The following is a 52,605-nucleotide window of genomic DNA, read 5'->3' on the forward strand; positions in this document are numbered from 1 at the left end:
GCAACGCGCAGAACTCGTGGATCCAGCTGTTCAGCAGGCCGGCGGCCTCTCGCGCGGCGCGCTGCGTGGCGAGCCACTCCGCCCAGCTCATGCGACCGCCGCCGCGGCCGCGATGCCACGGCAGATCGTGGCGATGTCGTCGTCGGTGCACACGTACGGCGGCATGGTGTAGATCAGGTCGCGGAACGGCCGCAGCCACACGCCCTCCGCCAGCGCCGCCTCGGTCGCCTTGGCCACGTCGACCGGGTGGTCCAGCTGGACCACGCCGACCGCGCCGAGCACCCGCACGTCGGCCGCCTCGATCCTGTGCAGCGCCTGCAATCCCGCGTTGATCCGGCGCACGTCGGCGCGCCAGTCCACACTGGTCAGCAGGTCCAGGCTGGCGCTGGCGACCGCGCAGGCCAGCGGGTTGCCCATGAACGTGGGCCCGTGCATGAGCACACCGGAGTCGCCGGCCGACAGTCCCCTGGCGACCTCGGTCGTGCACAGGGTGGCGGCCAGCGACAGGTAACCGCCGGTGAGGGCCTTGCCGACGCACATCACGTCCGGCGCCACGCCCGCGGCGTCGGCGGCGAAGAGCGTGCCGGTGCGGCCGAAACCGGTGGCGATCTCGTCGAAGATCAGCACCAGCCCGTGCTCGTCGGCCACCTCCCGGAAGACCGGCAGACAGCTCGCCGGATAGGGGTGCATGCCGCCGGCGCCCTGCAGCAGGGGCTCCACGATCAGCCCGGCCAGCCGTCCGGCGTGCTCGGCCGCGAGCGCGCGGAAGCCCGCCGCCCACCCGGAGACGTCCACTTCGGACCGGGGCGGGCGGTCGCCGAACACCTGCTCCGGCAGCACTCCCGACCACATCGCGTGCATGCCGCCGTCCGGGTCGCACACGCTCATGCAGTCGAAGGTGTCGCCGTGGTAGCCGCCGCGAACGGTGAGGAACCGCGTCCGCTCCGGGTGGCCGGTTCCGCGCTGGTACTGCAGCGCCATCTTCATCGCCACCTCGACGCTCACCGAGCCGGAGTCGGCGAGGAACACGTGCTCCAGCCCGGCCGGGGTGAGGTCGACCAGCCGCGCCGCGAGTTCGACGGCGGGCTCGTGGGTGAGACCGCCGAACATCACGTGCGACATCGTCGCCAGCTGGCGCCGCGCCGCCTCGTCGAGCACCGGGTGCCGGTAGCCGTGGATCGCCGACCACCACGACGCCATGCCGTCGACCACCTCCCCGGCGCCGTCGACGGTGATCCGGCTGCCGGACGCGCCGGTGACCAGCCGCACCGGGGCCGGATCGGTCATCGAGGTGTACGGGTGCCACAGGTGCCCGCGGTCGAACGCGAGCAGTTCGGCGGGTGTCATCACGCGTTGGGGACGACGGCGGTGCCCGCGCCGCGCCGCCGGATCGCCGGGTCGACGGGTCCCCGTGCCGCGATGTCCTCTTCGGAGCCGAGCACGACGAAACCGTTGTCGCGGATCATTTCCAGGTCCGCCTCGGCGGCCTGCCCCTCGGAGGTGAGGTAGTCGCCGAGGAAGATCGAGTTGGCGACGTGCAGCGCGAGCGGCTGCATCGAACGCAGGTGCATCTCGCGGCCGCCCGCGATGCGGATCTCCTTGTCCGGGCAGACGAACCGCGCCATGGCCAGGATCTTCAGGCACCGCAACGGGGACAGCTCCCACGTGTCCGCCAGCGGGGTGCCGTCGAAGGGCATCAGGAAGTTGACCGGGATCGAGTCGGCGTCCAGCTCCTTGAGCGCGAACAGCGCTTCGACCAGCTGCTCGTCGGTCTCCCCCAGCCCGGCGATGAGTCCCGAGCAGGGCGACAGCCCGCCGCGCTTCGCCTTCTCCACGGTGTCCACCCGATCGGCGTAGGTGTGGGTCTGGACGATGTTGTGGTGGTGGCTCTCGGCCGTGTTGATGTTGTGGTTGTAGGCGTCCACCCCGGCGTCGGCGAGGCGCTCGGCCTGCCCGTCGGAGAGCAGGCCGAGGCAGGCGCAGACCTCGACGTCCGGGTGCTCGGCCTTCAGCGCCCCGACCATCTCGGCGACGCGGTCGATGTCCCGGTTGGACGGTCCGCGCCCGGAGGAGACCAGGCACACCCGCCCGGCGCCACCGGAGATCCCGGCGCCGGCCTGCTTGAGGGCCTCCTCCGTGGACAGCCAGGAGTACTTGAGGATGGGCGCCGCGGAGCCGAGCGCCTGGGAGCAGTAGTTGCAGTTCTCCGGGCACAGACCGGACTTCAGGTTCACCAGGTAGTTGACCTTGACGGTGTTGCCGAAGTGCGCGCGGCGCAGCCTGCCCGCCGCGGTGACGACGGACAGCACTTCGGCGTCGTCGGCGCCCAGCACGGCGAGGGCGTCGCCGGGCCCGGCGGGTACCCCGGCGAGGACCGCGTCGGCGAGCTGCTCGAACCTGGAGCCCATCCACTTTCTCCTGACTCAGAGTGACTATTCGATTACAACCTGAACGGTGTTCGGGTGAGCGGCGCTGACGGTACACTGGGCGCCGCGAACAGGTCAACGGGAGGAGTCCGGCGTGCGCTACCAGCGGCGCGATGTCGTCGAGCGTGCGATCGAGGTCCTCGACGAGTACGGCCTGGAGTCGCTCACCATGCGCCGGCTGGCCGCCGAACTCGGGCTGCAACCGAGCGCGCTCTACCACCACGTGCCGAACAAGCAGACGCTGCTGGCCGCGGTCGCCGACGAGATCCTCGAACGCGGCAAGCGTGAACGCCGGGCCGCCGAGTGGGACCAGCGGGCGGTGGAGATCTGCGCCGAACTGCGCGACGCGATGCTGGCCTACCGGGACGGCGCCGAGGTGGTCGCCACCGCGCACACCTTCGGCCTCGGCGCGGGCGAACCGGCTGCGCAGCTGCGGGAGGCCCTGCGCGACGGCGGCCTGCCGGACGACCTCGTCGACGTCGGCACCCGGGCGCTGCTGCACCTGGTCTTCGGCCACACGGCGGACGAACAGGCGGCGCTGCAGGCCTCCAGCGCCGGGGCGATCGACCGGGAACCCGGCGGTCCCGGCGACTTCGAGCAGGGAATCGAACTGCTGCTGGACGGCATCCGCTCGCGCGTGCGCCGCTGACCACCCTCCGGAGCAGCTCGCCAGGACGGCAGCGGCCGCCTCGAAGGACCGCAGCAACGGCGGCTTGTGCAACCCCCACCTCGCCGCCGAGATGAACCGCCCGCACTCCCTCGCGAGCGGCCGGTTTCCGCGCCGCGACCGGGATCATCGCGGGCCACCGGGTGGTGGCGACCGCCCGCGACATCGGCGTGTGAAGGACCTGGCGGACCGGCTGGTCTGACCCGTCGATGGCGATGCGGCCCCACCACGAGCGGTACGAGCCGGTGTTCGAGCACCTGCGCGGCCACCGCGACATGGAGCCGATCGACCCGGCCAAGGGAGCGCGCGTGCTGCTGCACGTCGCCGAGATGGACGAGCCGCCCCTGCACCTCGTGCTGGGCTCGGACGGCGTGGAGATCATCCGCGAGAGGATGGCGAAGCTGGTCGCCGAGGACGCGAAGTGGGCGGCGCTCGGCCGTTCGGTGGACTTCGACGCCGCCTGACCGGGACGCCAGTGCCCGGCTCACGCGGCCGGCACGGCGAGGCCGGTCAGCTCCTCCGAGATCTGCCAGATCCGGCGGGCGTCGGCGTCGCTGCGCAGGCGGAAGTACAGCTTCTGCTCGGCAGGCGGGCCGGACAGGTGGCGGAAGCCGCTCGGCCCGTAGAGCCGTCCGCCCTCCGCGGCGGGCGACGTGGCGGCGTACAGCGCGGGCAGCAGCGCGGAATCCACTGTGCCGACCAGGATTCCACGCGCGGACAGGGCGCGGATGAACCGCACCAGCGTGGTGTCGCGGGCGCGGCCGACCTCCGGGCGCGCGGCGAGCAGGTTCGTCGGCGTCACGCCGGGGTGGGACAGGGCGCTCGTGATGCCCCAGCCGCCGTCCCGGCTGCGCCGGTCGAGTTCGAGGCCGAACAGGCCGAACGCGATCTTGGACTGGCTGTAGGCCCGGTTGCCGTGGTACTTCCGCTCCCACTGGAGGTCGTCCCAGTTGATGCCGTGCTGGTCGGCGGCGATGCTGATCTGCGAGACGACCCGGGCCCGCCCCGCGCGCAGGAGCGGCAGCAGCCGGGCCACCAGGGCGAAGTGCCCGAGGTGGTTGGTGCCGAACTGCAGCTCGAAACCGTCCTTTGTGGTCTGCCGGTGGGGTGGCGTCATCACGCCGGCGTTGTTGACCAGGATGTGGATCGGCCGCCCCTCGGCGATCAGCTCGTCCGCCAGCCCGGCGACCGAGTCCAATGCGGACAGGTCCAGGTCGCGCAGGGAGAGCTGGGCGCCGGGTTGCGGACGGCGGATCTTCGCGATCGCGGCCTCACCTTTGCGCGGGTTGCGGACCGGCATGACGACCTCCGCCCCCGCGGCGGCCAGCCTGGCCGCCAGTCCCAGGCCGACGCCGTCACTGGCCCCGGTGACCACGGCGAGCTTGCCGGCGAGGTCGGGCACCGGAATGTCGGGTGTGGAGTTCGGCATCGGCTTCCTCTCGCGCTTTCTGACACCTGTCAGATTAGGCGTAATCTGACAGGTGTCAAGCCGGGCCCCTCGAACGGGGTGGAGGCGGTCGGGAGAATGGGGCGATGGCGGCAAGTGGAACGGGAACGAGCACGGTGCGCGGGCCGGGGCGTCCCGGAGCGGGCGCGCGCCCGGTGCCCGCGGAGGCCGAGATCCTGCGCCGCGGGATGGAGGCCTTCGCCGAGCTCGGCTACGACCGGACCTCGGCCCGCGAACTCGCCCGACGGCTGGGCGTCAGCCACAACTTCATCAACGACCGCTACGGGTCGAAGGCCGGCTTCTGGCGCGCCGTGGTGGACGCGGCGCTCGAAGGCGACCAGCGTGAACGCGAACAGCTGCTCGACGCCGAGGCCGACGACGCGGACCTGGTGCGCGCCGTGATCGTGCACTTCTACCAGGCCGCCGTCGAGGCGCCGCTGCTCGGTCGCCTGCTGGCCGACGAGTTCAGCCGCGAGTCCGAGCGCCTGGACTACCTGTACGAGCGCTACGTCGAGCCGACGCTCGCGCCGCTGATCCCGGCCGTCGAACGCCTCATGGCTGCCGGCCGGATGCCTCGGGTGCCCATCGACGTGCTGTTCTTCGCCGTGATCAGCCCCGTAGCCGCCCTGGTGCAACTCCCCCTGGCGCACCGGCTGGGCCGGGCGCAGCCCGTGACGCGGGAAAGCCAGGCCCGCACCGCGCGGGAACTGGCGGACCTGATCGCCGGCGGCCTGCTCGGCCGCCACGAAACCCTGGAGGGATCCAGTGAGCAGCGATGACCGCACCGCGGGGCGGGACACCGACGACACCTGGAACGCCGTACGCAGGGCCTTCGGCAGAAACCTCCGCGCTGAGCGGAACCGGCAGAAGATCAGCATGGTCGGCCTGCGCGACATCACGGGCGTCGACTTCGGCTACATCGGTGAGATCGAGCGCGGAACCGGCAACCCCACCCTGCAGGTCATGGCCAAACTCACCTGGGGCTGCAAGTCACAGTCGCTTACCTGTGCCGGGACTTCCCATGCCCGCCGCCCGTGCAGAACGGGACTCTCGCGCGGCGGGGTGACGCCCAGAGGTAGTGCCGGCTCGAGCCGATGACGACCCCGCGCACCATGTTCACGCCGGCCGGGAGGCCGGCGGCGAGATCCACCGCACACCCGACAGGCCCCTGAGTCCACCTCGGGCCGAGCGGCGGCGCGATCGCGAACCGCCTGGCGTGACGGGCAGTTGTCCCAGCATCGACCGCACGGAGGTTGCCGATGTCGTTCGCTTCTCTGCCCCCGGTCGCGTCCTGGCGGCACGAGGGGGCCCGCGCCGGGTTCGAAGTCGCGTTCTTCGCCGAGGAGCGTGGCGGGGTCCGGGTGGAGGGCGTCACCACCGCCACCGAGGACGGCGAGTCCTGGATCGTCGACTACGTGATCCACCTCGACGAGTCGTGGCGGACCAGGTCCGCGCGGATCACCGGCCGCAGCGGCGCTGCCACCCAGGTCAGGCTGATCGAGGCCGACGGTGACGGTCACTGGCAGGTGGACGGCGCCCCTGCGCCCCAGTTGCAGGGCTGCCTGGACCTCGACCTGGAGGCCTCGGCGATGACCAACACCTTCCCCGTGCACCGGCTGCGGTTCCCGGCCGGGAGTGCGGTCCCGGCGCCGGCCGCGTACGTCCGCGCGGTCGGGCTCGCGGTGGACCGCCTGGACCAGACCTACTCCCGGTCGGACGACGAGCACTACGACTACGCCGCGCCGCGATTCGACTTCACCTGCCGCCTGACCTACGACCGGCACGGCCTCATCCTCGACTACCCGGGCATCGCCACCCGGATCCAGTGACGGCCGACGGCCAGTCATTCCACTGTGGAAACGTGCCACACCCCGTCGTTTGACTACGGTACCCCCCTAGGGTATAAATCTCGGTGTCGGCGCCACCCGGGCCGACGTGAGGAGAAGGAACGATGCGGGGCTACACCAGCGACAAGGACGGCTACCTCACCCGGCTGCGCCGGATCGAAGGGCAGATCCGGGGCCTGCAGCGGATGGTCGAGAACGACGAGTACTGCATCGACGTGCTCACCCAGATCGCCGCGGCCACGAAAGCCCTCCAGTCGGTGTCGCTGGGCCTGATGGACGAGCACCTCAAGCACTGCGTGGCCGAAGCGATCGCCGTCGGCGGCGACACGGCCGACGCGAAGGTGCGCGAGGCCAGCGAAGCCATCGCCCGGCTGGTCCGTTCCTGACGACCGGAAGAAGGAGAGCCATGAGCGAGCAGACCTACACCGTGACCGGCATGACCTGCGAGCACTGCGTGCGCTCGGTGACCGAGGAGGTCCGGGAGATCGACGGCGTCACCGACGTGGCCGTCGACCTGCCCACCGGACGGGTCACCGTCACCAGCGAGCACGAGCTCACCACCGACGCGGTCCGCGCCGCCGTCGAAGAAGCCGGTTACCAGCTGACCGCGTAGCGGCAGCCCGAGGACAGGAATGTCATGAACACTGCAGGGAAGCTCTCCGCCTACGGTGCGGCGCTCGCCCTGGTCGCCGGGGGCGGCTGGGCGATCGGCACCGCTGTCGGTCCCGTCACCAGCGAAGCTGGCACGCTCGGCGCCGAGGACGCCGCGCACGGGGACAGCCACAGCGGCACTGTCGCGGAGGCCACGCAACCCGACCAGCCCGCGGGGCTGGCGTCGTCCAGGGGCGGTTACACCCTCACGCCCACCCGCACGACGCTGACCACCGGGACCACCAACGAGTTCTCCTTCCGGATCACCGGGCCCGACGGGAGCGCGGTCACCGCGTTCGACGTCGAGCACGACAAGCGCATGCACCTGATCGTGGTGCGTCGCGACACCGCCGGGTTCCAGCACGTCCACCCGGAGATGACGGCCGACGGCACCTGGACCGTGCCGCTGAACGTCGCCGACGCGGGCAGCTACCGCGCCTTCGCCGACTTCAAGGCCACGGGTGGCGAGGCGACGACGCTGGGTGTCGACCTCGTCGCGGCCGGCGACTTCCGGCCGGTCAGCCACGAGCCCTCGCGGGTGGCCGAGGTGGATGGGTACCAGGTCCGCTTCGACGGTCAGCTGATGCCCGGGCAGACGTCGAAGGTGACGCTCACGGTCACCAAGGACGGCCGTGAGGTCACCGACCTGCAGCCCTACCTCGCCGCTTACGGGCACCTGGTGGCGCTGCGCGAAGGCGACCTGGCCTACCTCCACGTTCACCCAGACGGCTCGCCGGGCGACGGGACCACGAAGCCCGGGCCCAGCGTCACCTTCTACGCGGAAGTCCCGTCCGCCGGCATCTACCGGCTCTTCCTCGACTTCCAGCACGAGGGCAAGGTTCACACCGCCGAGTTCACCGTCCCCAGCCAAGGCGCTCCCCTCGCACAGGCACAACCACCGATGTCACCACCGGCGCCGGCGGATGACGGCCACGGCGGCCACGGCTGAGCTCGTGATCGAGGAAGGGAACACGACGATGACTTCCAATTTGTCCGACTCGGTGAGGACCGAGGAGCAGCGCGACATCGAGCTGGCGATCGGCGGCATGACCTGCGCCTCGTGCGCGATGCGGATCGAGCGCAAGCTGAACAAGCTCAACGGGGTCACCGCGACCGTCAACTACGCCACCGAGAAGGCGAAGGTCAGCTTCCCGGCGGATCTGGATCCGGCCACGCTGGTCGCCCAGGTCGAGGCGGCGGGCTATTCGGCGGCGGTGCCCCAGCCGAAGACGGCGGAACCGCAGGCCGAGCAGGACGCCGCCGAGGAGGACCCGACCCGCTCGCTGCGGCAGCGGCTGATCGGCTCGCTGGTGCTGTCGGCGCCGGTGATCGTGCTGGCGATGGTCCCGGCGCTGCAGTTCACCTACTGGCAGTGGATCTCGCTGACGCTGGCCGCACCGGTGATCGGGTGGGCCGCCTGGCCGTTCCACAAGGCGGCGTGGGCGAACCTGCGCCACGGCGCGGCGACGATGGACACGCTGATCTCGATGGGGACGCTGGCCGCGTTCGCCTGGTCGCTCTACGCGCTGCTGTTCGGCAGCGCCGGGGTGCCGGGCATGACGCACCCGTTCGAGCTGACCATTCAGCGGATCAGCGGGGACGGCAACATCTACTTCGAGGTCGCGGCCGGGGTGACCACGTTCATCCTGGCCGGCCGCTACTTCGAGGCCCGCTCCAAGCGGCGGGCCGGCGCGGCGCTGCGGGCGCTGCTCGAACTCGGTGCCAAGGACGTGGCCGTGCTGCGCGGCGGCCGGGAGGAGCGGATCCCGGTCGAGCAGCTGGCGGTGGGTGACCGCTTCGTGGTCCGGCCCGGCGAGAAGATCGCGACCGACGGCGTGATCGACGAGGGCAGTTCCGCGGTCGACGCGAGCATGCTCACCGGCGAATCCGTCCCGGTCGAGGTCGGCCCGGGCGACGCGGTCACCGGCGCGACCGTGAACTCCGGCGGACGGCTCGTCGTGCGGGCCACCCGGGTGGGCGCGGACACCCAGCTGGCGCAGATGGCCAAGCTGGTCGAGGAAGCGCAGACCGGCAAGGCCGCCGTCCAGCGGCTGGCGGACCGGATCTCGGCGGTGTTCGTGCCGATCGTCATCGCCCTCGCCGCCGGGACCCTGGCGTTCTGGCTGGGCGCGGGCGGCACGGTGTCCGCGGCGTTCACCGCGGCGGTGGCGGTGCTGATCATCGCCTGCCCGTGCGCCTTGGGCCTGGCCACCCCCACGGCGCTGCTGGTCGGCACCGGCCGGGGCGCCCAGCTGGGCATCCTGATCAAGGGCCCGGAGGTGTTGGAGTCCACCCGCCGCGTCGACACGATCGTGCTCGACAAGACCGGCACCGTCACCACCGGCAAGATGGCCCTGACCGAGGTGCACACCGCCGACGGCGTCGACACCGCGGAGGTGCTGCGCCTGGCTGGAGCGCTGGAGAATTCCTCCGAGCACCCGATCGCCCAGGCCATCGCGAAGGGCGCCCAGGACAAGGTCGGCGACCTGCCGGCGGTCGAGGACTTCACCAACATCGAAGGCCTCGGCGTGCAGGGGATCGTCGACGGCAACGCCGTCCTCGTCGGCCGCACCGCGCTGCTGGAGGACTGGAGCCAGCACCTGTCCCCCGCTCTCGCCGAGGCCAAGGCCGCGGCCGAGCAGGAGGGCAAGACGGCAGTCGCCGTCGGCTGGGACGGCAGGGCGCGGGCGGTGCTGGTGGTCGCCGACACCGTCAAACCCACCTCCGCCGAAGCGATCCGCCAGCTGCGCGAACTCGGGCTCACACCGGTCCTGCTCACCGGGGACAACGAGGCGGTGGCGAAGGCGGTCGCCGCCGAGGTCGGCATCGACGAGGTGATCGCCGAGGTCCTGCCCAAGGACAAGGTGGACGTGGTCCAGCGCCTGCAGAGCGAGGGCAAGGTGGTGGCGATGGTCGGCGACGGAGTCAACGACGCCGCCGCACTCGCCCAGACCGACCTCGGCCTCGCCATGGGCACCGGCACCGACGTCGCGATCGAGGCGAGCGACCTGACCCTGGTCCGCGGCGACCTGCGGGTGGCAGCCGACGCGATCCGGTTGTCCCGGCGCACACTGCGCACGATCAAGGGAAACCTGTTCTGGGCCTTCGCCTACAACGTCGCGGCACTCCCCCTGGCCGCGGCGGGCCTGCTCAACCCGATGATCGCCGGCGCCGCGATGGCGTTCAGCTCGGTGTTCGTGGTGAGCAACAGCCTGCGGCTGCGCGGCTTCCGCAGCGCCATCACCGACGCGCCGGCCTCCGCCAGCGCCAGGGAGGCGGCGGTCAAGGAACCGGTCACGGTCAACTGATCGCGCGAACCACAACTGAACAGCCGGCGGTCGGCGTCCACAGCATAGGTGTCGTGGACGTCGGCCGCTTTTCCATCCCTGGACCTACTTGACGGTCAGGCGCGACAGCAGCGTGGCGGTGAGTACCTCGGGAACCTCGGCGGCGGCAGCGTGGCAGGTCGCGGCGAAAGGCCGCCTCGTCCTGCCCCCGGACGATCAGGCGGTCGACGTGCTGAAAGGCCATGTCGTGCCGCCAGCGCAGACTCTCGGGGCCCGGCACGGTCATGGCAACCGAGTGGAGCTTGCGATGGCGCTCGAGTACCGCCCAGGACGTCCGCACCAGCCGCGCGAGCGCTTCGGCCGTTGGCGCCTTATCCAGCAGAGACGTGAGAGCCTCGTCGGTTTCGGTCATGGCCCGGTCGATGACCGCGTCGAGCAGAACCTCGCGGTTCGGGAGGGTACGTCGAAGGTGACCTGGCCCACGCACGCGGCCCAGGCGATGTCGATCATCGAGCACACCCGCCTCACGTCCGCACCTCTGCCCGCGGCAGCCGCTACACGAACCGGGCACCGCCGCCCGGCTGGTTGCCCGCTTCGATGGTTCCGTCGTGCAGGCCGGCGTTCTTCTCCGCGATGGACAGCCCGAGGCCGCTGCCCTCGGAGCGCGACCGCGCGGTGTCGGCCTTGTAGAAACGGGCGAACACGTGCGGCAGCACGTCGTCCGGCAGGCCGGGGCCGCGGTCGGTGACCGCGATGACGACCTCCCCGCCGTCGGTGGACAGCCGCACCCGGACCGGTGGCGCGCCGTGCCGCAGCGCGTTGCCGACGAGGTTGGCGACGATCACGTCGAAGCGCCGTGCGTCGACCTCGGCGACGATCCCGTGCGGCAGGTCGGTTTCCGCGTCGTCCCAGTGCCTGCTGCGCAGGGTCGCCGCGATCAGCTCGCCCAGGTCGGCTTCCCGCCGGTCCATGCGGGCCCGCCCGTTGTCGAAGCGGGAGATCTCGATGAGGTCGTCGACGAGCCGCGCCAGTTTGCGGGTCTCGGCGCTGACCAGACGGCTGGCCGTGCCGGTGTCGCCGGGCAGGTGCGCGCCTTCCTCGTCGAGCACCTCGGTCACCGCGGTCATCGCGGCGAGCGGTGTGCGCAGCTCGTGCGACACGTCGGCGACGAAGCGGCGCGCGTCGGCATCCATGCGGCGCAGCTCCCCCACCGTTCGTTCGAGACTGGCGGCGGTTTCGTTGAAGGTGCGCGCCAGGTCGGCGAGCTCGTCGGCGCCGCGTTCGGGCAGCCGGGTGGACAGTTCCCCGCGCGCCAGGCTGCGGGCGCCGTCGCGCAGACGGCGCACCGGCCGCAGCACCGCGCCCGCGGCCAGCCACGCGAGGATCACCGCCAGCGGCACGGCGACGGCGGCCGTGCGCCAGCCGTTGAAGGCGAACTCGCTGATCTGCTGCTGCTCGGCCGCGAGCGAATACCCACTGGTACACCTCGAGACCGGTCGGCACGCGCCGGTAGGTCGTGTCGTAGGTCAGCACGGGCATGCCGACGACGAGGGTCGGGGTGCCGAAGTAGTCGATGCGCTGGAACACCACCCGTTGCTCGGCGCGGACCCGGGCGGCCAGCTCGGGCGGGATCTCGCTCGCGGGCCGTCCGAGGTCGGAGACGAGCGTGCCGTAGACGGCGACGCCACCGCCCGCGACCGTGCGGATGATCTCGTTCAGCGTGTCGCGGTCCGGCGGCATCGACAGGTCGGGGGCGAGGGTGTCGATCGCGTCGCGCAGGCGCGCCATCTCCTGGTCCTGCTTGGCGGCGAGCACCGTGCGGCGGGCGGCGAGGTAGTTGACCCCGGTGGCGCCGACGATCGCGACGACGACGAGACTGATGATCAGCACGAGCCGCGTGCGGATTCCCCGCAGCCGCAAGGGAACTCGTCCGGTCACACCGGACCGAACCCGTCGATGCTCGGCAGCATCACGTCGAGCAGCACGAGGTCCGGCCGGCGGGCACCGAGCAGGGCCAGGCCGCGTTCGCCGTCCGCGGCGGGTTCGACGTCGTGACCGTGCCTGCCCAGGCCCAGGCACAGTCCTTCCCGGACAGCCGGGGCGTCCTCGAGCAACAGCACAGTCGGCACCCGGCCGATTATGGCGGGAGTTCACCAACCGCGGCGACTCTGTTGCGAAACGATGACATGGCGACGATGGGACCCGGACATCACCGGCCGACGCTGATCACCATGGTTGTGCAGACCCGCCGCCAAGCTGCTTCCCCCGCGGCCCGGACGAGAGCCCCGAGCAGCAACTACTAAGATCTCTAGTAACTTGCCTTAGGAAAGGTCGGCATGCGCTCACGCCTGTACCAGAAGCTCCTGCTCGCGGTCGCAGTCTTGGCGACGGCGGCCTGCGGCGCTCCGCCGACCGCCGTCGGAGGTGGTACCTCACCGAGCGAGGCCACGCTGGCTCACGTGCATGGCCTCGGCGTCGATCCCGCGGACGGGATGCTGTACGCGGCCAGCCACTATGGTTTGTTCAAGCTGCCGCCAGGCGGTGCACCGGAACGCGTCGGCCCCGTCCAGGACGTCATGGGCTTCACCGTCGTCGGACCTGGCCACTTCCTCGCCAGCGGCCATCCCGGAACACCGACCAACGCCGCGCCACACCTCGGTCTGATCGAGACCACGGACGCCGGTCAGACCTGGCGAAACCTCTCCCTCGGCGGCGCGGCCGACTTTCACGCCTTGGAGGCCAAGCACGACGTCGTGTTCGGGTACGACAGTCAAAGCCGTCAGATTCTGACCAGTGCGGACAAGCGGAGCTGGGAACCCCGGGCCCGGCTCGCCCTGCGGGATTTCGCGGTCGACCCGGCGCGACCCGAAGTCCTGATCGCGAACACCGCCGACGGCCTGGCCCGGAGCACGGACGGCGGCGCGACCTTCACGCCTCTGCCCGACGCCCCGGACCTGGTCTTCGTGGAGTGGCCCGCGGCCGGCACCCTGCTCGGGTCCGACCCCAACAACACCATCTACCTCAGCACGGACGGCGGCGACACCTGGACACGCCAAGGGCAAGCTCCCGGCCCGCCCGGCGCGTTCACGGCCGTCAACCCTTCCGAGCTCTACATCGCAACCGAATCGGCCATCCACTACTCGCCCGACGGCGGGCGGAGCTTCACCGTTCGCCAGCCCCTGAGCTGACCTACCGTCCGCTTCTGCGGTCAGGCGAGACGCTCAAGGCGGCCAGTGCCAGCGAGACCACGGAGCTTTCGGCCCGCTGCTGGCTCCAGCGTTGGCCGACACGCAGGGCGAGGTAGGTCCAGCCCACCTGGTTGAACAGCACCGTGGCCGTTTCCTCCACGTCGTCCACCTCGAGGAGGCTGCCGTCCAGCGCGCCGTCCTGAAGCAACCGGGCAAGCGGCTCGACGAACACAGCCCGGGTGGCGACCGCCCGGTCCCGTTCCTCGGCCGTGGCCTGGTCCGGCTCATGGAAAATGCCGCCATCCTCAGCGAACAGGCCGACCAGAAGGTGCCGCCACGGGTCGGCGACCCGACAGGTCGAACGGAGCGCCCGATCCAAGCGCTCGAACCCCGTACCGGATGAAACCAAGGTCGGCCACACGGCTCGCTGGTACTCCTCGGCAGCACGGTGACTGAGCAGCTCGATCATGCGCTCGCGCGTGATCCCCTTGCGGTGCAAGGTCATCCGCGACGCCCCGAGCCGACGGGCGATCGACGCGACGGTGAGGCCCGCCATCCCGTCCTCCGCCAGCAGTTCGAGGGCCGCCTCGGTAATTCGGGTTTCCCAGGCGTCCACGATACAGTACTGTATCAGAATCAGTACACGTAAGCTCATAGCCGGGAGGACGGATGGGCGGCAACGTTCGACGCGCGAAGTACTTCGGACGCGCCATCGCCGCGGGATTACTGGGTCTCGGGGCAGGCGAACTGGTGGCCGCCTCGCGCGGACAATCCTTGATCGACAGCGTCGGCCGGTCGGTGGTCGACTGGAGCCCTCGTCAGGTGGTGGACCTGACCGTGGAACTCCTGGGCAGCCGGGACAAACCCGCCATCCGCCTGTCCGTCGCCGCATCGGCGGTCGGGGCGACGACGGCCTTGGCCGGATTGCCCGCACCTGCGCGGTCGGCGGCGGTCAGCGCATTGGCGGCAGCCACCGCAGGACTGGCATTGCGGCGTCCGCCGCGGTCGGTCCCGGTCACGGTGACCTCGGCGGCCGTGGCGGCCATCGGGACCAACATCGCTCTCGCCAACCCGCGCGGCGCCACCGCATGGGCGTTGCTCGGTGCCGGGGCCCTCACGGCAGCCCGTGGACTGCTTGCGCGCCGCCGTCGGCAACATGCGAGGACGATCCACTCCGGACGGCTCGACCAGGCACCCCCGACCACCGACGACGGTGCCGTGAAAGTTTCCGGCCTGGCCCCGCTGATCACCCCGATCGGTGATTTCTACGTCACTGACGTGAACCTCAGCACGCCCCTGATCGACCCCGCACGCTGGCGGCTGCCGGTCACCGGGCTCGTGAGCACTCCCCGCGAGTGGTCCTTGGCCGAGTTGGCCGAACAGGCCGAGGAGTTCGACGCGGTCATGGTGTGCATCCACAACCCGGTGGGCGGCAAGCGGGTGGGGAACGGACGCTGGCTCGGCGTTCCGCTGCGCACCGTGCTCGAGCGAGCCGACCCCTCGGCCCGGGCGACCACGCTGGTCACCCGGGCGGTTGACGGCTTCACCATCTCACTTCCCGTCGAGCCGTTGCGATCCGGCGAGTGGCAGGGATACGTCGTGATCGGACTCAACGGCCGGCCACTGCCCGCGCAGCACGGATTCCCCGCTCGCGTCTTCGTCCCCGGCATCTACGGTCAGTACACCGGCGTGAAGTGGCTGACCGAACTGTCTCTGACGACCGCCCCCCACGCCGATTACTGGTCGCCACGGGGGTGGCCGCACGAACCGGCGTGGATACAGCCGCAGGCCCGAATCGACGTACCCGCGACGAACGCGGTCTCCGGCCGCGAGGTAACCGTCGCCGGTGTCGCCTGGGCACCGCCGCAGGGCGTGGCCGGCGTCGAGGTCCGGGTCGGCGACGGACCGTGGCAGAAGACCGAACTCGCGCGCGAACTCGCCCCGACGTCGTGGCGTCGCTGGCACACGACGCTCGAGCTGCCCCCGGGCACCCACGCGGTGCAAGCACGTGCTGTCAGCCGATCCGGTGAAACCCAGGACGGCCGCCAGCGTCCGTCGTTCCCCGCCGGCGCGAGTGGCTGGCACACCGTCACCGTCAACGTACAGCCGTAATCACGCCAACTCGTTCGGGAGAAGACATGGCGATTTCCACCCAGCTCGGGATCCCGCACCGAGTCGACCTGCCTGCCGGCCCCATCGAGTACCGCGAACGGGGATCCGGCACGCCGATTGTGTTCCTGCACGGCATCGTCGCCAACGGTGACGTATGGCGCAACGTCGTGCCCGAACTGTCCCAGCGCTACCGCTGCATCACGCCGGACTGGCCGCTGGGCTCCCACCGGTTGCCGATGCGGGCTGGTACGGACTTCACCCTGTTCGGCTTGGCCGAGTTGGTCGACGACTTCCTCGCCGCGCTCGATCTCGATGAGGTGGTGCTCGTGGCGAACGACACCGGTGGCGCGATCGCCCAGACCGTCGCCACGCGGCGTCCGGAGCGGCTCGGCCGGCTCGTCCTGACGCCCTGCGACGCGTTCGACAACTTCCTGCCCCCGCCGATCAGGCACCTGCAGCTGCTCGGCCGCACCCCGGCCGGGCTCTTCGTGCTCGCTCAGACCCTGCGCTCCCGGGTCGTCCAGCGGCTGCCGATCGCGTTCGGCAGGCTGACCGAGCACCCGATCCCGCCCGAGATCATGCGCTCCTACACCGAGCCGCTTCGCCGCTTCGCGGGCGTCCGCCGGGACTTCGCCAAGCTCGTTCGCGGCATCGATGCGCAATTCACGCAGGCTGCCGCGCTCGGCCTGGCCGGCTTCGACCGGCCCACCCTCATCGTCTGGGCACGTGAACGGCGCCGGTTCTTCCCCCTGGATCACGCCCACCGGCTGGCCGGCTTGCTGCCACAGGCGCGGCTGGAAGTGCTGGACAACACCGGGCCGTTCGTCAGCGAGGACCAGCCGGTGGCGTTGGCGCACCTGATCGACGACTTCCTGTCCGTTAGGGTTACCCCGTAATGGTATAAAGCTCCTCGGCGGGCCGGACCCGCCCCAGCCCTCTAGGCTGCCTAGTAGATCGACTTCGACCACGGGAGGACGCCGTGCCTGGTGCGCTGACGGCCGTTGTCGCCGTGGTTGCGCTCGTGGCCGCGGTCTACGGCGGATCACTGCTGATTCGCTTCGCCCCCACCGCCCGCGACGTACAGCCGTTCCTGTCCGGTGGCGCGCCCGCCGAGCACGCCGTCTCGCGGTACCACGTGCGCTGGTACACGATCACGATGATCTTCCTGGCCTTCGACATGGAGATGGTGTTCATGTACCCGTGGACACTGGTCGTCTCCGAGGTCGGCACCCCGGCAGTCGTCGAGATGTTCCTCTTCCTCGCGCTGCTGTTCGCGGGGGTCTGGTACGCGTGGCGGGAGGGCGTGTTCCGGTGGACCTGACATCGTGGCTGCTGCGCCGGACGCCAGTGCGGCCGCTGATCGCCGCGACACCGGGCGGCACGGGTGCGCGGATCGCGGCGGAACGTGAGGCACGCATCCGTGGCTGGCGCCCCGCGCTCAACCCGGCCGAGGCCAACATGCTGATCGTGGCGGGGCCGCCGGATGAGCGGATGGCTGTGGCGGTCGAGGCCGTGTGGGGGCAGATGCCGTTTCCTCGCGCCCGCGCGGAGTTCGCGGTTGCGGCCGACGTGGTACCGGCATTGAACGAGGCCGAGGAGCGGCTGCGGTCGACGGAGCACCAACGGGCGGATGCAGCTGAGGCTCGACACCAGCCGCACGGCGACCACGCCGGACAGCGTGAGCCGGCACATCCACCCGCCGAGCACCAAGGGCACCACGAACACGGCAAGCAGCCCGACGGCGCCGACGCCCACTCCGACCATCACGGACACGGCGGGGCCCACAACGGCCATCAGCACGAAGCGCACCACAACCCTGAGCCGGAAGCCTCGCACGATCACGTCGGCGGGCCGCACGAGCAGGCGCCGCAGGGTCATGCCGGACACGAAGGGCACGACCACGGCGGCGAGCAGCCAGCGCACACGGGGCACGACGGCGAAGGCCACGCGCACCACGCCGGACACGACCAGCAGCACCACGATGCCCAAGCGCACCAGGACGGCCACGAGCACCACGGCGGCCACCAGCACGGCGGGCACGCCGCCCACGGTGCGCACGCGGGCCACGACGCGCACGCCGGCCACGACACACACGCCGCCCACGACACACACGCCGGCCACGACGCGCACGGCGGCCACGGAGGGCACGCCGGCCATGACATGGGCGGTATGGAGATGCCCGGTGGGATCCCGATGGCCGACCGGGCACCCGACCGTGACGGTCTGCGGCTCGACCGCGTGTCCGTACAACTCGGCCCGATCCTGCCGGCCTGGCCGGACGGACTGGTGATCCGCGCGGCCCTCCAGGGCGACGTCGTCCAGGAAGCCACCGTCGACCGGCTTCCGGTCGCGCACGACACCGAGTCGTTCTGGTTTTCGCTGGACGAGGGAATTCCTCGCGGGGTGGTGCGACGCCTGGACAGCTCTGCCCGGCTGCTGACCGTGGCGGGCTGGGAGCACGCGGCGGTCGTGGCGGCCCGGTTGCGGGACAGCGCACTCGCGGGCGGGCGGATCGACGACGAGTTCGCCCGCTGGGCCCGCCGCGTCCGCCGGTCACGGGTCCTGCGGTGGTCGCTGTCCGGCATCGGCGAGATCGGCTGGACGGACTCCCCCGCCGCCGGCGACGCGATGGACCGGTTGACCCGGTGGATCACCGAGGCCGAGGCGGAGCTGCGGTCGGGCGAGACCGCCCTCGACGAGGACCCGTCCCGGGTCCTCGATGCCTTGCCGGACCTCCTGGCCGGGAGCGAGTTCGCGACGGCACGGCTGATCGTGGCGAGCCTGGATCCGGACCTGGAGCGTGTGCGGGTGACCCATGGTTGAGCAGCTTCCGTTCTGGGGTGGCCTGTTGCTGCCCGTGGTCCTGGTGGCGCTGGTCGCCGCGGCCGCGATGTGGGACTCGGTGCTCGCAGCCCGCGCCGCCGGGCACGGGAACAGTGCCTTGATCGAGCCGTTCCACACCGTGGGCGGGCTGCTGGTGCAGCAACGGCGCCGGACCCTCGCGGCGGACCTCCTGCTGTCGCGCGGCGGTGCGCTCGCCCTCGTCGTCGCGGGCTTCCTGGCGTCCCTGGTGACCCCGCTGGGCCGGTGGGTGGTGGCGGACTTCTCGATCGGGATCGTGTGGTTCAACGCCATGGAGGTGGTGGCGTGGGCCGCGGTGTGGCTCGTCGGTTGGGGAGCGAACTCGGCGTACGGGCTGATCGGCGGGTACCGGTTCATCGCTCTGGGGCTCGCCTACGAGCTGCCGCACATGTTCGCGCTGATCACGGCGGCGCTGGGCGCGGAGTCGCTCCGTGTCGCCGACGTGGTCGCGGCGCAGGACGCGGTGTGGTTCGTCGTGTGGATGCCGGTCGCGTTCGTGGTCTACCTGCTGTCGGTCCTCGCAATGGCGTTCTGGGGTCCGTTCAGCCAGCCGGTGGCCGCGGACCTGGCGGGCGGCGCGTCGGCGGAGCTGTCCGGTGTGGACCGCCTCGTGTTCTCGGCGGGGCGGTGGCTTCTCCTCGTGTCCGGTGCGGCGTTCGCCGTGCCACTGTTCCTCGGTGGCGGCGCCGGGCCGCTGCTCCCGGACTGGCTGTGGTCACTGCTCAAGACCGTGGCCGTGCTGGCGGCACTGGTGTGGGTGCGGCGGCGCGTCCCGATCGTGCGCGTGGAGCGCTACGAGGAGATCGCCTGGATGGTGCTGATCCCGCTGGCGTTGCTGCAGGCACTCGTCGTGTCCCTCGTGGTCCTGGCCCGGTGAGAAAGGAGCGCCCCTGATGTGGGCACAGATCGCCTTCTGGGTCTGCGCTGTCGGCTCCGTCGTCACCGGAGTCGCGGTGTTCCGTGTGGACTCGATGGCGCGGGCGACGTTCGCGTTGCTGGCGTCGTTCGTCTTCGCGGCCGGGACAGTGCTGCTGCTGAACCTGGCCTACCTCGGTGTCCTCGTGATCCTCATGATGATCATGGAGATGGTCGTCATGGCCGTCTTCATGATCATGTACATGATGAACCCCGCCGGGTTGATGCCGATGACCATGGTGCACAACCAGAAGGGGTCCCTGGCGATCGCCGGCGGGGTGTTCGTGGCGCTGGCGGCGGGCATCTTCCTCATTCCCTGGCCGACTTCCGACGAGCCGCAGCCTGCGGACCCCACGCGTGCCCTCGGTGAGGCGCTGATGGGGTCGAAGATGCTGGTGATGATGGTGCTCGGGCTGTGCCTGTTCGCCACGATGGTGGCCACCGTGGTCCTGGCGACCCACCGGGGCCGGTACGACCGCTACGGCGACCGGCTCGACGCCAAGCGGCCGGACGACCCGGTGCGAGGGGGCCTGAACCGGTGATCCTGCAACAGTTCCTGCTCCTGGCCGCGGCGTTGTTCAGCGTCGGCCTGTACGGCGCGCTGTCCCAGCAGTCCATCGTGATGATCATGATGGGCCTGGAGCTGATGGCCAACGCCGTCATCGTGGCCGCGTCGGCGTACTGGTACTTCGCCTCGCCCAGCCGTCCCGACGGCCAGGTCGTCGTGGTCGTCGCGCTCGTGCTGATGGCGGTGGACATGGCGATCGGGTTCGCGGTGACGACGGCGATCTTCCGGCGCCGGGACGTGGACATGACCGACTCGGCCGCGGACCTCAAGGGCTGATCCGATGACCTTGTGGTTGCTCATCGCGCTCCCCTTCCTGGCCGGAGCCGTCCTGCTCGTGGCCGGCCATCGGGCCGACCGGGCCGCGCCCTGGGCCGGCACGGCCACGGCCGCGGTCACCGCGGGCCTGGCGGTTGTCGCGGCGGTCGGCAGGCCGCAGGTGTCGCTGCCGTTGCTGGCGGACTTACGTGTCGGGCTCGGCGTGGACGGGTTGTCGGCCGTCATGGTCGTCACCGTGGCCGTCGTGCTGCTCGCCGTGCTCGTGTTCGCGGCAGGCGAGTTCGGCGCCGAGGAGTCCCGCGCCCGCTTCCACGGGCTGATGCTGGTCTTCGCGGGCGCGATGCTGGTGACCGTCACGGCCCGCGACCTGACGGCGCTGCTGATGGCCTGGGAGGTCATGGGCGCCTGCTCCTACGCGTTGATCGGGTTCTGGTGGCGGGACGAGCACCGGGCCGCCTCCGGTGTGGTCGCGTTCCTGACCACCCGCGCCGCCGACCTCGGGCTGTACCTGGCCGCCGGCGCCGCGCTGGCGGGTGGGGTGGCGGGCCTCGATCTCACGGGGCTGGCGGATGCGACGGGCGGCTGGCGGGACGCGGTGGCGGCCGGGCTGGTGCTCGCCGCGGTCGGCAAGTCCGCGCAGCTGCCGTTCAGTTTCTGGCTGTCCCGGGCGATGGACGGCCCGAGCCCGGTCTCGGCGCTGCTGCACTCGGCGACGATGGTGGCGGCCGGCGCGTACCTGCTGCTGCGGGTCGAGCCGTTGCTGGCCGCGACCGGCTGGGCGGCCGCCACGGTCGCCTGGGTGGGCGTCCTGACGGCGCTGGTGCTCGGGGCGGTCGCGGTGGCGCAACGCGATCTCAAGCAGGTGCTGGCGGCCTCGACGTGCTCCCAGATCGGGTTCATGGTGCTGGCCGCCGGCACCGGCGGTGTGGCGGCCGGGACGGGCCAGCTCGTGGCGCACGCGGCGACGAAGAGCCTGCTGTTCCTGGGTGCCGGGGCGTGGCTGGTGGCGCTGGACACGAAGGACCTCGCGCGGCTGAAGGGTGCCGCCCGGCGTTTCCCGCTCCTGGGTGCGGTGTTCACGATCGGCGCGCTGAGCCTGGCCGGTGTCCCCCCGCTGTCGATCTGGGTGACCAAGGACGCGGTCCTGGCGAGCGCGCTGGCCGGCTCGCCCGCTCTCTACGTGGCCGGGCTGGCGGCCGCGCTGCTCAGCGGCGCCTACGTGGGCCGGGTGCTTGCCGTGCTGTGGCTGCCGGCCGAGAGTGGCGCGATCCGGCCGCTGAACTCGCGGCTCCTCGGGCCGTTGCCGGTCCTCGCGCTGGCCGCGGCGCTGCTCGGCGTGATCGGCCTGCCCGGCCCCGCTCGCTGGTTCGCGTCCCTCCTCGGCGTGGCGAAGGTTCCGGAAACGACGTGGCTGGAGCTGGTCGCCTCCGGGTTGATCGCGATCGCGGGTGCCCTGGTCGCCGCGTCGTGGACGCGGCGGAGGTCGCTGGTCGCGCCGCGCCCGCTGGCCGGGTGGCTCGGGCTCGAGCGGCTGGCCCGGCTGCTCGTCGTGACACCGGCGCTGCGGCTGGCCGAGGGCCTGGCCCGGTTCGACGACCGGGTGGTGGACGGCGGCGTTCGCGTGGCCGCGGCGACCACGGGTGCCCTCGGCCGTCTGGTCGACCTGCGCGTCGAGTGGTCGATCGAGGGCGCGGTGCGCGGTCTTGCCGGGGCGGCGCGGTCGCTGGGGCGGCAGGCGCGGCGGCCGCAGACCGGCCAGCTGCACCACTACTACGCCCAGGCCGCGGTCGGGCTGGGCGTCCTTGTCCTGTTGTTGATCGTGCTGTGACGAACGTGAGGTGAACGTGCTCAGCGTCGTGGTGTTCCTGCCGCTGGTGGCGGCGGTGGTGCTGTTCGCGGTGCCGCGCGTGTCCGACCGGTTCGTCCGGTGGTGGTGGGTCGCGGTGGCGGCCGCTGATTTCGCGTTGGTCATCGCGCTGTGGGCCGGCTACCCGGGCGGCGACGGCTACGCCTATGAGGTCAACCTGCGGTGGATCCCGAGTGTGAGCTCCGGCTACCACCTCGGTGTCGACGGTCTGAGCCTGCCGCTGGTGGCGCTCACCGCGGGCCTGTTCCTCGCGTGCGCGGTCTATTCGCTGCGCCAGGACAAGCGCGTGCGGTCTTTCGCCGCGCTGTTCCTGTTCCTGGAGACGGTGAGCCTGGGGCTGTTCGTCGCCCTGGACCTGATCCTGTTCTTCGTCTTCTTCGACCTGTCCATCGTGGGCATGTACTTCGTGATCGCGGGCTGGGGCCACCGCGACGCCGCGCGGGCGGCGGTGAAGTTCTTCCTGTACACCTTCGTCGGCTCCCTCGCGCTGCTGGTCGGGTTCATCGCCCTCTACCTCGCCGCGTCCCCGCACACCTTCGACATCGTCGAGCTGACCCGGCAGATGCCGCTGGCCGGTGGCGGCTGGGCCGCCGGACTGGTGTTGCTCGCCCTGGGTCTGGGTTTCGCGATCAAGACCCCGACCGTGCCGTTCCACACCTGGCTGCCGCCCGCGCACACCGAAGCCCCCGCGGCGGGGTCGGCGATCCTGGCGGGCGTGCTGCTGAAGATGGGCACGTACGGGTTCGTGCGCATCATGATGCCGATCCTGCCCGACGCTTGGCGCCGCTACGCGGTGGTCGTCGTCGTGATCGGCGTGGTCAGCGTCCTTTATGGAGCGTTCGTGGCGCTGGCGCAACGTGACTTCAAGCGGATGATCGCCTACACCTCGGTCAACCACATGGGCTACATCGTCCTCGCGGTCGGCGCCGCCGGGCTGGTCGCCGACTCCGCCGCCGAGGCGCGCCGGCTCGCGGTGACCGGCGCGGTCACCCAGATGGTCAGCCACGGTTTGATCACCGCCGCACTGTTCCTGCTCGCCGGGGTGCTCTACGACCGCGGTGGAACCTACGACATGTCCCGCTACGGCGGCATGGCCGCCACCGCGCCCCGGTTCGCCGGGCTCACCGCGGTCGCGGCGTTCGCCTCACTCGGGCTGCCCGGGTTCTCCGGGTTCATCGCCGAGTTCCAGATCTTCACCGGCTCGCTCGGCGCGACTCCGGTGGCCACGATCCTGGCGTTCCTCGGCATCCTCGTGACGGCGGCGCTGTTCCTGCGCGCCTTCCAGCGGATCTTCCTCGGTCCCGCCCGCTCGGCCGGGCCCGCGGCCGACCTGACCGTCACCGAGGGCGTCTCGATCGCGCCGCTGCTGGTGCTCGCCGTGGTCATCGGCCTGTTCCCGCGCTTCCTGCTCGACCTGATCGAGCCGGCCTCGCGCGCGGTCCTCGACCTCATGGCCCGGTGATCACGCCGTGGAGATGATGAACGAGGACCCCACCGCGCTGCTGCCCGAGATCTTCCTCGCCGTGGCGGCGGTGGTCGCCCTGCTGCTCGGGTCCTACCTCCCCCGCCACCGGCAAGGGCCCGTCCGGCTGATCACGGCCCTCGCCTGCCTCGCCGGCCTGGTCGCGACCGTGGTCGCCTGGGGGCACGAGGAGACGGTGTTCGGCGGCAGCTACGCCATCGACGTCGCGACCAACGCCGGCCGGGTCATCGTCCTGGTCGCCGTGCTCATCGCGGTCGGGATCAGCACCGGGGAGTTCCGGGCCGCGCCGCGGGAGAGCGAACTGTACGTCCTGATGCTGCTCGCGGCGCTGGGCACGGTGCTGCTCACCGGGGCGAACGACCTGATGCTGCTGGTCGCCGCATTCCTGCTCGCCAGCATCCCGCTCTACGCGCTCGCCGGATTCGCCAAGGACGACACCGGCACCGAAGCGTCACTGAAGTTCTACCTGCTGGGAGCCCTGCTCGGCATCGTCATGCTGGCCGGCGCCACCGTCCTGTTCGGCGTCGGCGGAACCAGTGGCTACGCGGGCCTCGGCGAATCGCTCGGCGCCGCACCGGCCGCCGCGGTCGCCGCCGGGTTCATCGGCGTGCTCGCCGGCCTGCTGTTCAAGGTCGGCGCGGTGCCCGCGCACTTCTGGGTCCCCGACGTCACCGAGGGCACCAAACCCCCGGTCGCGGCCTTCCTGACCACCGTGCCCAAGATCGGTGCCGTCATCGCCGCCTACCGGCTGGTGTCCTCCGCCCTGCCGGCCTCACCCGTCGACTGGGCCCTGCTGCTGGCGATCGTCGCCGCGGTCACCATGACGCTGGGCAACCTCGCCGCCTTCTTCCAGCAGAACGTGCGCCGGCTGCTCGCCTACTCGACCATCAGCCAGGTCGGCTACCTGCTCATGGCCGTCACCGCCGCGCTTCGCAGCGACCTCGCGCTGCCCAGCCTGCTGCTCTACGTCGCGGCCTACGCCGTCACCAACCTCGGGGCGTTCGCCGTGGTCTGCGCCCTGCCCAAGACCGCGGTGATCGAGGACTACCGGGGCCTGATCCGGTCTCGGCCCTGGCTCGCCGCCAGCCTGGTGGTGTGCCTGCTCGGACTCGTCGGCACCCCGCCGACCGGGGTGTTCGCGGGCAAGCTCACCGTGTTCACCGCGGCCTACGACGGCGGCTTCGCCTGGCTCGTCGTGGTCGCGGCGATCAACACGGTGGCCAGCCTGTTCTACTACCTGCGGTGGATCGCGCCCGCTGTGCGCTCCGCGGACTCACCCGGTGTCCCGGACGTCGAGCGCTGGTCCGCGGGCACTGCCTACACCGCCACCGCGGCCTCGGTCGTGCTGGGCCCGCTCGCCGGACCACTGCTGGCCGCCTTCGGCGGGAGCCTCATCCTGATGTGAGATCAGCCGTCCAGGTAGCGCCCGGGTGAGGTGCCGACCGTGCGGCGGAACGCCGCGAGGAACGCGCTCGGGGTCGAATACCCCACAGCCCGCGCGACGGAGGACACCGGCCGGCCCTCGGCCAGCAGCGGCAGCGCGGCCCGGAGCCGCATGTGGGTGCGCCAGCGGTCGAAGCTCATCCCCGTGTCCTGGACGAACAGCCGGGTCAGGGTGCGGCGGCTCACGCCGATCGCGCGCGCGTGAGCATCCAGGCTCCGCGAATCACCGGGATCGGCCAGCAGGGCATCGGTTACGGCACGGACGCGTTCGTCCACCGCAGGCGGAACGTCTATCGGCAGGGATGGCAACGGGTGCAACAGGTCCATCACCACCGCCTCGCCTCGCAACCGCGCGTCGTCGGGGAGATCGTCGCGGCCGAGGTAGCCGATCAAGTGGGCCAGCAAGCCGTCGACGCCGACCGCCGTCGGCTCCGTCCAGTCCAGCGCGCACCGCTCCGGGTCGAAGTAGAGGCCGCACAGCAGCGCATCGCGGGTCGCGCCCGTCCGGTGCTCGACTGCCGCCGGCAACCACAGGGCTCGAGTGGGCGGCAGGACCCAGTACGAGTCGTCCACGGCGACACTGAGCACGCCGCTCCGCGTCCACGCCAGCTGGTGGTGCGTGTGGCTGTGCGCGGGAATCCACTCCCCTGAAGTCAGTGGGAAATGCCCGACCACGATCACGCCCACCCCGGGTGGGACGGTGGAGTCGACAGCCTCGCTCATGCCGTTCAGCGTATGTCCTCGATGCGACACGGTCTCGCCTTCTCGCGGATTGTGGCCAGAGGTGTCCGCTCATAGCGTCGTCCGGGTGCTGATCCTTCCCGTCCCGAGGGGACACCGCGAATGACGGCCGTCCCTGCCCGCCGCCGCGCCGCGCTGGTCGTGCTGTGCCTCGTGCAGTTCATGCTGGTGCTGGACGACAACGTGGTGAGTGTTGCCCTGCCCAGCATCCGCCACGACCTGGGCTTCAGCGGACCGGGGCTGGCCTGGGTCGTCAACGCGTACTTCCTGGCCTTCGGCGGGCTGCTGTTGCTGGCCGGCCGCGTCGCCGACCTCTTCGGACGGCGCCGCGTGTTCCTCATCGGGGTGGCGCTGTTCGGCCTGGCGAGCCTCGCCTGCGGGCTGGCGCGGCAACCCTGGCAGCTCGTGACCGGGCGCTTCGTCCAGGGCGCGGGCGCGGCTGTGGCCGGTCGCGCAGCCCTGTCCCTGATCACCCTGTCGTTCCCCGGCACCGCGGAACGCGCCAGGGCCTTGACCATCTGGGGAGCCGTCGCGGCGTTGGGTGGCACGGCGGGCCTGGTGGTCTCCGGCGTGCTGACCGGCCTCACGTCGTGGCGGTGGATCTTCCTGATCAACCTGCCCGTGGCCGCGACCGCCATCCTCCTGCTGCCGCGGCTGACCCCCGAAAGCCGCGCCGGCCGCCGGTCCCGACTGGACGTCCCCGGCACCTTCCTGGGCACCGCCGCCGTCGTGTCCCTGGTCTACGGCCTCCTCCAGGCGGGAGAGTCGGGCTGGGCCGGCCGAGCGGTCATCACTCCCCTTCTGTTGGCCGCCGTCCTCGCCGCCGCGTTCGTGCTGACCGAGGCACGGATGGCGCAACCGCTGGTCCCATTGTCATTCCTGAACGACCGGACACGTGCCGTTGCCAACGGCGCGACGCTGCTGTTCTCCGCCGCCTACTACGCGATGGCCTTCCTGCTCATGATCCATCTGCAGGCCGTGCTCGGATACGGCCCGCTCCAGGCGGGACTGGCGTACCTGCCCTACGGCGCGGGCATCCTCGCCGGCATGCGGGTGTCCACCCGGGTGATGACGAAGATGGGACTGCGGTGGGCCCTGGTCTGCTCGTTCCTGCTCAGTGCAGCCGGGCTGCTGCTCCTCTCCGGTGTGGGGGCGGGCGACCCGTACGTCACGGGCGTCCTGCCCGGGATGCTCGTGACGAGCCTGGGATGCGGGCTGAGCCTGCCGATCTTGACCGTCGCCGCGGTCGCGGGCACCACCGGGGAGAACGCCGGCGTCGGCTCCGCCCTCTTCAGCGCGGTGCAGCAAATCGGCGGCGCCGTCGGGGTGGCGGTACTGGTCACGGCGGCTGAACGACACCACGGCCCTCCAGCGGAGGGCTTCTCGTTCGCGCTCGTCATCGCGGCCGGACTGCTCGTCCTCGGCGCCCTGGGCACAGCCGCTCTGCTGCAGACCCGCGGCAACGCTTCAGGTTCCGGTACCGCGTCCTGGAAGGAGCACCACGGATGACGATGTGAGCGGGGCCCTGCCTGTCCTGTGGCCGGGCCCCTCCTTCTCGCAGCTTCCGGCAGACCGGGCGTCCATCTATCCGAGCGCCGCGAGCAGGTCGTTCATCTGCGCGATCTCCCGCGCCTGGTCGGTCTTGGTGGTTCGCGCGATGCTCAACGCGAACCCGTCGCGGCCGTGTTCGAGCTCATCGGTCGCCTCGGCGACCGCCTGGGCGTGGTGGGGGCGCATCATCATCAGGAACATGCGGTCGACCATGGCCCCCTCGGCGCTCCCAAGCATCTGCAGATCCTGCTGCTCCATCTCCTGCACCGGCGCCGGGGGTCGCTCGGGCTTCGCGCCGTTGCGGCTCAGCCAGGCCTGCATCTGGTGGATCTGCCGGCTCTGCTCGTCGACGATGTGTGCCGCGAGCTGCCGCACCTGGGCGTTGGTGGCCTTCTACTTGGCGACCGAGGCCATCTCGACCGCCGTCTGGTGGTGTGGCACGAGCATCGCGATGAAGGTGATGTCGTGGCTCGCCGTCCGGTCGCTGCCCTTGGTGTTGCTCGATGTCGTGGCGCTCGCCGTGGGCGCGATCACCAGTGCGGTCGCGGCCAGCACTGCAGCGACGACACGTAACTGACGTGCGGGAACGCGGAAACGCATGCGATCTTCCTTTCGAGTGGATGTCTTCAGCCCAGCGAGCCGATCAGGTCGCGGCACGCCTGTTCGCAGCGGCGGCATTCATCCGCGCAGACGCGGCAGTGGTCGTGGTGCCCGGCGTGCCGGGCACACTCGTCACCGCACGCCTTGCAGGCGGCCGCGCAGGCTTCGAGGATCGAGCGGGTGAGGTTGGCGTCGTAGCCGGTGTGCCGGGAGAGGGTCTGGCCGGTGGCGCCGCAGATGTCAGCGCAGTCGAGGTTGCTGCGAACGCACTTGGTGAGCTCGCTGACGGTCTCCTCGCTGAGACAGGCATCCGCGCACGCGCTGCACGCCTGTGCGCAGCTGAAGCACGCGTCGATACAGCGGGCCAGCGCCTCCCGGTCCACGCCGCCGAGGCCGGCCGGATAGGTGTCGAGCATCTCGGCACTCCTGGTCATCAGATCTCCTATCCGCGGTCGTAGTCGTTGGGCCGGTCGCCGGGGTACCCCCTCGGACACAGCCAACACACGCGAGACGAAAGAAGTTCGGATGTCCGGTTTGGTGGACAAGATTCCCTGTGGCAGAACGATCTTTCGACGCCGAGGATCAAAGGTGTAACAAACTACTATGCTCGATAGTCTTAAGCAGGATAGGAGCGGCGGCTCACTCTGCGGACGATGGAGGACCGATGACACTCCCCAACCGGCGGCGAGCGGCCAAGCAAGCCACGGACAGGCGCGACGACGCCGTACGCGCCCAGTACGCCGACGCCTCCGCCGCCAGTGGTTATGTCGCGGCCCACGACTCGGGACCCTCGACGAGGTACTTCTTCTCGCGCCTCCACGCCGTCGACCAAGCCCTGGCTCCGACGTCCGGCGATCTTCTGGACATCGGCTGCGGTCCGGGCATCTTGATCGGGCATCTCCTCGACCGCCGTCCCGGAGACTTCCGGATCACCGCGTGCGACCGGTCTCCCGCGATGATCGACGCTGTCGCGCAGCGCGCCGGGCACGCCGGCGTCCGCCTTTCGGTCGGGCGAATCGAGGACATGCCGTTCCCGGACGACAGTTTCGATGTCGTCGTGGCCATGGGGGTGCTCGAATATGCCGATGTCGGCCAGGCGCTGCGAGAGCTGGCGCGCGTCTCCCGGCCGAGCGGGCTCGCCGTCGTGACCATGCTCAACCCGTTGAGCCCCTACCGGGCGTTCGAATGGGGCGTTTACTGGCCCGCGTTGCGTCTACTCGGACGGATCGAACGTCTGATCGGTGTCAAGCCGGAGAAGCGACACGGGGTGCCGCGATCAGGAATCCGCGCGGTCTCCGCGCCGCGGCTCCGCCGGATGATGCGCGAGGCAGGGTTCGAACCAGCGGACCTCGTCTACTACGACGTGACACCGTTCCTGCCACCCCTCGACAAGATCATCCGCCGCTGGCGTCAGGGATGGCGCGACCGTCCCGAGAGGACGGTCAGCCGCGGCGCGCAGCGATGGCTGGGTACCGGTTACCTGATCACCGCCCGTCGAACCCGCTGAAGGGCCGGCAGCGGCTATCGGGGCAGCGCCAGCGAGCGCACTGCCCCGGCGATTGCCTCGGCCAGGTCGGCCGCCAGGACACCGACGGTGGCGTCCTGGCCCGGGTCGATGACGGTCACCCGAACCCCGTGCTGTTCTTCCTCGGTGCGCAAGACCTCGGTCAGCGCTGCGAGAGCGGCCTTGCTCCCTGCATAGGCCGCTCGTCCCTCGGGGCGGTCGGCAATGCCGGACGAATTGATCACGATGACATGTCCGCGCGTCGCGCGCAGCGCAGGCAACAGGATGCTCGTCAACTCGGCGAAATCGAACAGGTTGGCCTGGAAAAGGTCCCGCCAGGTGTCAACGGCGGTGTCCTGCAGCGGCCCCTCGACGTATGTGTCGGCACAATGCAGCAAGACTTCGACGCGGGCCGGTACTGGGCCACGATCCGGCCACGAGCGGCCGGGCGGGCAGGCCGCCGCCAGACGTTCGGATGTCATGACGCCGGCACCGACCACCCAGACGTCGTGGGTGTCGGCCAAGGATCGGACGATCGGCCCGACCAGCACCGGAGTGTCGCCCACGACGACGGCGGCTCGGCCCGGATTCCATCGCTGTCGCCTCCATGGCGCCCGGAAAAGCCGAAACTAGCACCGAGGAGAGCGCGTCGCACCTCTCAGTACCTTGCGTGCAGACCATGCAACTACCTGTGATAGTAGTTGCAGGCTGGGGCGCGATAACGTGGCCGAGGGTGTGGATCAGGGGAGACAGTGGATCCTTCAATGGACGACGCGGACAGGACGGCCGACAACAAGGATCAAGGCGGCCAGACCGCCTACCTGCCGCTCACGGGTAGCGTGAACAACACACCGCCGAAGCAGCGGCCTTGGTGGCGCAGGCCCGCCCCGGTCGTGGTCGCGGCGGTCGTGGTGGCGCTCGGCGTGCTGTATCTGCTCGACCTCGCCCTCACCGGCGGCGAAGTCCCGCGCGGGACGCTGGTGGCGGGAATCCCGGTCGGCGGCATGACCCCGGACGCGGCGGAGGAGAAGCTGCGCGGCGAGCTGACGCCGCGGCTCACCCAGCCCGTCCAGGTCGTGGCCGGGAACGCTGAGACACAGTTCGTTCCCGCGGACGCGGGGATCGGCGCCGACTTCGCCGCCTCGGTCGCTCAGGCCGGATCCCAGCCTGCCAACCCGTGGACCCGCCTGACCTCGCTGTTCAGCGACCGGGACTTCGATATCGTGCCCACCGAGGGCCCGGCCGGGCTGACCGCGACCCTCGACAAGCTGAAAAGCCGCGTCGACCAGCCCGCCGTGGAGGGCGACATTCATTTCGACGGAACCACTCCGGTCCCTGTGGACCCCCGGCCCGGACAGGCGCTTGACGTCGACGCCGCGGAGAAGGCATTGCTCACTGGGTGGGCCCGCTCGTCGCGCGTAGAACTGGCCGTCGAGGAGCTGCGACCGAAGGCGACTCGCGAGGGAGTCCGGGCCACCCTGGCCCAGGTCGCTGAGCCCGCCGTCTCCGGTCCGGCGACCGTCCGGGGCGACGGCCGCACGGCCACCGTGGAGCGACGGCGCATCGCGGCCGCGTTGTCCTTCCGGCCCGGTGATGACGGCGCTCTCGTGCCAGGGCTGGACAAGGCGAAGCTCGACACCCTCGTCGATCAGCTCGCTCCCACCGAGAAGCGGGGCCAGGACGCCCGGATCGGCTTCGACACCGGTCAGCCGACCGTGGTGCCCTCCAGCGACGGCAGGGCCATCGACTGGGACCAGACCTTGGCCGGGCTTCTCCAGGCGATCGGCCGCGGCGGCAACCGGACGACCGACGCCCGCTACGTCACCACGCCCACCAAGGTCACCACCGAGCAGGTGCAGCAGGCCGGGATCAAGGAGGTGATCGGCGAGTTCACGACGGGCGGGTTCGCCCAGGACTCCGGCGTCAACATCCGGGTGGTCGCCGAGAAGGTCAACGGCGCGGTCGTCCTGCCCGGAAGCACCTTCAGCCTCAACGGGTTCACTGGCCCCCGAGGTGCCGCGCAGGGGTATGTGGAAGCGGGCGTGATCGAGGACGGCGTCCCGGCTCGCGAGGTGGGTGGCGGGATCTCGCAGTTCGCCACCACGCTGTACAACGCGTCCTACTTCGCCGGGATGAAGGACGCCGGCCACAAGGAGCACAGCTTTTACATCAGCCGCTACCCCGCGGCGAGAGAGGCGACGGTGTTCCAGAACCCGGACGGCAGCAGCGTCATCGACCTGAAGTTCACCAACGAGTACCCGACCGGGGTGGCGATCCAGACCATCTGGACACCGAAGTCGATCACTGTGCGGCTTTGGGGCACCAAGCACGTGACCGTCGAATCCGTACCGGGGCCGCGACGCGACTACGTCAACCCCACGACGATCACGAAGCCGGCCGGCGCGCTCTGCAAGCCGGTGCAGGGGCAGCAGGGTTTCACGGCCTCGGACACGAGGATCATCCGCGACCTCACCGGCAAGGAGATCAGCCGCAGCACCCGCACAGTCCGATACAACGCCGAACCCAACGTCGTGTGCTCGAGCGGCTGAGCGCACCGGTCAGCGCGACGTCGCCCGGATGGCCGCGCCCGTGCCCATCGTGACGACCAGTACCACGGTGTTCGCCAGGGAGAACACCAGAAGACCGGTTGGCACCGGACGGTCGGGCGGCGCTCCCAGTCGCATCAGGTAGTCCACCATGTACAGCACGATCACCATGCCGGCGAGCATCAGGTGAACGACGAACCGCCGGTGGGCCACACTGCCCACCGGGATCGGGAGCGACTCCACGAACCCGGCCAGTCCGGCGACAACCGCTCCGATCAGGCCGAGGGCGACCAGCCAGGTCGAGGCGGTCGTGAACTCTCCCGGCCGGGTCGCGGCCCGGGAGACGACGTCGAAGACCGCGCCGGCGATCCAGCACCCGACCGGCACCGTCACCAGCAACGGATGCAGCAGGACCTTGCGGCCCGCGGCCGGGCCCTGACCGCGTTCCGACTCAGACGGCTGCTCCACTCGTTCTCCCAAGTCCGTGTTCGTCTCTTCGGTTCACCCGATGAGACGGCTGGCGAAGGGCAGGATGCCGCCATAGCGCACCGACGAGACCTTCACGAGTGTGCCCGACTGCTGGGCTTCGACCATCTGGCCGTTGCCGATGTAGAGGGCGATGTGGTGGATCCGGCCGGCCGTGCTCCACGCGAGCAGGTCACCTGGGCGCATCTGGGACAGCGGCACCTTCCGGCCGAGGGCGTACTGGTACCCGCTGTAGTGCGGCAACGGTCGGACCCCGGCGAAGGCGTAGATCAGGAGCCCTGAGCAGTCGAAGCCGATTTTGCGGTAGTCCCCGAAGGAGTCGGCCACCCCGCCATCGCGGATACCCAGCGTCGGGCCGTAGGCGTTGCCACCACCCCATGCGTAGGGCACACCGACCTGGGAGAGGGCTCGCGCGATCACCGTGCCCACGGTGGCGCCGGCGGGCGCGGACGGGCGCTGCTCCCGTGGCGGGGGTTTCCTCACGGACGGGCCATTGCCACTGGCACTGGGAGCCGCCAGCGCCGCCTGCCGTGCGCGCTCGTCATCGTCGCGTTGCTTCTGCGCCAGCCAGTCCCGGTAGCGCTGCCGCTGGCCCTGCAGCCCGCTGAGCCGGCTCTGGGCGTCGTAGAGCCGCTGCTCGGCCGCGGCTTTGTCCGCTTCGAGCTGGCCGGCCCGTGTCGCCTGGCTCTGCTGCGCCTGCACCGCGGCGGCCAACGCGGCATCCGCCCCGGCCTTCGCCTGCGTGACATCCGCCTGCCTCTGCTGGACCGCCTGCAGCGCCGCGCGCGCCGCGGCATCGGCATTGCCCTTGTCCGTCTGCGCGCGCTGGAGGTCTTGGAGAACGTTGAACTGGCTTTGGCTGACCGCGGTCAGGAGCTGAGCACGCGCCAGCAGATCACGGGGGCTGTCCGCACCGACATAGGCGGAGATCGAGCCGAGCGTGCTGCCCTGTTGGAAACTGGCCGCGACGAACCGGTCGAGGTTCTGCCGTGCGGCCTCGACCGCGGCGCCTGCCGAGTCTGCCACCCGAGCGGCCGTCTGCGCGTCGCGTTCGGCCTCACTCACCGCATCCTGCGCGGCCTGGAGATCGACCAGTGCCTTGTTGGCGTCCTCCAGCTTCACCTCGACATCGTCCTGGAGCGCCGTGAGCCGCGCTTCCGCTTCGGCGAGCTGGTTGGCGAGCACGCCGGCCTGGGCCGCCCCCGATTCGGCCGCCTGCCGGCTGGAGTCGATCTCGGAATCGCTCGGGTTGGGCGGCGGCGGGGGGACGGCTCGGCCGGTGCCGGTGATGCCCAGCACCGCGGCCAGCGCGACCGACACGACCGTACGCCGACGCCACCGGCCTTTCCAGCTTGCCATCGCCGCACCCTTCCCACCGCACTTGAGCGTGCGTCGTTACCCGAGACCCTCGATGATCTACTAAAAACGCTAGTAGATGTCGAGGACGACGCGAATCGACACACTTGACCCATCCGGGGGACATTCCGGTCGAATCGCGGGGTACTATCACCCGTAGTAGTTACGCTGTCGTTTCGACTGTCGACGAGAAAGCCGGTGCGGACATGTTCCTGGCCTTCGCACTGCTCGCCGGGGCGGTCCTGACGGGCTGGTGCGCGCCCCCGCTGCTGCGCCGGCTGAATCCGGCCTACAGGGATCCGCGGGCGGTTCTGGCGGCCTGGCTCCTGGCGGTACTCGGTGTCGTCCTCACGGCGACGCTGGGCGTGGTCCTGCTGCTCACACGCGGTCACGGCATGTTCCTGATCGCAACCGCGGAGGAGTGCTGGAGCGCACTGTCCCGCGGCCGCCTCCCCTCGGCCGGGCAGCTCACCGGGCTCGCCGGCGCCGCACTTGCCGTCGTGGCGGCCATCCGATTCGGCCTGATCGTCCTCCGCGACCTGCGCGACCGGACCGACACGAGCGAGCAGTGCCTGTCCGCACTTCGGGACACCGCCCAATGTGACGGCGGCTCCCCGATGACGTTCTGGGTCGACGACGACGAGCCGATGGCGTTCAGTCTCGCCCGGCGCCCCACGGGCATCGTCGTGGCCACCACCGGACTCGCCCGGACCCTGTCCGCACGGCAAGCGGCCGCCGCGCTCGAACACGAGTACGCCCACCTGCGCGGCAGACACCACCTGCTGGTCCTGATCCTTGATTCCCTGGCAAGGGCGCTACCGGTCCCGTTGTTCCGGCATGCTCACGTGGCCGCCCGCGAACTCGTGGAACTCGCCGCCGACGACGCGGCAGCCCGGGCCCATGGTGAGGAAGCGATCCGGTCGGCGATCGCCGCGTTGGCCCGGCACGACCTGCCCTACGGCGCCCTGACGCTGGCCGATGATTCGGTCGGCCTCCGGTTGGCCCGTTTGGAGAACACGCGCCCGCGGGTCCGGCCGCCCATCCGCGCACTCTCATCCGGCCTCGCCGCCCTGACAGCAGTGATCCTGCCGGTCGTGGCCGGCGCGGGCATACTCGCGGTGGCAGTCACGACGTGCCAGTTCGCGATCGCTTGACAGCGAACGCCGCTAACCGGCCACTGACACCGCTATCGCACCCGCGAGCACCAGCCCGCAGATGACCATGGTCAGCACACGTCCCCGGCGAGTCCGCGATTGCGTGCGTAGCGGGAACAGAAGCTGGCGCACGAACGTGTACGCCGCGAGCGCTCCGGCCCAGATCGCACCCGGCGCCGGCGACTCGACAGCCAGCACGAGGGCCAGCGTGCCCACTCCGATCAGCAGCGCGACGGCGGCCTCGACGAGCTGGACCGGGAATCGGCGGAGGGCGAGCCGGCGGTCGGATGACCACAGACCCCACCGGGAGCCGGTGGGCCGCCCCGCGCAGCACCCGGTCAGGAAGCATCCCGGCCGCCCTACCGCCATTCCCAGGAAGATCCCTGGAGTGGTCGCATCCAGCAGGGACCCGACCGGGAGCCCCAGTACGGCCGAGCCGATCACGAGGACGCCGAGCGCCACCAGCAAAAAGCCTTGGATGCACGCACCGCCGGTGAGAAATGAGCGCAGCGGCTTGCGATGCAGGGCCAGGTACCAGGTTTTGGCGCCCACGAACCCGAGTGCGCACCCGACAGCCGAGAGCGCGAGCACGGCTACGACGCTGATGCCCGCCCGCGCGGCCAGCACGACCTGCAACAGGATCGCGACGACCGCACCCAGGCCGACCAGTAACGGCCACGAAACGAGGCGCACCCCGGGGCCATGAACGAGCGGGCCGTAGCCGGTGGTGGCCGTGAAGACCTTGCGAGGCAGACGCGTACTGATCGCCCCGTTGGCTCCGTCGGCACTTCGCTTGACCGGGGCGGCTGTGACCCGCCAGGTTCCCGGGTTGACACCCAGGACCCGCGACGTCAGCGCGACGCGGCCACTGCCCGGTGGAATCGCCTCGACGTGTTCGACCACTTCGAACCGGTCCCGCTGCTCCGGCTTGCCGGAGATCCCGGTCCGCGTTCCGGTGAACCGGACATCCAGCGAGCAGGGCACTTCCGATGCCCCTGCGTCGAACCAGTACGTGACGGCAAGGCCCCGGGGATCGGCATCGGCAGTCGCACGCTCCACACACCCCGTCAACCTGGCCCGGTCGGCGGTCTCGTGCTCTGCCGCCGTGTCCCGCGCTGGGGATGGCCGTGCCATCGTCGCCGCGGGGCGCGGGCTCTGCTGCCGGGCGAGAGCGGGCGGCAGCCCAGTCGGCACTCGCCTCACCGGTGCCGTATGGGTCTTTTCAGCCCGCTTTCGCGCCTTCTTTCCCAGAGCCGCAACTCCTTCACGACGGTGCCAGCACCTCCCATAATACTATCCGTCTTAGTAGCGAACTGGATGAACGGGCCAGAGCGGTTCCCGGCGGATGCGCGGGCGGTGACGCGCCACTAGCCGGTGGGTGGGTTGCACAGCGTCAACCCGGTAGCGGCGAAGACAGCCACGGTCGCCGGCCCCGCGGTGAGAACCACCGCAGCGGCGACGAGGCAGAGGCTCGTTCGCCACTGCCTCGCCCGCGCGGGCGGGGCAGTGAGGCGTTCGGCCCGGGCGATCACACTGCCGCCGGTGGCACCGAGCGCGTCGGCCGGGACCGGAGCGCTCGCGGAGAGAGCGAGCATGGCACCGAGGACGGTCCGGCGCCCATGCTCGCGTACCGCGGCATCGTCGGCGCACATTTCCAGCAACCGTGCCACCTCGACAGAGCCGGTGGTGAACAGTTCGACACGAGGCAGGATGGTCGCCAACCCGCGGGAGAACGCCAGGGCCAGGTGATGTCGCCCGGTCAAGTGCGCGCGCTCATGGGCCAAGACGGCATCGAGGTGCCGCTTGTCCAGCGCGTCGAGTGCCGCAGTGGTGACCACGATGGCGCTGGGACGCCCGGCCACGCAATATGCCAGACGTTCGGCCGCGGGGAGCACGACCGCGTCCGACCCCGGCAGCGGGTGCCCGACCGCGCGGGCCAGATCGGCGTGCGCATGGGTCCCCACGCGCGAGCGGAGCAACGACCGGGCGAGCCGCCATCCCAGTACGCCGAGAGCCGCGGCGGCGAGCCCCGCGAGCGTCAGGACCCCCGACTGGACAGCCACGCCGTGCGCACCAGTGGCGACCGACCGCAGAGTGGCGAAGCAGGAACTCAGGACGGCGCCGGGACGATCCCACGCCAGGGCCAGCTCACCCAGCACGAAGGCCACCGCGACGATCCACGACAGCACCACACTTCCGATCGCGATGAGCCACGCCGCGACGCCGAGCCGCGGGGCAATGCCTGCCCGAGTCAGCCGGACGAGCAGACGTGGCGCCAGCACCGCCACCGCGAAGCTGTACAACAGCAGGCACGCCGCGACGTTCATCCGGCCTCCTCCCCCGAGGCCCACCTCAGCACCACGTCTCGCAGCCGGGCCGACTCCTCATCGCTCATCTGCTCCAGGAACCGGCTCATGACCAGGTCGGGCCGGCCGCCGCTGGCCAGAGCATCTCGCATCAACTGCGCGCTGTACTCCTCACGGGACAACCTGGGCCAGTACCGGAAAGCCTTGCCCTGACGCTCCCGCTCCAGCCATCCCTTCCGATGCAGGTTGTCCATGGTGGACATGACTGTGGTGTACGCGATCTCCCGCTCCCGACGCAGGTCCTCGTACACCGCACGCACAGTGGCCTCGCCGTTGCGGCCCCACATGCGGTCCATGACGACCGCTTCGAGCTCACCGAAACCGCGCACCCGTCCTCCTGATCTGCCCTCGGCCGAGGACCAGCCTACGGGACACCCGAACCTTCTACTACTATCTACGTACGGAGATCGTAGATCGGAGGAGCCGTGGGTGACGTGCTGTTCGGGACGACCCTGCTGGCCTCGTTTCTGGGCGGCGTCGTGGCCCTGCTCGCGCCCTGCTGCGTATCGGTGATGCTGCCCGCCTACCTGGCCACCGGGTTCCGCCACCGCGGTGGCGTCGTGCCCGCGACGCTCGTGTTCGGCGCCGGGGTGACCACCGTGATCCTGCCAATCGGGCTGGGTGCCACGGCGTTGAGCAGCCTGCTGGTCGGCCAGCATGTGTGGATCTTCTCCATCGGCGGCGTGCTCATGGTCGCCGGTGGGCTGGCGGTGCTCGCCGGCTGGAAACCCAACCTGCCGATGCCCGGCGCGCGGGCGGCCAAGGAGGGCAGTTTCGGGTCGGCCTACGTGCTTGGCGCGTTCTCGGGCGCGGCGAGCGCCTGCTGTGCACCCGTCCTGGCCGGTGTCGCGATCCTTTCCGGCGCGACCGCGTCCTTCCCCGCGGCGACGGCCATCGGTGTCGCCTATGTTGCCGGGATGGTCGCGCCGCTGGCATTGACGGCGCTGATCTGGGATCGGCGTCGCGACCGCGCCACAAGGCTGCTCAGCGAGCGCACGGTGCGGCTGCGCCTCGGTCCCTGGCAACGGCGGCTCGCACTGGGCAGCGCGGTCAGCGGCCTCCTGATGATGGGCATGGGTGTGCTCGCCCTCGTCCTGGCGTTCACCGGGCCGGGCATGCCCAGCGGTGGGTGGCAGACCGAGCTGTCCGCCTGGTTGCAGCACGTGAGCAGCGTCGCCGTGACCGCTTTGTCCTGGGTTCCGGGCTGGGTCATCGGCGCCGTCCTGATCGCCGGGTTCGCCTGGCTGTTGCGGCGCGCCATCCGGGCCAGGCGGACCGATTCCCGACCGAACCATCCCGTTCCCGCGACCGTCGAGGAGTCACGACGTGGCCAAGACCAGGTTTAAGTCCGCCGCGCGACCGCGCACCGCACTGCCCCGGAGCACGGGCACGCGTCGCTGGTGGATCGCGTGTGCGGCCATCGCGGTCATTCTGGTGGTGCTGTACCTGATCTACCAGAATTCCCAGGACCAGCAGAACGCCACCGCCGGCGGCAGCGGCTACCGGCACGTGGCAGGTGAACCCGGAGCCGGCGCCACCGCCCCCGGTTTCACCCTGATGTCCGGCACCGGGCAGCGAATCAGCCTAGCCGATTTCCGCGGCAGGACCGTGCTGCTCTACTTCCAGGAGGGCCTCACCTGCCAGCCGTGCTGGGACCAGATCAAAGACCTGGAGCAGAACCAGGCCGCTGTGACGAGCGCGGGTGTGGACGCCGTCGTCTCGATCACCACCGATCCCGCCGGCCTGATCGGACAGAAGATCGCCGATGAGAAGTTGTCCACACCGGTGCTTTCCGACCCTGACATGCGGGTGTCACAGGCCTACACCGCGAACCAATACGGGATGATGGGCGACATGCGCGACGGGCACAGCTTCATCCTGGTGGGCGCGGACGGTGTGATCCGGTGGCGAGCCGACTACGGCGGCGCACCGGATTACTCGATGTACCTGCCCACCCAGAAGATGCTCGCCGACCTCGCCACGGAACGGCAGCCGTGACCGAACCGATCGAGATCACCCTGCTCACGCAGCACGCCTGCGGCATGTGCGAACACGCCAAACAGGTACTCGACCGGGTCGCCGAGGACTACCCGGTACGGGTCAGCGAGGTGGACCTGGCCAGCGACGAAGGGCAACGGCTCGCTACGGCGGCCAAGGTCGTGTTCGCTCCCGGAGTGCTGATCGACGGCAAGCCCTTTTCGTATGGACGGTTGTCCGAACGAAAGCTCCGCAAAACCCTGGCACACCGAGGATGACGACGACCGCCACGAGCGCGCCTCGCCGGCTCGCCCGCGCCGCTGTAATGCTGTTCGTCGCTGTGGCGGCGCTCGTCGCAGGCGCGACGACGGCGAGCGCGCATCCGACCCTGCTGTTCACGGACCCCTCCCCCGACACCGCGGTTGCCGACGCGCCGCCGACCATCACATTGGTGTTCAACGAAGCGGTCACCGCAGGCGACCATGCGGTGAGCCTGTCCAGGGACGACGGCGGTTCGGTCACTGTTGGTGCCCCGGTCGCTGATCAGGGTGGACGGATTCTCGCGGCGCGAGTCGGCCAGCCCTTGAATGCGGGTACCTACCTCGTGCGCTGGCAGGTCACCGGCTCGGACGGCGATCCGGTGGAGGGCGAATTCCGGTTCGCCGTCGGCGCGGCTATTTCGGGCGCCGCGGTCAGCAGCGGTTCCGCCACGATTTCCTGGACGGACGCGGCGTTGCGGTGGCTGCTTTTCGCGGGGCTCGCGGTGGCACTCGGAGGCGCGGTGGGCGACCGGCTGACCGGTTCCGCGCGCGCCGAGAATCCCGCGCTGCCACCGGTGCGGTCGTGGGTGGGTTTCGGCGCGCTCGCCGGCCTGACCGGGGTCGTGGGCCTGGGCGGACTGTTCGCACTGTCCGCAGGAACAGCGACCGCATTGTGGCAGGGGCGGGTCGGTCAGCTCCTCCTGGTCGAAGCGGCCGGTCTGGCACTCGCAGCCGGACTGACACGGACCCGCCTGCGCAGGTGGGCCATGGTCCCGCTCGTCGTCGTGACCGTGGCCGAGGGGCTGCGCTCGCACGCCAACGTCGCTGCACCCGGGTGGGGTGCGCTGCTGACCGCCGTGCACCTGCTTGCCGTGACGGTGTGGGCCGGGGCGCTGGTCCAGGTGGCCCGGGTCGCGGTCTCCTGGCGTCATCGTCGCCCGGCGGTGCGCTGGGTCCTCACCGGTTACCTCCGGCTCGCCGTCTGGGTCTTCGGCATCGTGGTCGCCAGCGGGTTCCTCAGCGCTGTCGTCCTCGTGCCCGTTCCAACGCTGCTGACCAGCACATACGGCCGGGTCCTCCTGGTCAAGCTAGCCCTGGTCACCGTGGTGACGGGACTGGCCATCGCCGCACGCCTGGCCGTGCGCCGGGCGGAGCGGACCGACGGCGTGCGCGTTCTCGTCCGGGTCGAGGCCTCGGCGCTCATCGTGGTTCTGGCGGTGAGTGCGGTGCTGGTGTCCACCCCGCCCGCCGGGTCACAGCAGCCGACGCCGCCTCCGGCCCGTGGCCTCGTCGTTCCGGTCAGTGCCCTGGCCGGTCAGATCGGTGTCAGCGCCTCGGCGAGCGCGGGCCAGCTCGTGGTGCGGCTGTCGACGCCCCTGCGGGGCGACTACTACGAAGCGAAGCCGCCGCAGGACTACAGCCTCTCCGGGGAGGTGGCTGCGGCAGGCGGCGCCGGTCCCATCGATTTCCGCGGGTGCGGGGAAGGGTGCTTCGTCTCCCCCGTGCAGTGGCACGACGGTACGAACGTGCTGACCTTGCGGGCGGGCGCGGACGAATGGCAGGGCGGCACGGTGAGCCTGCTCGTCCCCTGGCCGCCGCAACCGGGCGCCGCGGACCTCGCCCGGGCAGTCGAGAAGATGCGCACGGTCGACCGGGTCACCATCTACGAAACCGTCACGAGCGACACGACAACCACCACGCCCGAACCCCAGCGCCTCGACCTCGCCGGAGCGTGGTTCGTGGCGCAGGAGCCCTACGCCTCCGGCGTCGCTCCGATCGCCACCCGGACCTCGGCAGAAGGTCGACCAGTGCGCCTGGCGATCAGCTTCCCGGCCGAGATGACCACGGCCGTGCTCACCCTCGACGAGGAGGGCCGCATCAGCGAGGAGACCCTCACCGACGACACCCACCTCATCCGTCGTCGCTTCGTTTACACCGGTTGACGCCGAGCGAGCGGGAACTGACATGGCGTCCGGATCAGTGGCCCATCGACCCCATCATGTGCCCCATGTAGGGCGCGGACATGAACCCGGACAGGATCAACGCGCCCATGATCAGCACGACGGCGAGCACCACGGCGATCATGAGCGGCGATGGAAGTGGTGATGGTGCCGCGACGTGGGGTACCGCAGGCAGGTCCAGTGTGAGCGCCTCGAGTTCACCGACCGTGCGCGCCCGGTAGGCATCCTCGGCGCGCTGGGAGAACTCGTCCAACGTCAGGCGTCCCGTTCCGACTTCCCTCCGCAAGGTCGCCACAACTCGCTCGCGGTCCTCGTCCGAAGCCCGAATCCCCGGTCCCATCACCATTCCTGCCTCACCGATCGAGCGGATCAACTGCTCGCCCGTCCGGCATTGTTTCGGTACGCAGATCGCGGAGTTCCTGGCGCAGTGCCGCGATCTCCCGATCGCGATCTGATGCGGCGAGCCCGCAGCGCCCCCGCCCTCGAACCATGGGGCGCCAGCACAGAAAGTACGTCGCGGCGAGCGCGCCGAGCGCGATCACCGCAGCGAGCCAGGTCGGCATCAGGACACCTGATCGACACGCCGTCGGGCGCGCTCGGCCTTGAGTTCGTTGATCTCCTCGCGCAGTTGCGCGACCTGCTGCGTGTCGGCATCACCGCGGCGTCCCATCATCCACATCATGAGGCCCATACCGACAGGGCAGGCCAACACCGCAATGCCGTACAACCAGGACGCCATCGATCCTCCCGCAAAGCTCTACTATCTACGTACGTAAATAGTAGACAGGTCCGTGACACAACGCCACTTTCCGGTTTACGGTGCTGAGCAGTAGGTCGAGATCCCGCGAGCGGAAGGCAGGGCGTGACGATGCCGAATCTACGACGCAGGACCGCGCCGGCCGTGACCCTTGGAGCGTTCGCCTTGGTAGCGACGGCATGCAGTGGCGGCGGAACGACCCCATCCGGCAGTTCGGCTCCGGCAACCCAGCCGCCAGCTGCGCAGCCTTCGGCGACGGGGTTCCGGACGCAGATACCGGTGAAGCTGACCGAGTTCGCCATCCAACTGCCGCAGCAGGCCTTCCCGCCGGGCACCTACACCTTCGCCACCAGCAACGACGGGCAGACCACGCACGCGCTGGAGATCGTGGGCCCAGGCGGCCTGGACGAGCGCACCACGACCTTCCGGGGCGGGCAGTCGGCCGACCTCACGGTCACCCTGCAGCCCGGCACCTACGAGCTCTACTGCCCCGTCGGCAACCACAAGCAACAGGGCATGGACACCACGATCACCATTAGTGGTACCGGCCCGGCCGGCACGTCCCCGCCTTCCCCGACCGGAGGCGGCTATTGACGGGTGGGGTCATGGCGAACTTGCCGCGCCCGCGGGCGACCCGGACGACCGGATACGCACTCGTCGTTCTCGGGACAGCGATCGCCCTCGCGAACTGGCTGACCGAGAAGACCAGCCTGCGGCACTTCCCGGAGGGACACTCAGCCCTCTACGTGCTGATCGGGCTTGTCGTAGCCGCCGTCGGCCTGCGAATCGCCTCGACTGTCGACGAGAGCTGAACTGCCCGCGCGCTGCGCTGCTCTGCGTGACCGCGTCCGGAGCAGGCCCAGCGCGACGCGACCCAGTACCACGCCGATCAACCCACCCCCGACGTTGGCAGCGAGGTCAGAGAGACTGCAGAACCGGCCGGGAATCTGGACCTGTGCCAGCTCGATGCACGTCGGGAGCAGGATGGCAACCGACACCGCGGGAAGAATTCGGCCGAAGGTCACCACGACGGCACCGGCCAAGGGGAGCAGCAACAACAGGTTCAGCAGATCGGCTGCGATCCCGCCGCCCGAATGGACGATGTCGTGGCCGAAGTCCGCCAGGTCATCGGGCAGACAACTGCTCACACCGTTGGTGTGCGGCTCGTCGCCCGGCGTCAGGGTCACCGACGCGACGGCCGTCGACAACAGCAGCGAGATCAGAGCCCCGTCACGCCGCCAGCCGCGGCGCCGGGCCAGCGGTGCCGCAAGGAGCACACTGACGATGCCGCCCACCACGAGGACGACCATGGTCCAACCGGACACGGGCACGTGAGCGCCGAAAACCCTCACCCTCACTCCTCGCGAACGGCGCCCTCATCGACACACGCGGTGGGCGACCGGCCGTAAACAATCAGCCGGGTGACACCCTCAGGCCCACGGAACCGTCGGCACCGGTCTCCCGCCGTCGATGCCGTCCGCGATCGGGTCGGCGGTCCCGGTACGACCACCCCGCCGGACTGCCCGGAAGTGGTGACCTGTCCGGCGACAGCTTCAGGAGGTCGCGCAGCACCGTCTCGTAGATCGGCGTCTGGCTCACCTGTCCACCACCTTCCGGGCATGCCGGACGAACCACGGCAGTTTACTATTCGCGATAGTACTCCGCTTCGTTCACACTCCTGAGCTCGCCGCCGGCGAGAATCGGAGGCGACCGCGGTCCCGCTCGGCGAGCAGACCGAAGCCCGCACCGAGTGTGGCCCACAGCAGGCCCAACGACGCCAGCGACAGCAGCCGGAAGTCCCACACCAGGGATGCCGGTGCGGCGACGGGGTCCGGGTTGTCCGGCAACAGGAACAAAGTGGCCAGTCCCGCGACCACCACGCCGGCACAAACGAGTTGCACCAGCGGGTCTGGCACACCACGGCGACGCAGATGACCGTTGAGCTGCCAAGCCGCGACCACGAAGACGATGCTCACCCCGATCGCGGTGAGCCACGCGTTCGCCCGCAAGGAGACCGTGGCGGGGTCACCGACGCCGGGCGGGTTACCGGGATAACGCAGGAACGGCAGGAATTCCACGGCCAGGAACCCGGCCCCGGCCAGCCGGAGCGAGAGCGGCCACGCCCGGTCCCCGGGCTGCTTGTGCTGGAGCAGCGCGTACACCACCCCGAACAGGACACCGAACGCGAGACCGGTGACGGTCGCGCTGAACAGGAGTCCGGCGTGCTGAGTGGCGCGCCCGAAGACTTCCGCGCTCTGCGCCACGTTCGCGGCCGCTTGTCTGGCCGATTCCAGCTCGACCGCGCGATCCAGAACCGGCTCGGCGAGCCACCAGGAAAAGGCCCCGGAGAGCAAACCCGCACCGCCGCCGGCGAGCAGGCCCCGGCCCAGGGAGGACAGCAACGACATCTCGCCCGCCTCAGTGGCAGGGCGCGGCGAGCAGGTGCCGGCCGTCGTGGGCGAACTCGTGGATGTAGTTCATCGTCGATGCGAGATCGCCGAGGACCGGCGACAGCAACGCACCTTGGTCGAGGAAGATCGCGTACAGCGCCAGCAAGGCGATCGCGACGGCCAGTCCGGCGATCACGAGATCACGGAAACGATTGGTCAGCAGCTGCGAACCTGGCACTGCCTGTGACGCGGCAGGTGTGGTCATGACGGTCTCCTCACGGGGTTCACACGCCCCGAATTCGGGAGGACGACGGGTCAGTCTCCTGACTTCCGGTTCATCACCCGACCCGGCCGTCGCCGGCTTGCGGGGCTCATTTCCCGGTCACAGTGGCGGGACCGTCCCGGTCTCACACCGGGTTCCTGCTCACCGTCGCCTCGATCTGCACTTGTGGCGGCCAGCATCGCTGCTCGAGTGATACGCCGTCAATCCGGCATCGGGTGAAATCCACTATCGATGATAGTTGTCACATGAGTCATCACGGCTGAAGGCGAGCACCTCGCCGGCGACGGTGAGCCGCACCTTGGCCCCTTCACCCGGAAGGTCGCTGCCAGGCACCCGGGCGACAACCCGCGGACCATCGGGCACGAGGTCCAGCCGGAGTGCGGCATCGTGGCCGTAGAAGCTGACCTCGCCCACGATCGCGTCGGCACCGTCGGTGACCGCGGTCTCGTGGACCTGGATCTGTTCGGGCCTGATCAGCACGTCTGCCGGCCCGTTTACCGCGGGGCCGCAGACGGCAAGAGTCCCGAGAGCGGTGGCCGCACGGCCGTCGTGAATGTCGGCCGGCAGCAGGACGGCTTCTCCGACGAAGCCGGCCACCGCGGGATCGCGGGGGCGGCGGTACAGCTCCGCCGGGGAGTCCAGCTGGACCAGCCGTCCTGCTCGCATCACGGCAACCTGGTCGGCCAGTGACAACGCCTCTGCCTGGTCGTGGGTGACCAGGACGGCGGTGGCTCCCGCGGCACGCAGAGCACGCATCACGGCTCGCCTCGTTCCGTCACGGAGGCTGGCGTCCAGGGACGAGAACGGCTCGTCCAGGAGCACGACGGACGGCCGGGGCGCGAGTGCCCGGGCCAGTGCGACGCGTTGCTGCTGGCCGCCCGACAGCTGATGCGGGTAACGCGATGCCAGATCGCTGTCGAGACCGACCAGATCCAGCAGCTCGTGCAGGCGATCACCGGTACGGCGAGCCTGGCGGGCGAGCCCGAAAGTGACGTTGTCGGCGATCGTGCGGTGCGGGAAGAGCGCCCCTTCCTGCGGAACGTAACCGACCCGGCGCCGCTGGGGCGGGACCGATCGGCCTGCGGTGAAGACCGGGTGGTCACCGAAGGCGATGGTGCCCGAATCGGGGTCGGCGAAACCGGCGATCAGCCGCAGGAGCGTGGTCTTGCCACATCCCGAGGGGCCCAGGACGGCGGTGATGCCACGGGCCGGCACGTGCAGATCGACGCCCTCGAGGACGCTGATGGCACCGAATGCCTTGGTCACCGCGGTCACCGTCAACGCGGTCATCCTTCGGTCGCCCTCCTCGGGTCGCGGGTGAGCAGGTACGTCGCGGGCACGGACAGCAGCACCATCACGGCGGCGTAGGGAGCGGCGGCCCCGTATTCGACGCTGCTGCTGTAGCTCCAGAACTCGGTGGCCAGCGTCCGGGTACCGATCGGAGACAGCAGCAGCGTTGCGGTCAACTCCGTGGCCGCGGCGATGAAGACCAGCGCCGCGCCCGCCCCCAGACCGGGTGCGATGAGCGGGAGTGTCACCCGGCGCAGGGTCGCGAGGCGGCTGAGCCCGAGACCGTGCGCGACGTCCTCCAGTTCGGGCGGAACCTGTGCGAGCGCCGACCGCACGTTCACCACCGCGCGGGGCAGGAACAGGATCGTGTACGCCACGATCAGCAAGGCCGTGGTCTGGTAGATCGCGGGGACCATCCGGATGCTGACGGTCACCAACGCCAGTGCGACCACGATCCCCGGCAGGGTGCTGCCGAAGTACGTGCAGCGCTCGACAAGCGTCACCCACCAGCCGCGATGCCGCACCGCCAGCCAGGCGACCGGGATCGCCACGACGACGGTGACGACCCCGGCCACGCCACCGAGCCCGAGCGAGGCAGCCGCTGCCGAGGACAAGTCGCTGACCGGCACACCGGTCGAGGCGCCGGTGACCAACCAGAACACGAGGCTGCCCACTGGCACCCCGAGCGCGAGGCCGACGAGGACCGCCAGCGCCAGCAAGACCGGGGCAGTCCCGCCTCGCAGGCTGGTCGGCGTGACCCTGCGGGCCGAGCCTGCGCCCACGCGGGCGTGGCGTGCACGGCCGCGGAGCCGGAGCTCACCCAGTAACAAGAGCAGGCACAGCAACACCAGCACACCAGCGAGCATGTTGGCGGCGGGCCCGTTGTAGGAGGACTGGAACTGGTCGTAGATCGCCGTGGTGAAGGTGGGAAACCGCAGCATCTGCAGCGCGCCGAACTCGGCCAGCAGGTGCAGCGCGACCAGCAGGCACCCACCCAGCAGCGCGGGACGCAGCTGCGGCAGCACGATGCGCCAGAACGTCGCCGCGGGACCGAGGCCGAGCGTGCGGGCGCTCTCCTCCAGCGCCGGGTCGAGCCCGCGGAACGCGGCCACGACCGGAAGGTAGACCAGCGGGAAGTAGGACAATGTCACGATCAGCAGGGCACCGAGATATCCGCTGGCTTCCGGGAGGACGGAAACCCAGCCGTAGCTGTTCACGAACGCCGGCACGGCCAGCGGGGCCACCAGCAGCACGTGCCAGACCTTGCGTCCCGGCAGCGTCGTACGCTCGACGAGCCACGCGGCGCCGACTCCGATCATCGCACAGAGCAGCACCGATCCGCCGACGAGACGGATGGTGTTCCACAGGAGCTCGACGGTGCGCAGACGGAAGACCAGCCGTTCGACCTCGCCCCAGCCGGTGCTGATCGTGTAGGCGACCACGAAGCCCAGCGGCACCAGCGCGAGCAGGCCCACCACGGCGGCCGACAACCGCAGGACGACGATGCCCGCCTGCCACCGGGCGCGCGCCACCACCCGCTCCCGGTGTGCGAGGGCTGGGCCCGCCGCTGACGGCCGGTTCAGATCAGCCCCGCCTTCTGCATCATGTCCACCACCATCGGGCCGTTCAGTTTCGCCAGATCGACGTCGGGCGGGTCGAGCTCGGCGAAGGGCTTGAGCCTCGGGTTGGCGGCGGCACCGTTCGCGACGGTGTACTCGAGCGCGGTGCTGTCGGCGAGTATCTGCTGACCGTTGCGCCCGGTCAGGTACCTCACCAGCTGCTGCGCCTGCGCTTGCTTGGTGCTGCTCTTGAGCACGCCCGCGCCGGAGGTGCTGACGAACGCACCCGGATCCTTGCCGCCGAAGAACTTCAGCTCGGTGTTCCCGCTGATGGCTCCGGAGCCGGCCCGGTCCTTGAACCAGTAGTAGTGGTAGATCACTCCGGCTTGGATCTCCCCGGAATTGACCGCGGTCAGAACCGCGTTGTTCGTACGGTAGATCTTGGCGTTCGCCTTGAGACCGGCGAGCCACTCCTGCGTCGCCGCTTCCCCCTCGACCGCCAGTACCGCGCTCACGATCGCCTGGAAGTCGGCGCCCGCCGCGGCGATGCCGATCTTGTCCTTCCACTGCGGCTGCGCCAGATCCATGATCGAAGCCGGCAATTGCGACGGCGTCAGCGCCTTGGCGTTGTAGGCCAGCACCGTCGACCGGGCGGCGAAGCCGACCCAGTTGCGACTGGACGGGACGAACCGCTCGGGTACTTGGGCGGCCGTGGCGTCGTCGATCCTGGCGAACAACCCCTTCGACTCCACGAGGTTCATCGCCGGCGAGTTCTCGGTCACGAAAACGTCCGCCGGGGAGGCGTCGCCTTCCTGCACGATCTGGTTGGCCAGTTCGAAGTCCGAACCGGACCGGATGTCGACCTTGATCCCGGTCTCGCTGGTGAACCCGTCCACCATGGCTTTGGCCGCGGGTTGCGCGCTGTACAAGGTAAGCGCGTCTCCGCCCGACGCGGCCCCGCCACCACACCCGGCAACCGTCATGCCGAGCAGCGCACTCACCGCCGCCGCAATCGCTTTCGTGGACCGCCGCATCAAGCCTCATCTCGACGAACACCAGAAGTTAGGTCAGGGCAACCTTAGTACTAGGCACGATAGTCGACATCATGGGGCAGATCACAGACCCGGGACCCGGATTGTTTGGTTAGCCTTGCTTGCTTGCCCGTTCAGCCGAGAGTGAAGTCGTAGTGGACAATCAGGTCACTTCACGGGAGATTCCGCCGGGCCGGGTGCCGGGAGTGTCCTTCGTGCACGCGCTGCGCGAGCACGCGCACCAGCTGGCCGTGGTGACTCCCGGCGGCCTCGCCATCACCTACGAGGACCTCGCGGAACGCGTCGAGGCCACCGCGGACCGGCTGGGCGCTGCCCGGCGACTGGTGGTCGTCGCCGGGACCAACGACCTCGACACCCTGGTCGCCTACCTGGGATGCCTCCACGGTCGGCATCCCGTGCTCCTCAGTCACGCCGGCGATCTCAACGCCCTCGTCGGCCGGTACGACCCTGACGTGGTCATAGACCACACCACAGGCGCTGCGACATGGGACGAACGCCGGACGGGAACCGCGCACACCCTCCACCCCGAACTCGCTCTGCTGCTGTCGACCTCGGGGTCGACCGGTTCGCCCAAGCTCGTTCGCCTGTCGGCAACAAATCTCGAGGCCAACGCGTCAGCCATCGCGGGGTACCTGGACATCCGCGACGATGACCGAGCGGTCCTCTCGCTCCCGATGCAGTACTGCTACGGGCTGTCGGTCATCAACAGCAACCTCCTGCGCGGCGCGGCGATCCTGCTCACCGGCGACTCGGTTGTCGAACCCCGGTTCTGGGACTTCTTCCAGCAGCACGGCGGGACGTCCCTGCACGGCGTTCCCCATACCTTCGAACTGCTCGATCGCATCGGATTCGAAAGGCTGGACCTGCCGACCCTCCGTTACGTGACCCAAGCGGGCGGCCGGCTCGAGCCGGGCACAGTTCGCCGCTACGCCGCACTGGGGGCGCGTGACGGGTGGCGGTTCTTCGTGATGTACGGCCAGACCGAAGCCACCGCCCGCATGGCCTACCTGCCTCCCGAACTCGCCGCGTCCAGACCCTCGGCCATCGGCAAACCGGTGCCGGGAGGCCGGTTCGAGATCCGCCCGGCCGACGACGGGGGTGACGGAGAGCTGATCTACCACGGCCCGAACGTGATGCTCGGCTATGCGGACCAGCCGGCCGACCTTGCCCGTGGACGTACGGTCGTCGAGCTGGCGACCGGCGACCTCGCACGTCGCGCACCGGATGGGCTCTATGAGGTGACCGGGCGCAAGAGCCGCTTCATCAAGCCGTTCGGACAACGCATCGACCTGGATTTCCTCGAGCGTTCGATTCAGCAGGCGGGCTACGACGCGGTATGCACCGGGACCGACGAAGTCCTGGTGGTCACGGTACGTACCAGGCGGGCATCAGGGGCTGTCCGTGATCTCGTGGCGACCCGTCTCGGTCTGCCGCACCGGTCTGTCCGCGTCCAGGCGATCGCCGAGTTCCCCCGGCTGACCAACGGCAAGATCGACTACCAGGCCCTCCTGACGCACGAGCGCGAGGAGCCAGGCCGGGATCGAACGGTGCGCGCGGCGTTCACCACTGTCCTGAACCTACCGACCGTCTCGGGCAGCGACACGTTCGTCGGCCTGGGGGGCGATTCGCTGTCGTACGTGCAAATGTGCATCGCACTCGAACGAGTGCTCGGGCATCTGCCTGACGACTGGCATCTCACGCCGATTCGTGACCTGGAGAATCGGCGGCCGCACATCCGGGCGAGCGTCGCCGTGGAGACCGATATCGTGCTGCGTGCCCTGGCGATCATCCTGGTCGTCGGCACCCACGCGGGACTCTTCCGCATTCTGGGCGGCGCGCACCTGCTCCTGGTGATCGCCGGCTGGAACTTCGCCCGGTTCGCGCTGGCGCGGGGCGACGGCACTCATCCAGGCAGGCACGTGCTCGGCAGCGCGGTGCGGATCGCCATTCCGGCCATCCTGTGGATCGCATGGCGCTCGATGAGCCAGCCGGACGTGGTGCTCGCCAACGTGCTGCTGATCAACAACTATCTCCGGCAGGGCGCAACAGGGTACTGGTACATCGAAGTCCTGGTGCAACTGCTCCTCGTCCTGGCCGCCGTGTTCAGCATCCCCGCCGTTCGCCGGTTCGAGCGCGACCACCGCTTCACGGCCGCGCTGTTCGCGCTGGCCGTCGCGATCGCGGCACGCATGCTCGCCGACGATGCGGGAGGCTTCCCGGAGCGTGCGATGACCGCCCAGGGAACGGTGTGGTTCTTCGCACTGGGCTGGCTCGCGCAACGCGCCGGCACGAGTGCCCGGAAGCTCCTTGTGCTGGGCGCGGCCCTGATCCTGGTCGCCGACTACTTCGCCGATCCCCGCCGGGAGGCTGTCATTCTCGGCGGCCTGCTCCTGCTGGTCCTGCTGCCCTGCATTCGACTTCCGAGGATCGTGGCGCGGACAGTCGCACTCCTCGCCGCCGCCTCGCTGTACATCTACCTCACCCACTACGCCGTGTACCCCGTGCTCCTGCCGCACCTCGCCCTGATCGCTGTCGTCGCGATCAGCTTGACAGCAGGGATCATCACCTGGCGAGCAGTCCAGGTCCTGAGCCGACTGAGGCGACGGTTGCCTCTCTGACCGACGAAGCAGGCGGCGCCCTCCAGTCACGTTCGGCCGACTACTACTATCTTCCATAGTATGAGCCGTGGAATCGCCGATGTGCGGTTCGGGCCGCAGGAACGGAGTCCACCCATGGTCGTCAAGCCCGCCCCCATCACGGTGCGCCCCCTACCCGTGGCGACAGTGCCACCGAAGGGTTCGTTGCTGCTGCGGCTGTTCCGCACGACGGACCACAAGCAGATCGGCATCATGTACCTGGTCACGTCCTTCGGGTTCTTCATGGTGGGCGGCGCGATGGCGATGCTGATGCGCAGCGAGCTGGCCAGGCCGGGCCTGCAGTTCCTGTCGCAGGAGCAGTACAACCAGCTGTTCACCATGCACGGCACGATCATGCTGCTGCTGTACGCCACACCGAGCGTGTTCGGGTTCGCCAATTTCATCCTGCCGCTGCAGATCGGCTCGCCGGACGTGGCGTTCCCGCGCCTGAACGCGCTGTCCTACTGGCTGTACCTGTTCGGCAGCCTGATGGTCGTCTCGGGGTTCCTGACCCCGGGCGGAGCCGCGGACTTCGGCTGGTTCGCCTACACGCCGCTGTCGAACGCGATCAACTCACCCGGTATCGGGGCGGACCTGTGGATCATGGGCCTGATGGTCTCCGGCCTGGGCACCATCCTCGGCGCGGTCAACATGGTCACCACCGTTGTCTGCCTGCGCGCGCCCGGTATGACGATGTTCCGGATGCCGATCTTCACCTGGAACATCCTGGTCACCAGCATCCTGGTGCTGATCGCCTTCCCGATCCTCACCGCGGCACTGGCCGGCCTTGCCGCCGATCGCCTACTGGGCGCACACGTGTTCGACCCCGCCAACGGCGGCGTGATCCTCTGGCAGCACCTGTTCTGGTTCTTCGGCCACCCCGAGGTGTACATCCTCGCGCTACCGTTCTTCGGCATCGTCTCCGAGATCATCCCGGTGTTCTCACGCAAGCCGATCTTCGGCTACAAGGGCCTCGTCTACGCCACCCTCGCCATCGCGGCCCTGTCGGTCGCGGTGTGGGCGCACCACATGTACGCCACCGGCGCCGTGCTGCTGCCGTTCTTCTCCTTCATGACCTTCCTGATCGCGGTCCCGAC

General features: G+C 70.1%; 56 protein-coding genes, 1 pseudogene and 1 riboswitch. Of the genes and pseudogenes, 31 read left to right on the plus strand and 26 right to left on the minus strand.

The window, feature by feature from the left end:
* Window positions 1-87 precede the first annotated feature (87 nt).
* Together ABZ215_RS23715 and bioB are read right to left on the minus strand one after the other, a co-directional pair.
* On the minus strand, window positions 88-1,347 hold the full coding sequence (locus ABZ215_RS23715) for an adenosylmethionine--8-amino-7-oxononanoate transaminase (RefSeq protein WP_354951632.1): 1,260 nt from the start codon (window positions 1,345-1,347) through the stop codon (window positions 88-90).
* Window positions 1,347-2,408 (minus strand): biotin synthase BioB, encoded by a 1,062-nt coding sequence (gene bioB / locus ABZ215_RS23720; RefSeq protein ID WP_354951634.1) that lies wholly within the window; start codon window positions 2,406-2,408, stop codon window positions 1,347-1,349. The genes ABZ215_RS23715 and bioB overlap by 1 nt, the downstream gene beginning before the upstream one ends.
* 112 nt (window positions 2,409-2,520) lie before the next feature.
* On the opposite strand from bioB, the gene ABZ215_RS23725 reads away from it, so the two are divergent.
* On the plus strand, window positions 2,521-3,075 hold the full coding sequence (locus ABZ215_RS23725) for a TetR/AcrR family transcriptional regulator C-terminal domain-containing protein (protein WP_354951636.1): 555 nt from the start codon (window positions 2,521-2,523) through the stop codon (window positions 3,073-3,075).
* Window positions 3,076-3,302: 227 nt separating this feature from the next.
* Window positions 3,303-3,557 carry a hypothetical protein gene (locus ABZ215_RS23730; RefSeq protein WP_354951638.1) on the plus strand — a complete coding sequence of 85 codons (255 nt, stop codon included), beginning with the start codon at window positions 3,303-3,305 and terminating at the stop codon, window positions 3,555-3,557.
* Window positions 3,558-3,577: 20 nt separating this feature from the next.
* Here ABZ215_RS23730 and ABZ215_RS23735 read toward each other — a convergent pair whose 3' ends face one another.
* Window positions 3,578-4,522, minus strand: a complete 945-nt coding sequence (locus ABZ215_RS23735) for an SDR family oxidoreductase (RefSeq protein ID WP_354951640.1) — start codon at window positions 4,520-4,522, stop codon at window positions 3,578-3,580.
* A 104-nt stretch (window positions 4,523-4,626) separates the two neighbouring features.
* Between ABZ215_RS23735 and ABZ215_RS23740 the strand changes: the two genes are divergently transcribed.
* From ABZ215_RS23740 to ABZ215_RS23770, 7 genes are all read left to right on the plus strand, one after another.
* A complete protein-coding gene (locus ABZ215_RS23740; protein ID WP_354951642.1) occupies window positions 4,627-5,319 on the plus strand; it encodes a TetR/AcrR family transcriptional regulator in 693 nt (230 codons plus the stop codon).
* Window positions 5,306-5,638: a helix-turn-helix transcriptional regulator gene (locus tag ABZ215_RS23745; RefSeq protein ID WP_354951644.1), complete on the plus strand. Its 333-nt coding sequence runs from the start codon at window positions 5,306-5,308 to the stop codon at window positions 5,636-5,638. Before ABZ215_RS23740 ends, ABZ215_RS23745 begins: the two co-directional genes overlap by 14 nt.
* Window positions 5,639-5,799: 161 nt before the next feature.
* Window positions 5,800-6,369: a putative glycolipid-binding domain-containing protein gene (locus ABZ215_RS23750; RefSeq protein WP_354951646.1), complete on the plus strand. Its 570-nt coding sequence runs from the start codon at window positions 5,800-5,802 to the stop codon at window positions 6,367-6,369.
* Between the two features lie 122 nt (window positions 6,370-6,491).
* Window positions 6,492-6,773: a metal-sensitive transcriptional regulator gene (locus tag ABZ215_RS23755; RefSeq protein WP_020422877.1), complete on the plus strand. Its 282-nt coding sequence runs from the start codon at window positions 6,492-6,494 to the stop codon at window positions 6,771-6,773.
* 20 nt (window positions 6,774-6,793) lie between these two features.
* A complete protein-coding gene (locus tag ABZ215_RS23760) occupies window positions 6,794-7,000 on the plus strand; it encodes a heavy metal-associated domain-containing protein (RefSeq protein WP_020422876.1) in 207 nt (68 codons plus the stop codon).
* Window positions 7,001-7,024: 24 nt separating this feature from the next.
* Window positions 7,025-7,987: a hypothetical protein gene (locus ABZ215_RS23765; RefSeq protein WP_354951649.1), complete on the plus strand. Its 963-nt coding sequence runs from the start codon at window positions 7,025-7,027 to the stop codon at window positions 7,985-7,987.
* 28 nt (window positions 7,988-8,015) lie between these two features.
* Window positions 8,016-10,346 carry a heavy metal translocating P-type ATPase gene (locus ABZ215_RS23770; protein ID WP_354951651.1) on the plus strand — a complete coding sequence of 777 codons (2,331 nt, stop codon included), beginning with the start codon at window positions 8,016-8,018 and terminating at the stop codon, window positions 10,344-10,346.
* On the opposite strand, the gene ABZ215_RS23775 is transcribed toward ABZ215_RS23770, so the two are convergent.
* From ABZ215_RS23775 to ABZ215_RS23785, 3 genes are all read right to left on the minus strand, one after another.
* Window positions 10,339-10,737 carry a hypothetical protein gene (locus tag ABZ215_RS23775; RefSeq protein WP_354951653.1) on the minus strand — a complete coding sequence of 133 codons (399 nt, stop codon included), beginning with the start codon at window positions 10,735-10,737 and terminating at the stop codon, window positions 10,339-10,341. The genes ABZ215_RS23770 and ABZ215_RS23775 overlap by 8 nt on opposite strands.
* 142 nt (window positions 10,738-10,879) lie before the next feature.
* Window positions 10,880-11,725 carry a HAMP domain-containing sensor histidine kinase gene (locus ABZ215_RS23780; protein WP_354951655.1) on the minus strand — a complete coding sequence of 282 codons (846 nt, stop codon included), beginning with the start codon at window positions 11,723-11,725 and terminating at the stop codon, window positions 10,880-10,882.
* 534 nt (window positions 11,726-12,259) lie between these two features.
* Window positions 12,260-12,454 (minus strand): response regulator, encoded by a 195-nt coding sequence (locus ABZ215_RS23785; RefSeq protein WP_354951657.1) that lies wholly within the window; start codon window positions 12,452-12,454, stop codon window positions 12,260-12,262.
* A gap of 207 nt (window positions 12,455-12,661) precedes the next feature.
* On the opposite strand from ABZ215_RS23785, the gene ABZ215_RS23790 reads away from it, so the two are divergent.
* Window positions 12,662-13,513 (plus strand): F510_1955 family glycosylhydrolase, encoded by an 852-nt coding sequence (locus ABZ215_RS23790; protein ID WP_354951659.1) that lies wholly within the window; start codon window positions 12,662-12,664, stop codon window positions 13,511-13,513.
* Between the two features lies 1 nt (window position 13,514).
* Here ABZ215_RS23790 and ABZ215_RS23795 read toward each other — a convergent pair whose 3' ends face one another.
* Complete coding sequence (locus tag ABZ215_RS23795) at window positions 13,515-14,129, minus strand: helix-turn-helix domain-containing protein (protein ID WP_354951661.1); 615 nt, start codon at window positions 14,127-14,129, stop codon at window positions 13,515-13,517.
* Between the two features lie 53 nt (window positions 14,130-14,182).
* Between ABZ215_RS23795 and ABZ215_RS23800 the strand changes: the two genes are divergently transcribed.
* The 10 genes from ABZ215_RS23800 (at window position 14,183) to ABZ215_RS23845 (ending at window position 25,001) form a co-directional block, all read left to right on the plus strand.
* Window positions 14,183-15,625 carry a molybdopterin-dependent oxidoreductase gene (locus ABZ215_RS23800; RefSeq protein WP_354951663.1) on the plus strand — a complete coding sequence of 481 codons (1,443 nt, stop codon included), beginning with the start codon at window positions 14,183-14,185 and terminating at the stop codon, window positions 15,623-15,625.
* 26 nt (window positions 15,626-15,651) lie between these two features.
* The gene (locus ABZ215_RS23805) at window positions 15,652-16,521 is read left to right on the plus strand and encodes an alpha/beta hydrolase (protein ID WP_354951665.1); all 870 of its coding nucleotides are present in this window, start codon (window positions 15,652-15,654) and stop codon (window positions 16,519-16,521) included.
* A 125-nt stretch (window positions 16,522-16,646) separates the two neighbouring features.
* Complete coding sequence (locus ABZ215_RS23810) at window positions 16,647-16,946, plus strand: NADH-quinone oxidoreductase subunit A (RefSeq protein WP_354951733.1); 300 nt, start codon at window positions 16,647-16,649, stop codon at window positions 16,944-16,946.
* Window positions 16,937-18,448 carry a hypothetical protein gene (locus tag ABZ215_RS23815; RefSeq protein WP_354951667.1) on the plus strand — a complete coding sequence of 504 codons (1,512 nt, stop codon included), beginning with the start codon at window positions 16,937-16,939 and terminating at the stop codon, window positions 18,446-18,448. Before ABZ215_RS23810 ends, ABZ215_RS23815 begins: the two co-directional genes overlap by 10 nt.
* A complete protein-coding gene (locus tag ABZ215_RS23820) occupies window positions 18,441-19,364 on the plus strand; it encodes an NADH-quinone oxidoreductase subunit H (RefSeq protein WP_354951669.1) in 924 nt (307 codons plus the stop codon). The genes ABZ215_RS23815 and ABZ215_RS23820 overlap by 8 nt, the downstream gene beginning before the upstream one ends.
* Before the next feature lie 16 nt (window positions 19,365-19,380).
* On the plus strand, window positions 19,381-19,944 hold the full coding sequence (locus tag ABZ215_RS23825; RefSeq protein ID WP_354951671.1) for an NADH-quinone oxidoreductase subunit J: 564 nt from the start codon (window positions 19,381-19,383) through the stop codon (window positions 19,942-19,944).
* Window positions 19,941-20,246, plus strand: a complete 306-nt coding sequence (nuoK, locus tag ABZ215_RS23830; RefSeq protein ID WP_306996831.1) for an NADH-quinone oxidoreductase subunit NuoK — start codon at window positions 19,941-19,943, stop codon at window positions 20,244-20,246. Before ABZ215_RS23825 ends, nuoK begins: the two co-directional genes overlap by 4 nt.
* A 4-nt stretch (window positions 20,247-20,250) precedes the next feature.
* Window positions 20,251-22,074 carry a proton-conducting transporter membrane subunit gene (locus tag ABZ215_RS23835; protein WP_354951673.1) on the plus strand — a complete coding sequence of 608 codons (1,824 nt, stop codon included), beginning with the start codon at window positions 20,251-20,253 and terminating at the stop codon, window positions 22,072-22,074.
* A 16-nt stretch (window positions 22,075-22,090) separates the two neighbouring features.
* Window positions 22,091-23,575, plus strand: coding sequence for an NADH-quinone oxidoreductase subunit M (locus ABZ215_RS23840; protein ID WP_354951735.1), 1,485 nt, complete (start codon window positions 22,091-22,093; stop codon window positions 23,573-23,575).
* A 13-nt stretch (window positions 23,576-23,588) separates the two neighbouring features.
* Window positions 23,589-25,001: an NADH-quinone oxidoreductase subunit N gene (locus ABZ215_RS23845; protein ID WP_354951675.1), complete on the plus strand. Its 1,413-nt coding sequence runs from the start codon at window positions 23,589-23,591 to the stop codon at window positions 24,999-25,001.
* 2 nt (window positions 25,002-25,003) lie between these two features.
* On the opposite strand, the gene ABZ215_RS23850 is transcribed toward ABZ215_RS23845, so the two are convergent.
* Window positions 25,004-25,762 (minus strand): helix-turn-helix transcriptional regulator, encoded by a 759-nt coding sequence (locus ABZ215_RS23850; RefSeq protein ID WP_354951677.1) that lies wholly within the window; start codon window positions 25,760-25,762, stop codon window positions 25,004-25,006.
* Window positions 25,763-25,882: 120 nt separating this feature from the next.
* On the opposite strand from ABZ215_RS23850, the gene ABZ215_RS23855 reads away from it, so the two are divergent.
* On the plus strand, window positions 25,883-27,289 hold the full coding sequence (locus ABZ215_RS23855; protein WP_354951679.1) for an MFS transporter: 1,407 nt from the start codon (window positions 25,883-25,885) through the stop codon (window positions 27,287-27,289).
* 75 nt (window positions 27,290-27,364) lie between these two features.
* Here the strand turns inward: ABZ215_RS23855 and ABZ215_RS23860 are convergent.
* The 3 genes and pseudogenes from ABZ215_RS23860 to ABZ215_RS23870 all read right to left on the minus strand — a co-directional run.
* Window positions 27,365-27,712 (minus strand): annotated as a pseudogene (locus ABZ215_RS23860) (DUF305 domain-containing protein); the annotation flags it as partial.
* Window positions 27,713-27,724: 12 nt separating this feature from the next.
* Window positions 27,725-27,931: a hypothetical protein gene (locus tag ABZ215_RS23865; protein WP_354951681.1), complete on the minus strand. Its 207-nt coding sequence runs from the start codon at window positions 27,929-27,931 to the stop codon at window positions 27,725-27,727.
* 26 nt (window positions 27,932-27,957) lie between these two features.
* Window positions 27,958-28,365: a four-helix bundle copper-binding protein gene (locus ABZ215_RS23870; protein WP_354951683.1), complete on the minus strand. Its 408-nt coding sequence runs from the start codon at window positions 28,363-28,365 to the stop codon at window positions 27,958-27,960.
* Window positions 28,366-28,595: 230 nt separating this feature from the next.
* On the opposite strand from ABZ215_RS23870, the gene ABZ215_RS23875 reads away from it, so the two are divergent.
* Window positions 28,596-29,438: a class I SAM-dependent methyltransferase gene (locus tag ABZ215_RS23875; protein ID WP_354951685.1), complete on the plus strand. Its 843-nt coding sequence runs from the start codon at window positions 28,596-28,598 to the stop codon at window positions 29,436-29,438.
* A 14-nt stretch (window positions 29,439-29,452) separates the two neighbouring features.
* Here the strand turns inward: ABZ215_RS23875 and ABZ215_RS23880 are convergent, their stop codons facing one another.
* Window positions 29,453-29,959: an SDR family NAD(P)-dependent oxidoreductase gene (locus tag ABZ215_RS23880; protein ID WP_354951687.1), complete on the minus strand. Its 507-nt coding sequence runs from the start codon at window positions 29,957-29,959 to the stop codon at window positions 29,453-29,455.
* 240 nt (window positions 29,960-30,199) lie between these two features.
* Here ABZ215_RS23880 and ABZ215_RS23885 point away from each other — a divergent pair, with 240 nt between their 5' ends.
* Window positions 30,200-31,984, plus strand: coding sequence for a VanW family protein (locus ABZ215_RS23885; RefSeq protein ID WP_354951689.1), 1,785 nt, complete (start codon window positions 30,200-30,202; stop codon window positions 31,982-31,984).
* Between the two features lie 9 nt (window positions 31,985-31,993).
* Here the strand turns inward: ABZ215_RS23885 and ABZ215_RS23890 are convergent, their stop codons facing one another.
* Complete coding sequence (locus ABZ215_RS23890; protein WP_354951691.1) at window positions 31,994-32,449, minus strand: DUF2231 domain-containing protein; 456 nt, start codon at window positions 32,447-32,449, stop codon at window positions 31,994-31,996.
* A gap of 33 nt (window positions 32,450-32,482) precedes the next feature.
* The gene (locus ABZ215_RS23895) at window positions 32,483-33,826 is read right to left on the minus strand and encodes an NlpC/P60 family protein (RefSeq protein WP_354951693.1); all 1,344 of its coding nucleotides are present in this window, start codon (window positions 33,824-33,826) and stop codon (window positions 32,483-32,485) included.
* A gap of 104 nt (window positions 33,827-33,930) precedes the next feature.
* On the opposite strand from ABZ215_RS23895, the gene ABZ215_RS23900 reads away from it, so the two are divergent.
* On the plus strand, window positions 33,931-34,977 hold the full coding sequence (locus ABZ215_RS23900) for a M56 family metallopeptidase (protein ID WP_354951695.1): 1,047 nt from the start codon (window positions 33,931-33,933) through the stop codon (window positions 34,975-34,977).
* Between the two features lie 12 nt (window positions 34,978-34,989).
* Here the strand turns inward: ABZ215_RS23900 and ABZ215_RS23905 are convergent, their stop codons facing one another.
* From ABZ215_RS23905 to ABZ215_RS23915, 3 genes are all read right to left on the minus strand, one after another.
* The gene (locus ABZ215_RS23905; protein WP_354951697.1) at window positions 34,990-36,036 is read right to left on the minus strand and encodes a prolipoprotein diacylglyceryl transferase family protein; all 1,047 of its coding nucleotides are present in this window, start codon (window positions 36,034-36,036) and stop codon (window positions 34,990-34,992) included.
* 308 nt (window positions 36,037-36,344) lie between these two features.
* On the minus strand, window positions 36,345-37,304 hold the full coding sequence (locus ABZ215_RS23910; protein WP_354951699.1) for a M56 family metallopeptidase: 960 nt from the start codon (window positions 37,302-37,304) through the stop codon (window positions 36,345-36,347).
* A complete protein-coding gene (locus ABZ215_RS23915; RefSeq protein WP_354951701.1) occupies window positions 37,301-37,672 on the minus strand; it encodes a BlaI/MecI/CopY family transcriptional regulator in 372 nt (123 codons plus the stop codon). Before ABZ215_RS23915 ends, ABZ215_RS23910 begins: the two co-directional genes overlap by 4 nt.
* Before the next feature lie 96 nt (window positions 37,673-37,768).
* Here ABZ215_RS23915 and ABZ215_RS23920 point away from each other — a divergent pair, with 96 nt between their 5' ends.
* Genes ABZ215_RS23920 through ABZ215_RS23935 form a run of 4 tightly spaced genes read left to right on the plus strand, consistent with a single transcriptional unit; the run spans window position 37,769 to window position 41,523 of the window.
* On the plus strand, window positions 37,769-38,689 hold the full coding sequence (locus ABZ215_RS23920; RefSeq protein ID WP_354951703.1) for a cytochrome c biogenesis CcdA family protein: 921 nt from the start codon (window positions 37,769-37,771) through the stop codon (window positions 38,687-38,689).
* Window positions 38,670-39,341, plus strand: coding sequence for a peroxiredoxin family protein (locus tag ABZ215_RS23925; protein ID WP_354951705.1), 672 nt, complete (start codon window positions 38,670-38,672; stop codon window positions 39,339-39,341). The genes ABZ215_RS23920 and ABZ215_RS23925 overlap by 20 nt, the downstream gene beginning before the upstream one ends.
* Window positions 39,338-39,598 carry a glutaredoxin family protein gene (locus tag ABZ215_RS23930; RefSeq protein ID WP_354951707.1) on the plus strand — a complete coding sequence of 87 codons (261 nt, stop codon included), beginning with the start codon at window positions 39,338-39,340 and terminating at the stop codon, window positions 39,596-39,598. The genes ABZ215_RS23925 and ABZ215_RS23930 overlap by 4 nt, the downstream gene beginning before the upstream one ends.
* Window positions 39,595-41,523 carry a copper resistance protein CopC gene (locus ABZ215_RS23935; protein WP_354951709.1) on the plus strand — a complete coding sequence of 643 codons (1,929 nt, stop codon included), beginning with the start codon at window positions 39,595-39,597 and terminating at the stop codon, window positions 41,521-41,523. The genes ABZ215_RS23930 and ABZ215_RS23935 overlap by 4 nt, the downstream gene beginning before the upstream one ends.
* A 34-nt stretch (window positions 41,524-41,557) precedes the next feature.
* Here the strand turns inward: ABZ215_RS23935 and ABZ215_RS23940 are convergent, their stop codons facing one another.
* From ABZ215_RS23940 to ABZ215_RS23950, 3 genes are read right to left on the minus strand one after another with little or no spacing between them, the layout of a single operon-like run.
* Window positions 41,558-41,887, minus strand: a complete 330-nt coding sequence (locus tag ABZ215_RS23940) for a DUF1707 domain-containing protein (RefSeq protein WP_354951711.1) — start codon at window positions 41,885-41,887, stop codon at window positions 41,558-41,560.
* 7 nt (window positions 41,888-41,894) lie between these two features.
* Entirely contained in the window at window positions 41,895-42,104 is a 210-nt protein-coding gene (locus ABZ215_RS23945) for a hypothetical protein (RefSeq protein WP_354951713.1), read from the minus strand.
* Entirely contained in the window at window positions 42,104-42,280 is a 177-nt protein-coding gene (locus ABZ215_RS23950; protein WP_354951715.1) for a hypothetical protein, read from the minus strand. Before ABZ215_RS23950 ends, ABZ215_RS23945 begins: the two co-directional genes overlap by 1 nt.
* Window positions 42,281-42,577: 297 nt before the next feature.
* On the opposite strand from ABZ215_RS23950, the gene ABZ215_RS23955 reads away from it, so the two are divergent.
* Complete coding sequence (locus ABZ215_RS23955; RefSeq protein WP_354951717.1) at window positions 42,578-42,892, plus strand: hypothetical protein; 315 nt, start codon at window positions 42,578-42,580, stop codon at window positions 42,890-42,892.
* Between the two features lie 140 nt (window positions 42,893-43,032).
* Here ABZ215_RS23955 and ABZ215_RS23960 read toward each other — a convergent pair whose 3' ends face one another.
* From ABZ215_RS23960 to ABZ215_RS23985, 6 genes are all read right to left on the minus strand, one after another.
* Entirely contained in the window at window positions 43,033-43,608 is a 576-nt protein-coding gene (locus ABZ215_RS23960; RefSeq protein WP_354951719.1) for a VanZ family protein, read from the minus strand.
* A gap of 360 nt (window positions 43,609-43,968) precedes the next feature.
* Window positions 43,969-44,706, minus strand: coding sequence for a CbtA family protein (locus tag ABZ215_RS23965; protein ID WP_354951721.1), 738 nt, complete (start codon window positions 44,704-44,706; stop codon window positions 43,969-43,971).
* 10 nt (window positions 44,707-44,716) lie between these two features.
* Window positions 44,717-44,953, minus strand: coding sequence for a CbtB-domain containing protein (locus tag ABZ215_RS23970; RefSeq protein ID WP_354951723.1), 237 nt, complete (start codon window positions 44,951-44,953; stop codon window positions 44,717-44,719).
* Window positions 44,954-44,983: 30 nt separating this feature from the next.
* Window positions 44,984-45,153: riboswitch (cobalamin riboswitch) on the minus strand.
* A 43-nt stretch (window positions 45,154-45,196) separates the two neighbouring features.
* Window positions 45,197-46,261 (minus strand): ABC transporter ATP-binding protein, encoded by a 1,065-nt coding sequence (locus ABZ215_RS23975; RefSeq protein WP_354951725.1) that lies wholly within the window; start codon window positions 46,259-46,261, stop codon window positions 45,197-45,199.
* Window positions 46,258-47,793, minus strand: coding sequence for an iron ABC transporter permease (locus ABZ215_RS23980; RefSeq protein ID WP_354951727.1), 1,536 nt, complete (start codon window positions 47,791-47,793; stop codon window positions 46,258-46,260). Before ABZ215_RS23980 ends, ABZ215_RS23975 begins: the two co-directional genes overlap by 4 nt.
* A 47-nt stretch (window positions 47,794-47,840) precedes the next feature.
* A complete protein-coding gene (locus ABZ215_RS23985; RefSeq protein ID WP_354951729.1) occupies window positions 47,841-48,749 on the minus strand; it encodes an iron ABC transporter substrate-binding protein in 909 nt (302 codons plus the stop codon).
* Between the two features lie 257 nt (window positions 48,750-49,006).
* On the opposite strand from ABZ215_RS23985, the gene ABZ215_RS23990 reads away from it, so the two are divergent.
* Entirely contained in the window at window positions 49,007-51,490 is a 2,484-nt protein-coding gene (locus ABZ215_RS23990; protein WP_354951731.1) for an AMP-binding protein, read from the plus strand.
* A gap of 114 nt (window positions 51,491-51,604) precedes the next feature.
* On the plus strand, window positions 51,605-52,605 hold a 1,001-nt coding region (locus tag ABZ215_RS23995; protein WP_354951736.1), incomplete at its 3' end, for a cbb3-type cytochrome c oxidase subunit I.

The sequence above is a fragment of the Amycolatopsis sp. NPDC006131 genome, from assembly GCF_040614175.1.
Lineage (GTDB): Bacteria > Actinomycetota > Actinomycetes > Mycobacteriales > Pseudonocardiaceae > Amycolatopsis_E > Amycolatopsis_E tucumanensis.

Excerpts from the sequence above, each read along its gene's own strand:
- ABZ215_RS23885 (WP_354951689.1), top strand. The coding sequence starts at position 30,200 with ATGGACGACGCGGACAGGACGGCCGACAACAAGGATCAAGGCGGCCAG.
- ABZ215_RS23735 (WP_354951640.1), bottom strand. The coding sequence starts at position 4,522 with ATGCCGAACTCCACACCCGACATTCCGGTGCCCGACCTCGCCGGCAAG.
- ABZ215_RS23940 (WP_354951711.1), bottom strand. The coding sequence starts at position 41,887 with ATGGTGATGGGACCGGGGATTCGGGCTTCGGACGAGGACCGCGAGCGA.
- ABZ215_RS23825 (WP_354951671.1), top strand. The coding sequence starts at position 19,381 with ATGTGGGCACAGATCGCCTTCTGGGTCTGCGCTGTCGGCTCCGTCGTC.
- ABZ215_RS23975 (WP_354951725.1), bottom strand. The coding sequence starts at position 46,261 with ATGACCGCGTTGACGGTGACCGCGGTGACCAAGGCATTCGGTGCCATC.
- ABZ215_RS23770 (WP_354951651.1), top strand. The coding sequence starts at position 8,016 with ATGACTTCCAATTTGTCCGACTCGGTGAGGACCGAGGAGCAGCGCGAC.
- ABZ215_RS23730 (WP_354951638.1), top strand. The coding sequence starts at position 3,303 with ATGGCGATGCGGCCCCACCACGAGCGGTACGAGCCGGTGTTCGAGCAC.
- ABZ215_RS23715 (WP_354951632.1), bottom strand. The coding sequence starts at position 1,347 with ATGACACCCGCCGAACTGCTCGCGTTCGACCGCGGGCACCTGTGGCAC.
- ABZ215_RS23775 (WP_354951653.1), bottom strand. The coding sequence starts at position 10,737 with ATGACCGAAACCGACGAGGCTCTCACGTCTCTGCTGGATAAGGCGCCA.
- ABZ215_RS23820 (WP_354951669.1), top strand. The coding sequence starts at position 18,441 with ATGGTTGAGCAGCTTCCGTTCTGGGGTGGCCTGTTGCTGCCCGTGGTC.
- ABZ215_RS23895 (WP_354951693.1), bottom strand. The coding sequence starts at position 33,826 with ATGGCAAGCTGGAAAGGCCGGTGGCGTCGGCGTACGGTCGTGTCGGTC.
- ABZ215_RS23855 (WP_354951679.1), top strand. The coding sequence starts at position 25,883 with ATGACGGCCGTCCCTGCCCGCCGCCGCGCCGCGCTGGTCGTGCTGTGC.
- ABZ215_RS23970 (WP_354951723.1), bottom strand. The coding sequence starts at position 44,953 with ATGACCACACCTGCCGCGTCACAGGCAGTGCCAGGTTCGCAGCTGCTG.
- ABZ215_RS23960 (WP_354951719.1), bottom strand. The coding sequence starts at position 43,608 with ATGGTCGTCCTCGTGGTGGGCGGCATCGTCAGTGTGCTCCTTGCGGCA.
- ABZ215_RS23965 (WP_354951721.1), bottom strand. The coding sequence starts at position 44,706 with ATGTCGTTGCTGTCCTCCCTGGGCCGGGGCCTGCTCGCCGGCGGCGGT.
- ABZ215_RS23870 (WP_354951683.1), bottom strand. The coding sequence starts at position 28,365 with ATGACCAGGAGTGCCGAGATGCTCGACACCTATCCGGCCGGCCTCGGC.
- ABZ215_RS23835 (WP_354951673.1), top strand. The coding sequence starts at position 20,251 with ATGACCTTGTGGTTGCTCATCGCGCTCCCCTTCCTGGCCGGAGCCGTC.
- ABZ215_RS23760 (WP_020422876.1), top strand. The coding sequence starts at position 6,794 with ATGAGCGAGCAGACCTACACCGTGACCGGCATGACCTGCGAGCACTGC.
- ABZ215_RS23805 (WP_354951665.1), top strand. The coding sequence starts at position 15,652 with ATGGCGATTTCCACCCAGCTCGGGATCCCGCACCGAGTCGACCTGCCT.
- ABZ215_RS23755 (WP_020422877.1), top strand. The coding sequence starts at position 6,492 with ATGCGGGGCTACACCAGCGACAAGGACGGCTACCTCACCCGGCTGCGC.
- ABZ215_RS23790 (WP_354951659.1), top strand. The coding sequence starts at position 12,662 with ATGCGCTCACGCCTGTACCAGAAGCTCCTGCTCGCGGTCGCAGTCTTG.
- ABZ215_RS23950 (WP_354951715.1), bottom strand. The coding sequence starts at position 42,280 with ATGGCGTCCTGGTTGTACGGCATTGCGGTGTTGGCCTGCCCTGTCGGT.
- ABZ215_RS23750 (WP_354951646.1), top strand. The coding sequence starts at position 5,800 with ATGTCGTTCGCTTCTCTGCCCCCGGTCGCGTCCTGGCGGCACGAGGGG.
- ABZ215_RS23935 (WP_354951709.1), top strand. The coding sequence starts at position 39,595 with ATGACGACGACCGCCACGAGCGCGCCTCGCCGGCTCGCCCGCGCCGCT.
- ABZ215_RS23865 (WP_354951681.1), bottom strand. The coding sequence starts at position 27,931 with ATGCGTTTCCGCGTTCCCGCACGTCAGTTACGTGTCGTCGCTGCAGTG.
- ABZ215_RS23740 (WP_354951642.1), top strand. The coding sequence starts at position 4,627 with ATGGCGGCAAGTGGAACGGGAACGAGCACGGTGCGCGGGCCGGGGCGT.
- ABZ215_RS23910 (WP_354951699.1), bottom strand. The coding sequence starts at position 37,304 with ATGAACGTCGCGGCGTGCCTGCTGTTGTACAGCTTCGCGGTGGCGGTG.
- ABZ215_RS23945 (WP_354951713.1), bottom strand. The coding sequence starts at position 42,104 with ATGCCGACCTGGCTCGCTGCGGTGATCGCGCTCGGCGCGCTCGCCGCG.
- ABZ215_RS23800 (WP_354951663.1), top strand. The coding sequence starts at position 14,183 with ATGGGCGGCAACGTTCGACGCGCGAAGTACTTCGGACGCGCCATCGCC.
- bioB (WP_354951634.1), bottom strand. The coding sequence starts at position 2,408 with ATGGGCTCCAGGTTCGAGCAGCTCGCCGACGCGGTCCTCGCCGGGGTA.
- ABZ215_RS23765 (WP_354951649.1), top strand. The coding sequence starts at position 7,025 with ATGAACACTGCAGGGAAGCTCTCCGCCTACGGTGCGGCGCTCGCCCTG.
- ABZ215_RS23850 (WP_354951677.1), bottom strand. The coding sequence starts at position 25,762 with ATGAGCGAGGCTGTCGACTCCACCGTCCCACCCGGGGTGGGCGTGATC.
- ABZ215_RS23875 (WP_354951685.1), top strand. The coding sequence starts at position 28,596 with ATGACACTCCCCAACCGGCGGCGAGCGGCCAAGCAAGCCACGGACAGG.
- ABZ215_RS23845 (WP_354951675.1), top strand. The coding sequence starts at position 23,589 with ATGATGAACGAGGACCCCACCGCGCTGCTGCCCGAGATCTTCCTCGCC.